Raw genomic sequence first — 41,698 nt, 5'->3', positions numbered from 1 at the left:
AACACATTTATTAGTTTGTAAATGTGTCTACCTATATCAGGATAAGACAGTAAGCATTTCAACCTCTACTTGCGCCTTCTTCTCCCTATTTATCCCTCCTTAAACTCCAGTATATCCCCCGGCTGGCAATCAAGTTCCTTACAGATTGCTTCCAGTGTAGAGAAACGGATGGCCTTAGCCTTTCCGGTTTTGAGAATAGAGAGATTGGCAGGCGTAATATCAATCTTCTCCGCCAGTTCGCCCAAAGATATCTTTCTTCGGGCCATCATTATGTCAAGGTTTACTATAATCATATAATTGTGTTCTATTTATCAATTATTCTTTTCCCACTCACACCACCAGTCAGTGTACCGTTTCGTCAACCGGTAATAACCATATATGCACAGATACATCCACGGCATTACAATATAGACTTTCCACTTCCCGTCAAAGGCCGGAAACAAGAGGAGAAAATAGACAATACTTGCCAACAATAAAACCGCCACAAGTCCGACAACGAAATACAGACCATATTTCACACTTTTCTTCATATCGCGCTCTTCACTTTTATTTAAATCGTCAACTCTTGTTCCTCACGCATACGAACTCCCATCTTAAAAAGATAGCCCATAAAGATGATGAAAACTCCCAATAACACGAATATCCGATAAGAAGTATCAGTCGGTACTCCTTCGGGAGTAAACCAGGAGAGAGTTACCTGAAAAAGCCCATTCAATGCTATCAGCACCCCAATGGTTTGTATCAAAGATGAATTCTGATAAACAAACACTTCCTCCTTCTTCACATTGCGGAGAATGAGAAAAATACACAAGCCACATATTGTCATCACCAGCATTGTTACTGATTCGAGTAATATGTGCCAGATAAAATTAGCAGTATCATCCTTTCCCAACTCATAGCACAATGTCAGATTACGAACAATGCCGCCACCAATACATAGTCCACAGAAATAAAACAGCACATTCATAATAAGCGCTATCCGTCTCTTTGGTTCCTTTGGTTCCTTTTGTTTCATAAGTGTCATAATCCCTCCTCTCACTTTTAAATAGTCAAGTCCTGTTCTTCCTTTATCTTCACCCCGGCGGCAAATATCTCGGTGAAAAGAATTATAATAACCAGGGATGTGAAATCCGTATCATGCGATGCAACCACTTCATAGCCCAGCAGAGCCACTTGCTTCACTGCTTCAAGATGATTCAGCCAATCGTGCAAAGTCATCAAGCCGTACAATGCAGCAAACGAATAAGTAAAGAAACGCAACCGGGCTACATTATCCGAAGTAAACACTTCCCGCTTTGAGATGGATACCAGCAAACGTATCAGGCAATAGATTCCTACAAAGAAAGGAATGATGGCAAACATGGCAAAGAAGTTCACTATGGAACTCCAGACAGTGGGGACAATCACAGTGCCTATTCTCTTTACCTGATAAGGTACTGACTTATCGGCAAAACGATTCGTCAAGGAATCGACTGCTGTCGTTTCCAAAGGTCTTACATCCACATATACCTTATCAAATAAACCGGAATACTCCGGCTGTGGAGTTCCCGAATGCACATTTACACTATTGTAACCCTCAAGAAAACTATTCTTCATATCCACCCAGCCCGCTATCATCGCATAGGTAAACTCTGCAACAATGACCAATATAGCCAGGATACCCAATATACTTATCTTTTTCATAATCCTCCCCCCACATTAAACCGTTAAATCCTGCTCTTCCTTTATCTTCACGCCGATGGCGAATATCTCGGTGAAAAGAGCTAATATCAAAAAATAAAACCAAGGATATTTAAGCCAATAAGACTCTATTTCATAACCGGCCAAATGAATCTGAGAAACGACATCACAATATTGACAATACTGTTTCAGTTCAAGAAGTATTCCCATAAGAATGATTGTATAAATAAAAACACGCATACGAAATACATTATCACGAATAAACACTTCCCGACGGGTTACAGCCATAACCATCTTTATCAAACAGAAAAAACCATACAAGCCGGCAAATGCCACAGGAAACATCAGAATATTCAATACAACACCCCAAACGGACTCTTCCACTTGTGTCTCCAGGGTTTCAATACAATACGGAATATTCCGCTTTGCCACACTATTAAAAAGAGAATCTGCTATCAAAGTCTCATCAGCCTTCACTGCAACATTTACAGTAGAGAAGTCAAACTCCCGACTGTCTCCTGCTTGATTCCAGCCATCAACCGCACCTTCAATTCCACCTTTCAAACCAGTAAATACTAATGCTACAATAACTAATATTGCCAATATCTGAATCTTTCTCATTATTGTATCTCCTTTCATTAAATCGTCAAATCCTGCTCTTCCTTCATTTTCAATCCAATGGCAAACACTTCACCTACAATCAGCGAACAAAGCCCAAGTACCAGCGTGGTAGTGCTCACCAATTCTGAGAGGCTCAGCTCGTAACCATGCAGCGAGAATACGGTATCGATACCTATAAAATCAAGATATGATGACGCAAAGGTACAGCAGAAGCTGACAACCAGTGCCATTCCCAACCGACGCAGCCGACGTACATTCCGCCAGTTGAAGATGTCGGACTTGTTGATAGAGATTATCAAGCGGATAAACAATACTACCGCCCAAAGGGAAAAGCCCAAATGCAGATATATCAGCAAATACTTTGCCACCACTTTCCCGACAGAATCATGAGAATCTACGCTGACCATCAACGAAGAGTAGGCTGCAGGCACATAACTCCTGCTTTTCTCATTGTAGACGGAATCCCTAAAGAAATCAAACGACTCCATGGAAGAAGGTATCAGGTTGACAACCTTCAGGTTCATCAGTTCCTTGTAGGCAGCAATGTCACTCCCTTTCTTTCCCAGCTCCAGTCCGGTCTGCGCCCCCATCTTGGCTCCCAGAAAGATATAGTACCCCTGCTCCAATACCGAGTAACTCAGTACAAGCATTACCACCAGGCAGAGAATGTTCAATCTTCTTTTCATAATTCAGTTGTTGTTGTATTAGTATCAGATATATTATATTTATTCAGTTGTTTCAAGGAGAGTAGAAGCAACAATATGAAAACCACTGCCCAAACCAGTACATACGGGTTACTCAGCAGATGTGTCACATCCTCCATTTCAGGATGTTTCAGGCTCAGATAGACAGACAAGCCGTTATTCATGATATGTATCAGAATACATGCCATAAGACTCCGTGTCTTATAATAAAGCCAGGCAAGCAAGAAACCGATGAGGCAAGCACCTATTATCTGAACCGGATTCAGATGAAAGATACCGAATATCAACCCGGAAAACAAGATAGCCTTTGCCGGGCTATATCTGCGAAGCAGCTCCTTGGTAATGGCACCACGGAAAAGCAGTTCTTCCAGTACGGGTCCCAAAACAGAAATACAGAGAATACCCAGCCAACCGGATTGCAGTATATCAAATGTCTGGTCCAACAAATTGGGCAAAAAAGTAAGTTCGGACATCAGAAGACCTATTATACATATGGAAGTCATTCCGGCAAGCAGGCTCCATGCCAGATAAGGGACTGACACCGGAGAATACAGATGCTTGTCTCCCGTCAGGTAGTTCTTGCGCCACAAGTACAGTCCCATGAAAACAAAGCCCAGCAGCATGGTAGGCGCCACAGCAATCTGACCAGCCTTGTCCATGTCGAAAGTTCCATAAGCGAAATACGTATACAGCAGACAGAAAGGTCCTGCAAACAGTGCTCCTATAAGCTGCATCAAAAAGTAAATCAATACTAGTTTTATTGCCGTTTTCATTGTTCTATTCGTCTAAAAGTTCGCAAAGATACACATTTTCTCTGTCAATCCGTCAAGCTGTGGCAACAAGTCCCATCAGCAGCACCATCACTGTAGAAAGTGACAATACCAATAGTGTAATACTCATAAATGCTCTTCTCATAACCTAAGCCCCTCCCTCATTTCTATATTTGTTCTTCATTTATTTCACTGCCAGGAGCAATACGTCTTCCTCTGCAGTGGCATGTTCCACCAACAGATTCCAGTCGTTGTCCTTCTTACTCCATTTGTAACTCAAGTAGTTGATGTCATCTCCCGCCTGCAGATAAACTGCTTTTTCTTTCACATCGGAGTAGGCATGCGTCTTGTTGTCCCACAAGGCATATTCCACATCCGTACCGGCTTCTGTATAATTGTAGTTCAAGCAATAGAAGCGTTCAAACGCCTGCTCAATCTCGTTCCATTTCAACGCTTCCTTCTGTATCGTACGCCCTTGGGCATCATAGATGAAATTGTATTTCAAATGGTTCTGCAGAAACTTACCGTTCTCTACTTTATATACAATCTGGGACTCCACCTGATTTCCGTTCATCACTTCATTATAGGCAAAGTTTTCCTGGATATTACCACCAAAAGCATTTATCACTACTGTCACTACAAAGATTGTTGTCATTACTAAAGTTTTCATACCGTTATTGTTTTATTAGTTCTTTATTTTGTTTTTCGATAATCATTTATCGTTTTTCGATATGCAAATAAAAGACCTTTTTTTGGTATGACAAAGAAAAACAGAAAATATTTATCGAAAAACAATAAAAAAAACGCGTTTTACGATAAATATACAGAAAGCAAACACTTCAAACGGGAAAATACATAGAACTGCAAGGAGATAAATGACCTTATCGCCTTATGTTTATAAAGAAAGAATGGATTTAATCTCCACCTCGTCACGGTGAAGCTGGGCAATAAGTTCTTCTATACTGTCGAATTTCAGTTCAGGACGGGTGCGGCGCACAAAGGAAAGACGCATCGGCTGCTGATAAATGTCAGCATCAAACCGGAATATATGGACCTCAATACTGCGATCGGGGCCGTTCTCCAACGTAGGTCGGTAGCCAATGCTTAGCATACCGCCGTACTCCTTGCCTTCAACACAGACACGGACGGCATACACACCATCGCAGGGAATCAGCTTGTCAGAATCGGAAACACGGAGATTAGCCGTAGGAAAACCTATTTTACGCCCCACCTGATAGCCGCCGACAACCGTACCGTCCAAAAAGAAATCATATCCCAGATACTCGGCAGCTTCCGAAACGTTTCCCTCCTGCAACAGACCTCGAATAGCCGAGGAGCTGACAGTAACCTCCGTTACCGATGCTTCCTTACTATAAGAATACGCGCGCGCAAGAAGCACCTCCATACCCAATTCGCGACCATAGTGCACATAGTCTTCAAAACCCTCGCTGCGGTTATGCCCGAAACGATGGTCGTATCCTACTACCAAAGCTTGTATCTGATAGCGATCCTTCAGTATGGACATGAATTCCCGTGCCGAAAGCCGGGCTATTTCAGGAGTAAAATCAAGCATCATGCAATAATCCACCCCAGTCTTGGCAAGCAGGGAAACTTTCTCATCACAAGTGGTCAATAACTTCGGATGATAATCGGCCTGCATCACTTTACGCGGATGTACCGGAAAAGTCACGACCGACGAAGCAAGCCCACGCTCGGCAGCTACCGCACACACTTGCTCTATCAGGTAGCGGTGTCCCCGATGTACTCCGTCAAAGAAACCGATAGTGGCTACACTTGGACGGGAACCAATGTCCGATGTTTCACAAAACAACTGCATGTCTCCAATCCTCGTGGGCCTTTGGCGTATAGGTAGAAATACCCAACGCCTCCGCTGTCCGGCAATTGGCCTCAGAATCGTCAATGAAAAGAGTCTCGTTGGGAAGAATACCGGTCTCATCCAGTACTTTCTGAAATATATCGGCATCCGGTTTTGCCATCTTCATCTCATAAGAGAGATAGATATGCTCAAAAAAGTCCTCCGCACGGAAAGCCTTGTAGCGAAACGCGTGCAGACACGACCATTGCCAATGGATTTCATTGGTGTTGCTCAGCAGATAGACCACATATTTTTTGCGCAGTTCCAACAGTAAATCCAATTTAAAAGTAGGAATACTCACTAGGAAACTGTTCCAGGCGTCATCTATCTGGGCATCAGTCACCGGTTTCCCTATCTTTCCACGAATCACTTCCCGGAACTCCGCACTAGTAATCAACCCTTTTTCATATTTCTGGAAGAAATCCTGCTGGTGATAGAGGTCCAACATGACTTCCACGTCCGGCAATCCCAGCTTTCTGAAATTCTCTAAACAGCGCTGGCGGTCCAAATCAATCAGAACTCCGCCAAAATCAATAATAAGGTTCTTGATTCCTCTTCTTTTCATCACTATTTCTGTGTTAAACGTCGGATAAGGCGAACCAGTTCACCTATCCACAAAACAAACGAAGTAGAAACGACAATCGTCATCCAAGTCATAAAATCGAGCGGCACTGTGCGGAATACAGCTCCACCAAACTGTACAATCAGTATCTGTCCGCCCAAAATGGCAAGTATAATCAGCTCCATGCCATAAGATTTAGAAATGCCCTTGAACGCCGAGTCCGAAGTGCCGAACACACGTGCATTGAACAAGTTCCAGAACTGAAGCATAACAAAGAACGTGAAGAACACAGTCAACCGATAGGTAGTCATCCCCCCCTCTTCACTGTTAAACCAGAAGAGCATTCCCATAAGCAATACCAGAAAGGCAAAACCCATTCCCAAAATGTAATACCTCATGGACTTGGTTATAATGAAATCCGTACTCTTACGCGGCTTTTCCTTCATCACGCTCTCACTGGGTGGAATGGACGCCAAGGCCAGGGCCGCAAACGTATCCATAATCAGGTTCACCCACAACATCTGCGTGACGGTCAAAGGAAGCGTCGTACCCACCAGTGAACCCAGGAGAACGATAAACAAAGCCACAAAATTGATAGTCAGTTGAAAAACAATGAAACGCTGTATATTCTTATATAGAGAACGTCCCCACATCACGGCCGTACCTATACTGTTGAAGGAGTCATCCAGCAACGTGATGTCGCTGGCCTCCTTGGCAACGGAAGTCCCGGTACCCATCGAAAGTCCCACTTGCGCATGGTTCAACGCAGGAGCATCATTCGTGCCGTCACCCGTCACAGCCACTACCGCACCTTTCTGCTGCAACAGTTGCACCAGACGCTGTTTGTCTGTGGGGCGTGCACGCGACATTATCTTCAAGTCCATCACACGGTCCAATGCCTCCTCATCCGTCAATTCGGCAAATGCAGCTCCCGTAATGCGGTTCTTTTCCGTATCCTCCGGTTTCCACAGACCAATCTGGCGTGCTATCTCGGTAGCCGTACCCGGTGTATCTCCCGTCACAATCTTCACTCCGATACCTGCCGACTGGCATTTAGCAACGGCCGCAGGCACATCCGGACGGATAGGATCACTGATGGCAACCACACCGAGGAACGACAAGTCATTTTCAGCAACCAATGACACACAATCAGACGCTTCCGCATCATCCACAATCTTGAATGCAAAGCCAAGTGTACGCATAGCCATATTCTGATAGTTGAGCAACTGAGCCTCCACTGTAGAACGGTATTCCACCGCATCCACACGCTTGCCGTCCAACATGACATCCTTGCATTTACCCAAAACAATCTCGGGAGCTCCCTTCACATACAGCACCTTCTTCCCAATCAGGGGGGATTGCACCAGGGTAGCCATGAATTTCCTTTCCGTAGAGAAAGTCAGCTGGTCGATAACCGTAGCTTTCTCACGCAGCGCCAGATAGTCGCATCCTTGGCTGTTCAGCCAAAGCAGCAGTGCCACCTCCGTGGGGTTACCCACCCCTTTCGGCTTCTCGCCAGTCACCTCTTCTTCCAGGAAAGCAGTGGAGTTAGCACTGATACCTTCCATTACCAGCTTGCTGAGGTCATCATTCCCCAGCTGCCCGTTATTCTTCAAACCATAGAAATTGGGTTCATGCACCTGCATCAGATTTTGGGTCAATGTACCGGTCTTGTCGGTACAAATCACTGTAATGGCTCCCATCGTCTCGCATGCATGCATCTTGCGCACCAGGTTGTTGGTGGAGAGCATGCGGCGCATATTCAACGCCAGACTGAGTGTCACGCTCATCGGCAAGCCTTCGGGCACAGCCACCACAATCAGGGTAACTGCCATCATAAAGTATTGCAAAGTAGCCTGCAAGGCCGGCAGCCAATCACGGAAGGTATGAAATGAAGAAAAGTCATAGACCAGTACCACATCCTTTACAAAGAAAATGAGAAAAGCCAGACCCGCTACGGAAAAGCCAATCTTTCCAATCAGATTGGCCAATTTGGTCAACTGAATATTCAGCGGAGTAGGTTCCGTATTCTGTTCGGTACTTTGACGTGCCACTTTACCGATTTCCGTAGCATCGCCCACAGCCTCCACACGCATGGTGCCATGTCCGTCCACCACCGTTGTACCGCGCAAAATGCGATTGGAAGCATACGTAGCCTCTTCGTCAAAGTCAGCTTCTACGGTAGTTTTCGTCACTACCGGCTCACCGGTCAGATTCGATTCGTTCACTTGCAGGGAAATGGCTTCCAGCAATTCACCGTCCGCCGGAACCTCTTCACCGGTTTCCAGCACCACTATATCACCCACCACTACATCTTTACGGGGAATCTCCTGCACATGTCCGTTACGAATTACTTTCACCAAAGTTTCTTCGTTCACTGCATTCAGCAGGTCAAACTTCTTTCCGGCATCATACTCAAAGAAGAAACCGATACCGGTAGCCAGCAGAATGGCTACTATAATGCCGATAGTCTCGGCATATTCATTCTCTACAATGGAAATAATCAAAGAAAACAGAGCGGCAACCAGCAATACCCTTACTACGGGGTCCTCAAACTTCTCCAGATACAATTTCCATAAGGAAGGCCGTTTAGGAGGCGTCAATAAATTTACTCCATGTTCGTCGCGGCTCTTCCGCACTTGTTCGTCGGTCAGTCCGACATGATAATAATCATCCTTTATTGCAGTCATGCAAGTCTTTAGGTTTAATTTTGGAACGCAAAAATACAATAATAATCCGGGAAAACAATACCTATATAATGATTAGTGATTAATTGACTGTCATTGATTCTCTTTTTCCCTCACCAGTTTCGGTCTGGTTGCAGGCTCCCACGGCAATGTGAACCAGAAAGTCGAACCTGCCCCTTCTTCCGATTCCACGCCTATTTCGCCCCCCAATTTGCGGACAATGGTCTGGCAAATGGAGAGTCCCAGTCCGGTACCGTTCTTTTCCTGCTTCAGCTTGACGAAACGTTCAAAAACATGTGGCAACTTTTCCTGGGGAATACCGGTTCCCGTGTCTTTTACGTAGAAATAGAGACCTTCCTCATAGGGTCTGAATCCGAGGGTAATACTGCCTTCCTGGGTGAACTTCAGGGCATTCGTCATAAAATTGGATACCACTTGTGCAAGCCGGTTTCTGTCTGTATGCATGGTATATTCCTTCTCAGAAGCCTCCCGGACAATCTGCACTCCACTACCCAACTCGGCCACCCGCATACGGAACTGTTGTTCCAAATCGAACATCATCTGGTTGATGTCCACATCCGAGAACACAAATTCCAATGTTCCGGCTTCTATCTTCGAGAGGTCCAGAATATCAGCAATCAGCTGTTGCAGCATTTCATTGTTACTTTGCACAATTTCCAGGAACTGTATCTTCTCCTCGTCTGTCGATGCAGAGGCCAGCAATTCCGAGAATCCGACAATTGCGTTCAGCGGGGTACGGATTTCATGGCTCATATTCGCCAGGAACACCGATTTGGAGCGGTCGGCATTCTCTGCCTTCTCACGTGCCAGTTTCAATTCAGCTTCCACTTGTTTCAGCCGGGTAATGTCATGCACGGTAATCACCATGCAGTCGCGGTCCTCAATCTCCATATACTCGCCGGAAACATAAGCATTGCATTCCGTAGTTCTGCCTTCGCTATCCCTAAGATTCAGAATAGCTGCCAAATCCGTGAAGTTCTTTTGCACCACAAAGGCATTCTCTATGGCATTCCGCACGGGGCAGTGCTCACACAAATCGTGAGTGCCGCAACCTCCTGCTGCCGACAAGGCATTGTTACAGCGCAGAATATCTCCCACCCGTCCAGTTTCGGCAGGCTTTACAGCTCCGGTAATATCGTAGTAATTGGTGTAGAATACAGTGAAGTCGCGGTTTATCAGCAGTACATAGGCGTGCAGATTCCGCATAATCGCCCTGAACAGCTTGTCGGTCATTTTCATAAAATGTTGTTTTAATAGAGAACAAATATAAACTTTTTTTGTTCAACAATAAAACAAAAAGGGCTTTTAAACGTTATTATAGGAGAATAAACCTAAAAAAGAAATTTATGGAAAAGTACATTTGCACTGTATGCGATTATGTCTATGACCCTGAACTGGGCGACCCTGAAAATGGAATAGAACCGGGAACCTCTTTCGAAGACCTTCCCGAAGATTGGGTTTGCCCTTTGTGTGGAGTAGGCAAAGAAGAATTTGAGAAAGCGTCCTAAGACGCTTTCTTTTCTTTTATATCGCTGCTAGCCTCCACTACATTCACCACATAGTCGCCCAGCTTTTCACATTCTGCAATGATGTCCATATAGTAAACACCCATCTGGTAATCATATTCCTTGTTGTTCACATCCAAAATATTCTGGTTCTTCAGCTGATTGCGGTAATTATTGATTTCGTTCTCCAAATTAAAGGACTTGTTCACATCCGCGCCTGCATGCTCCGGATGTTCCACCACGACAATCATCTGCTCCAAGGCATCATCCGTCAGCTTCATCATGAAATGAATATGCTCGTACTGCTTCTCGGTGAAATCCTGATTGGTCTGGCGCTTGCGGTTGATGGTACGTGCCAGGTTATAGCAGCTGTCGCCGATGCTCTCTATCTCCGTCACTTCACGCAGCATGGCACGTATCTGCAACTTACTCTCCGAACTCAGGCGCCCTTCGGACACTTGATTCAGATAATTGGCAATCTCCAGCTCCATGCTGTCACTGATATTCTCGTACTTCTCCACACGGCTGAACACTTTGTTGAAATCATCATCCTTCTCCGTATGCAGCAAGTCCTGCACCATTCCGAACATACGGCGGGTACGTTCGGCAAAGAGATGTATTTCCTTGCTTGCCTGCAAGATGGACAGCTCTGCCGTAGAAAGCATACCGCCCGAGATAAAACGCAAGCGATATTCCTCGTCCTGCTCCTTCATTGGAATAATGGCACAGACCGTACGTTCGATAAACTTCACGAACCATATCAATATCAGCACGTTGCAGATATTGAAGCAAGTATGGAATGCCGAAAGCTTGAAGGATACGGCCACAGCCGGATCTTTAGTACCCATCACGTTCTCTACGAACCATGACACAGCCTCGGTAAAGGGGGTGAAAAGACACAACACCCATATCACACCAAACACATTGAATACCAAATGAGCCAAAGCAGCCCTCCTCGCCTGCGTATTACCGGTCAGCGCCGCAAGGTTTGCCGTGATGGTTGTACCGATATTCTCTCCCAAAACCAGTGCTGCCCCCAATTCGAAACTAATCCAGCCGTTGGCGCACATAATAAGCGTAATGGCCATAGTTGCCGCAGATGCCTGCACAATCATGGTCAACACCGTACCGATACCCACAAAAAGGAGTATGGAGATAAAGCCCATGTCGGTATAGTCCTGCACAAATGACAGCATATCAGGATTTTGGCTCAAGTCAGGAGCATTGTTTTTCAAATAGGAAAGCCCCATGAACAAGAATGAGAAACCGAAAATAAATTCACCGACAGACTTGCGGTTACTTTTTTGAGAGAAGAGGAGAGGAATGCCGAAAGCAAGAAGAGGAAGAGCAAAGGCGGCAATGTCCACCTTGAAACCTAAAGCTGAAATAATCCATGCCGTAACAGTCGTACCGATATTAGCACCCATTATGACACCTATGGACTGTGAAAGCGTTAACAACCCCGCATTGACAAAACTTACAACCATCACCGTGGTTGCAGAGGAAGATTGTACAAGTGCTGTAATCAGCACGCCCGTCAACACACCGGTCACTCTGTTGGTTGTCATTGCGGTCAATATTTTCCGCAGTCTGTCACCGGCAAATTTTTGAAGCCCCTCACTCATAATCTTCATTCCGTAAAGAAACAGTGCCAATGAGCCGAGTAGCTTTAAAAAATCATAAAAAGAATATTCCATCTTTAATTATTTAAGGTGTTTCATTCCTTCACGTGTTATAATGTCCTATATTTAACGTGTCAACCCACTAAAAACGAGACATCATGAAACACATGTTACAAATTTGTTGCAAAAATAATAATATTTCTAAAGAATTCCCTATAGGGAGCTCACTTTTGGATATTTATTACGGTTTTAATCTAAATTTCCCCTATCAGGTAGTCAGTGCAAAAGTCAACAACCGTTCCGAAGGACTGAATTTCCGTGTATACAACAATAAGGATGTAGAGTTTCTCGACATACGTGACTCCTCAGGCATGCGCACTTATGTCCGTTCCCTCTGCTTCATTCTTTACAAAGCTGTCAGCGAGCTGTTTCCGGAAGGAAAACTGTTCGTAGAGCATCCGGTATCCAAAGGTTACTTCTGTAACTTGCGCATCGGCCGTTCCATAGAGCTGGAAGATGTGACCGCCATCAAGAAACGGATGCAGGAAATCATCGCCGAAAACATCCCCTACCATCGTGTAGAATGCCACACCACCGAGGCTGTGCGTATCTTTAGCGAACGGGGCATGAACGACAAGGTTAAGCTGCTGGAAACCTCCGGCTCGCTATATACCTATTATTACACATTGGGCGACACCGTAGACTACTACTACGGCAACCTGCTGCCCAGTACCGGGTTCATCTGGCTGTTCGACATCGTGAAGTATTACGACGGCCTGCTGCTGCGTATCCCCAACAAGGAGAACCCGAATGTACTGGAAGAAGTGGTGAAACAGGAGAAGATGCTCGACGTATTCAAGGAACACCTGCGCTGGAACTACATCATGGGGCTGAGTAACGTGGGCGACTTCAACCTGGCTTGCGAGACAGGCCATGCCACCGACCTCATCAACGTAGCCGAAGCCCTGCAGGAGAAAAAGATAGCCCAAATAGCTGACGACATCTACCACCGCGGCGAAAACGGAAACCGGGTGAAGCTCGTACTCATCTCCGGTCCATCGTCCTCCGGAAAGACGACTTTCAGCAAGCGGCTCAGCGTGCAGTTGATGACCAACGGCCTGCGTCCCTATCCCATCTCGCTGGACAACTACTTCGTAGACCGTGAAGACACCCCACGCGACGAAAACGGAAACTACGACTACGAATCACTCTACGCCCTCGACCTCGAACTCTTCAACACCCAGCTGCAGGCATTGCTCCGTGGCGAAGAAGTGGAGCTGCCCCGCTTCAACTTCAACCTCGGGAAGAAAGAGTACAAGGGCGACAAACTTCGCATCGACGAGCATACCATCCTCATCCTGGAAGGAATCCATGCCCTGAACCCTGAACTGACACCACAGATTCCCGCCGCCAGCAAATACAAGATTTATGTATCCGCCCTGACCACCATCTCGCTGGACGACCACAACTGGATTCCCACCACGGACAACCGCCTGCTGCGCCGCATCATCCGCGACTTCAACTACCGCGGCTACTCGGCACAAGAGACCATTTCACGCTGGCCCAGTGTACGTGCCGGCGAGGACAAATGGATATTCCCCTACCAGGAAAATGCCGATGTCATGTTCAACTCCGCCCTCTTGTTCGAATTTGCCGTGCTCCGCTGCCACGCAGAGCCCATCCTTACCAGTGTTCCACGGAACTGTCCGGAATACGCAGAAGCCTACCGGTTGCTGAAATTCATCAAATATTTCACCCCCGTGCAGGACAAAGAAATTCCACCGACATCCTTATTGAGAGAATTTTTAGGAGGCAGTAGCTTCAAATACTAAGTTTTTATTCTAACTTTGTGAGCAAATAAAACAAACGTACACATGAAAAAAATTATTTCGATACTTCTCTTAGCGACTTTCTGCATCTTTACTCAACTCCATGCGCAAAACCGTGCAGACGAATTGATGAAACAAGCACAAGAAAATCTTACGAAAAAAGAATATATCAAAGCCCGCTATCTATTCCTGCAAGCCTACAATGCCTTTGCCACGCAAGACAAGTATGCCCAGGCAGTGGAATGCGGCGTCAATGCCAGCGCCCTCTACCATCGGGAGAATTACTATAAAGAAGCTTTTGAACTGCTGCGCGGTGCCGAGCAAGTGGTGGCAACCGGCGAACAGAAAACGGGCAAGGCCATGCCCAACCTACGTTTCCGCATCAACAAGGAACGCCTGCAGATGTACATCAACCTGAAAAATCCCGCACGTGCCAAGGAACAGCTGACCAAACTGGAAGAGACCGCCAAAGCCTCTCACAACGACTCTCTGAGCAACGACCTGCTTTATACGCAGGCCAACTATTACTACACCTTCGGCATGAACACACAAGGTGATGCGGCTACCAACCGCCTGATAGGGCAATATAAGGAACAGAAGAACTACGCCAAAGTAGACGAATGCTACAAGACTCTTATCAGTATCGCCCGCAAAGCAAACAATGCCGGACTGGTGGCACGCACCTACGACAAGTACATCCTATGGACCGACTCCGTAAAGGCGCTTACCGCCCAAGAGGAACTGAACGCCCTGAAGAAGAAATACGATGAAAGCCTGGCCACTATCCAGGAGAAAGATGATTCCCTAAGCGCCAAGCAGTACATCATCATCGGGCTTTGCATACTCGCCGCCATCCTTGCCGCCGCACTGGTATTCGGCGCCATCGTATTGCTGCGTTTCATCATCCTCACCCGTAAACAGAAGAAGGCCATCAGCATTGCTAATGAGCACAATGAGCTGAAAACCAAATTTATCCAGAACATTTCCGCCCAAATGGAACCGACACTGGACACGCTCGACGCCTCACTGCCGGGCGTAAAAGCCCTGCATGCATTCTCCAACCATATCCAGGAACTGTCCGAATTGGAAACCACCTTGTCCGAACCCTACGAAGTGCAGGAGAAGAATATCTCCACTTTCTGTGAAGGCATCATGGACAAAATCAAAGGAATGACACAAGAAGATGTCACCCTGACCGTGAATGCCCCCAAATTGAATGTGAAAATCAACCCTGAGCAACTGGAACGCGTCTTGCTGCATTTGTTGGAAAACGCCGCCGAGTACACCCCTGCCGGAGGAAAAATATGGCTGGACTTCAAGAAACGCGGTGCGCACACCCACCAGTTCATCATCAGCGACACCGGTTGCGGTATCCCCGAGGAGCAACGCGAAAACATCTTCAAGCCTTTCACCGAAGTGAAAGACCTGACGCAAGGCGACGGCCTGGGACTCCCCATCTGCTCACTGATTGCCACCAAGATGAACGGCAGCTTGACACTAGACAGCAGCTACAACAAGGGAGCACGGTTCGTACTGGAACTGCACGCATAAACCATACATAATACAATCTGTATGACCCCTAAATTTGAGAGCCGCTTGCCACCGGCATTATCGGGACAAACGGCTCTCTGTGTATATTAAGGATGTGGTTGTCAACGCAACGCTTCCACCTCTTCCGGTGTCAACGGAATTTTCTTGCCCAAGCGACGTGCTCCCGTTTCGGTAATCAGATAATCCTCCTCATTACGGATGCCGCCGAAATTGCGGTATTCTTCCACCTTATCGTAGTTGATGAAGTCCATGAACTTCTTCTCTCCTTTCCATAAGTCAATCAGCTCGGGGATGAAGTAGATGCCCGGCTCAACCGTATGCACAAAGCCCGGTTCCAGAGGGATGGCAAGACGCTGGCTCTTGCGGCCGAACTGCGTACTCTTGGGCTGACCGTCATAGCCTACCCAGAGCTCACCCAGGTTCTCCATATCGTGCACATCCAACCCCATCATATGACCCAGTCCATGGGGATAAAACAAGGCATGCGCCCCTTCGCGCACGGCATCTTCGGCATTGCCCTTCATCAACCCCAGCTCTTTCAGCCCCTCCACCATCACTTGGGCGGAAAGCTCGTACACCTTCATATAGGGAATGCCCGGGCGAAGCGCTTTAACAGACTCCAGATGCATGGCGTTCTGGATTTCGTAAACGGCACGCTGGCGTGGAGTAAAAGTCTTGTCCGCCGGCACGGTAGACGACATGTCACCACAGTAACCCGAAGGCAGCTCGGCGCCGGCATCAATCAAGAAAAGGTCTCCCGGTTGCACCCGGTTGCCGTGATAGTGGTTATGCAGGGTCTGGCCGTTGACAGTAGCAATCGTGGCAAAAGACAGCTCGCAGTTGTTCATCTCGGCGATACGGTTCATTTCGGCCACAACCTCGTATTCGTACATGCCCGGACGAAGCACCTTCATTGCGGTGATGTGCATGTCAGCAGTCACGTCGCATGCCTTTTCTATTTCCGCTATTTCTTCTGCCGACTTGTAGTTGCGCTGTGCCACCACCGCACGGATAAACGGCACAGACCCTTCCTGACGTGCCGGAGGAACACCCAGCCAGTCCATCAGTTTCAACTTATGCTCGGCACGATAAGGGGGCAAATAATGGATGGTCTGTCCCTTCTGTACAGCCTTGTGCAGATAACCGACGATGTCGGCAAAAGGACGGGTTTCGGAAATTCCCACAGCAGAAGCCTTTTCGTGAAGGGTGGGCTGGGTACCCATCCAGACAATATGGTCGATGGTCAGCTCATCGCCAAAAATGATTTCTTTATCTTCATCTATGTCGATGAGAGCTGACAGCCCGGCAAACGACAAGCCAAAATAGTAGAGAAAAGTGGAATCCTGGCGGTAACGGAAAGTATTGTCCTCATAGTTCAAACCTTGTTCATCGTTACCCAAAAACAGTAACACTCCGGAGCCTATCGTTTTTTTCAGCTGGGCCCTGCGCTGCACATACGTTTCTTTAGCAAACATAACATTCCTTGTTTTAGTAGTTATAGGACAAAGATATAGATAATCTTTGAAAGAAGATAATACAAAAAGGAGATTAATCTATATAGTTCATAATCAGAAGACTATTTTGCCAACGTTTTTCAAGCCTTTGGCAAAGTTTTGCCACCGCGTTGGCAAAGTCTTGCCATAGGCATGGCAAAAGTTTGCCAAGCTATTGGCAAAAGCTTGTTTTCTCTTTTCTTGTTAAATATCATCAGAGAGGTTTCGTGTTATCGAACTATTCACTATTTTTGCGGTAAATATCTGAAAGAAGATGCACAATGAGTGCATTGAATAATTTATAAAAATATGGCACAAGGCTCCCGACAAGTACAGACCCAAGCGCAACAGCAGATACAAACGCTGTCGCCGCAACAAATTCTGGTGGTAAAGCTGCTGGAACTTCCCGCCGTGGAACTAGAGGACCGTGTACGTGCCGAACTTCTGGAAAATCCGGCACTGGAAGAGGGTAAGGAGGATACTCCCGGCGACGAATACCCCGACACTCCTGATACGGAAACCGGAACGGAAGACGGTGGAGACACCAGCTATGATTCTTTAAGCGATTATCTGAACGAAGACGATATCCCCGACTACAAGCTGCAGGAGAACAACCGCAGCAAAGGGGAGCAGGCAGAAGAAATTCCTTTCTCCGACGCCACCTCCTTCTATGAAACCTTGCGCCAGCAGCTCGGCGAGCAGGACTTGACTCCGCACCAGCGCGAACTGGCCGAATATCTCATCGGCTCGCTGGACGACGATGGCCTGCTGCGCAAATCGCTGGACAGTATCAGCGACGAACTCGCCATCTACGCCGGTATCGACGCTTCTCCCGAAGAGCTGGAAGAAGTATTGAAGATTATACAAGACTTCGACCCCGCCGGTCTGGGCGCCCGCACCCTACAAGAGTGCCTGCTCATCCAGATTCGACGTAAGGAAGCGCAACGGCCCATGCCCTCGCCTCCACAATACTATATAGAAGAAGATATTCTTACCCAGTGCTACGAAGAGTTCACCCGCAAGCATTGGGACAAGATTATGCAGAAATTAGGTATCAGCGAAGATACCCTGCAACAAGCCGTTAAGGAAATCTGCAAGCTGAATCCCCGTCCCGGTGCCTCGCTCGGCGAAGCCATCGGCAAGAACATGCAGCAGATTGTGCCCGACTTCCTGGTAGACACTTATGACGACGGTACCATCAACGTGACACTGAACAACCGCAACGTGCCGGAACTGCGCATGAGCCGCGACTTCACCGAGATGGTGGAAGAACACACCAAGAACCGGGCCAACCAGTCTAAGGAATCCCGCGAAGCCATGATGTTCCTCAAACAAAAAATGGATGCCGCACAAGGTTTCATCGATGCCGTGAAGCAACGCCAGAATACGCTGATGACCACCATGCAGGCCATCATAGACCTGCAACGTCCTTTCTTCCTCGAAGGAGACGAGTCATTGCTCCGCCCCATGATTCTGAAAGATGTTGCCGAACGTACCGGGTTGGACATCTCGACCATCTCCCGTGTGAGCAACAGCAAGTATGTACAGACCAACTACGGCATCTACCCGCTGAAATTCTTCTTCAACGACGGCTACACAACCGAAGACGGCGAAGAGATGTCTGTACGCGAAATACGCAAGATACTCAAAGAGTGCATTGACAACGAGGACAAGAAAAAGCCTCTGACCGATGACGAACTGACCGAGCTGCTGAAGGAGAAAGGCTATCCCATAGCCCGCCGCACGGTGGCAAAGTATCGCCAACAGATGAATATCCCCGTGGCAAGACTGAGAAGATGAGAGAAAAGGATGAGCGATTAGGGATTAAGGTTTAAAGATTAGTGCATTCAAATAGTAAATTGTAAATAGTCAAATCGTAAATAAAATTAGGTTGTGGAAGAGCATATTATAGCAGATAAAACTTTAATCAGAACAGCGAAAGTGATTTCGGCGGTATTCACACCGTTCTCCATCCCTTTCCTGGCATTTCTGGTTCTGTTTATATTCTCGTACCTGCGCATCATGCCGTTGCAGTACAAGTTGATAGTATTGGGCGTGGTGTATTGCTTCACCATCCTGATGCCTACACTGACTATCTTCATCTTCCGCAAAATCAACGGTTTCAGTCCGGAAGAACTGGTGGAACGAAAAAGGAGATACATTCCCTTTATTCTGACCATCACTTCTTATGTATTCTGCCTGCTCATGATGCACCGGCTCAATATCCCGTGGTACATGACCGGTATCATACTCTCCGCCCTGGTAGTGATGATAATCTGCGTCATTGTCAACTTAAAATGGAAACTGAGCGAACACATGGCAGGCGCCGGAGCCGTAATTGGTGGACTGGTAGCTTTCAGCGCCTTGTTCAGCTACAATCCCGTATGGTGGCTATGCCTCTTTATACTGGTGGCTGGCGTGCTGGGCACCGCCCGCATCATCCTGCGACACCACACACTGGGCGAAGTTATGGGAGGCTTTGCCGTAGGGCTTATCTGCTCGTTGCTGGTACTCCACCCGCTGAGCAACATACTGTTCCGAATCTTCCTCTTTTAAGAGCCTTGTTTAATTTTTAATTTTCAACTTTTAATTTACATAGTATCAACCCTTAAAAACTAATGATCATGAATTTCCCGACTAATGTAAAGTACACCAAAGAACACGAATGGATTCGCCTGGAAGGTGATGTAGCCTATGTAGGTATTACCGATTATGCACAAGAGCAACTGGGCGACATTGTGTTTGTCGACATCCCGACCGAAGGTGAGACATTGGCTGCCGACGAAGTGTTCGGTACCATCGAAGTAGTAAAAACCATATCAGACCTCTTCCTGCCCGTAACCGGTGAGATTCTGGAGCAAAACGAAGCCCTTGCCGACCAGCCGGAACTGGTAAACCAGGACCCATACGGCGAAGGCTGGCTCATCAAAATCAAACCCGCCGCTGATGCCGACTTCGACAGCCTGCTGGATGCCGAAGCCTACAAAGCGCTGATAAACGAATGAAAGGATTAGGGATTAGGGGTTAGCACCGGATGGAATGATAGCGCAGTCCCTACCCCCTAATCGTTAATCCCTAACCCTTATAAAATTAACCCTTTAATAATTTAAAGATTCATGTCTCCAATCGTTAGCATCATCATGGGCAGCACTTCCGACCTCCCCGTTATGGAGAAGGCCGCGCAATTGCTCAATGACCTGCATGTACCGTTCGAAATGAACGCTCTCTCTGCTCACCGCACACCGGAAGCAGTGGAGGAATTTGCCAAGAATGCTCGCCAACGCGGCATTAAAGTGATTATTGCCGCTGCCGGTATGGCTGCCGCCCTGCCCGGCGTCATTGCTGCCAACACCACACTGCCGGTAATCGGGGTTCCCGTAAAAGGGTCCGCACTCGATGGCGTAGACGCCCTCTACTCCATCATCCAGATGCCTCCGGGCATACCAGTAGCCACCGTTGCCATTAATGGTGCCATGAACGCTGCCATCCTTGCCGTACAGATGCTGGCACTGAGCGATTCCTCATTGGCTGAAACATTCGCCGCCTATAAAGAAGGGCTGAAAAAGAAAATAGTCAAGGCAAATGAGGACTTGAAGGATGTGAAGTACGAATACAAAACCAATTGAGGGATTAGAGATTAAGGATAAGGGATTAGTAAGATGAGATATAGTCCTTATCCCTTATCACTAATCCCTTATCACTAAACGCTAATCACTTATTACCGTGGATTTATTCAACTATTCCCGACGGGAAACATCAGAAGTAAACATCGGAGCCACCCCTATGGGCGGCTCCAATCCTATCCGCATACAAAGTATGACGAACACCGCTACGCAGGACACAGAAGCCAGTGTGGCGCAAGCCAAACGTATTGTCGACGCCGGAGGAGAGTATGTACGCCTCACGGCCCAAGGCATCAAAGAGGCTGAAAACCTGATGAATATCAACATAGGCCTACGCCAGGACGGATATATGGTGCCGCTTGTGGCCGACATTCACTTCAACCCGAAGGTAGCGGACGTGGCAGCACAGTATGTAGAAAAAGTACGCATCAATCCGGGAAACTATGTGGATGCAGCACGTACTTTCAAACATTTGGAGTATACCGATGAAGAGTATGCTCAGGAGTTGCAGAAGATACACGACCGCTTTGTCCCCTTCCTTAATATCTGCAAGGAGAACCATACTGCCATCCGCATCGGCGTGAACCACGGTTCATTATCCGACCGCATCATGTCGCGCTATGGCGATACACCGGAAGGCATGGTGGAATCTTGTATGGAGTTTCTGCGCATCTGCGTACAAGAGAATTTCACGGATGTGGTCATTTCCATCAAGGCATCCAATACAGTGGTCATGGTAAAGACAGTACGCTTGCTGGCAGCCGTCATGGAGCAGGAAGGTATGCGATTCCCGCTGCATCTCGGTGTAACGGAAGCCGGAGACGGAGAAGACGGACGCATCAAATCGGCCTTGGGCATCGGCGCCCTGCTGGCAGACGGCTTGGGTGACACCATCCGGGTTTCCCTGAGCGAAGCTCCGGAGGCGGAAATCCCCGTAGCCCGCAAATTGGTGGACTATATCGTGCAGCGCCACGACCATCCTTATATCCCCGGAGCAGATGTGCCGGAATTCAATTATCTCTCTCCCACCCGCCGCGAGACTGCCGCCGTACACAATATCGGCGGAGACAATCTGCCCGTGGTCATTGCCGCACGCCTGGACGGGGACATGGACTTCAATCCGCAATTCGTGCCGGACTATATCTATACGGGACGTTCCATCCCTAAACAACTTCCGGAAGGCATGCAATGCATCATCGATGCCGATGTCTGGATGGAACAAAGCAACAGCGAGACAAAACCGGACAATGCCTGGCCCGCCTTTAAAGGAGACCAGCTTCCTTTCCTAAGCAGCTGCGGCGCTTCTTTGAAATTCCTCTTCATCACGTATATGGGGCTGAATGACGAAGCCATCGCCTGCCTGAAGTATCATCCGGAAGTCGTATTGGTTTCGCAAAGCAATCACCCCAACCGGTTGGGCGAACAACGCGCTCTAGTACACCAGATGATGAAGGAAGGCCTAAAAAACCCGGTAGTCTTCTTTGAGCACTACGCAGAGAGCGAACTGGAAAATCTGCAAATCAAAGCGGCTGCAGATATGGGAGCACTCATCTTCGACGGTCTGTGTGACGGTATCCTTCTCTTCAACCAGGGAGAAACCATAAGCGGCAAAGTAGTGGATGCCACCGCCTTCGGCATCCTGCAAGCCGGACGTGTACGTACCAGCAAGACCGAATACATCTCTTGTCCCGGCTGCGGACGCACCCTCTACGATCTGGAAAGTACCATTGCCCGTATCAAGGCAGCCACCGGCCATCTGAAAGGACTCAAGATAGGAATCATGGGATGCATTGTCAACGGCCCCGGAGAAATGGCCGATGCTGATTATGGCTATGTAGGCGCCGGACGAGGCAAAATCAGCCTCTACAAGAAGAAGGAGTGCATCGAAAAGAACATTCCCGAAGAAGAGGCGGTAGAAAAGCTGATAGAACTGATAAAAAGTAACGGAGATTACGCTGAAAGGACTTAAGTCTCAGCGCAGATATTCGTCAAAGTCCACCTCTCTGAACTTAAAGTTATGATGTTCGGAGGGGTGATAGGCTTTATTCCAAGTCGAATAGGTCTTCACATCTATCTCCCTTGTCTTCCGGTTAAAAGTTACAATGCGTAAGTAGCCCTCACCTCCCAATTTACTGCCTTCCACACCACGCTGATAGTTTGCCAGCATCTGATACACTTTATTCCCCTCTTTCCCTATAGAGACCAGCGTGCCAACTCCGCTTTTCAAGACATGCCCACAAAAGACAGCTATCACATTGCGATGTCTGAGAAGCAATTTCTTCCAGATTCCAGCGCCATCGTTCACTGTGCGCCCGGGCTCTTTGCCGATGCCATATCCTTGAGGACGCCACCAGTCTTTCCCGTCATGCAACGTACTGTCACAATACAAATAGGCGTGTGTATTCAATATGACAAGCTTATCCGGATGAATACCCACTATGGAATCGGCCCATTGCAGAGCCTCATCAGAAGGCCCGAATTCCAGATTCAAGACCATCCAATCGGTATCGCCCGACCTAAGGTTTATGTAATAGTTATCCAATGTCTTTCCATCCGCACTGCCTCCCCAATAACTCTTCTGCTTATAGTCAGAAAGAGGGAAATACTTGTTGGCCATTGCAGTGTTATGCACGTCCGAAAACTTGCCGGGCTTACTGCCAATATCATGATTTCCCCACACGACAGAATAAGGTATTCCCGCTTGGCTGATACGATGAAAAGCTTTCTGCATATACGCCCATTCCACCGGAGAATTATCTTGTGTCAAATCTCCCACTTGGAACACGGCATCTATTTTCTTACGGTTGGCAACCAACCAGTCCACTTGCGAATCAAAGACCTCCGGACATTGTTCCAGATAAGTCTGCGTATCCGGTAAGACCACAAAAGTACTTACCCTACCAGAAGTGGTGCAAGAAGTAAAAAAAGCGCCCCCTAAAAAGAGCGCTCCGATAACAGACAATATCCTCATCATTTTTTCTTCTGATTAAACAGCCAACCCATAAACTCAGAATCATTGAACGCCGGTGTCCAACTGCCATGATTGACTCCAGGGAATTCGATATACTCAACATCGGCACCGGCAGCCTTCAAGGCCTTGTAAGCCTGACGCGAACCTTCTACCGGAACAATGTTATCGGCATCTCCGTGATAAATACGGAACTTCACGTCTTTGGCGGCAGAAAGCCTTGCCGGATTCACAATACCACAGATGGGAACGGCTGCGGCAAAAACTTCGGGATAACGTATCGCCAAATCAAACGTCCCCATACCGCCCATGGAAAGTCCCATCACATAAATCCGGTCTTTATCCACCTGGGGCATAGCCAAATAGGTATCCAGAAACTCCTTCAATGTGCGGAATATACGCGTAGGCTCCTGTACCTCGGGCATTTCTCCAGGTACAAACGACTTGGGACGACCCACATAAGCCCAATAATCTTCCTTAGGACACTGGGGAGCCAATACAAAAGCCGGATATTCTTCTCTGTTCACCGGATTGAGCCACATCTGCCCACCATGCACCAATTGCTTTTGATTATCATCTCCTCGTTCGCCCGCACCATGCAGAAAAAGCACCAACGGATATTTCTTCCCTGCCTTTTCTGCTTCGGGACGCAGCAAACGGTACTTCAACGAATCTCCCTGCGAAGAGACATACACTTTCTTTTCATACTCTCCATACAACTCCTGCGCATACATACACACAGACATCAACAGCATCAAGGCTGTACAAACTGTATTCTTCATATCCTACAAAATTAATGTTCAATTAAAAGTCTACTATCTCACTCTTCTTATATCCCACCCGGAAAGCCTGCACTGCCACCCGGTCTCCTTTACGGACAGCAAACGGCTCAACATATAGACTCCAATGTTTCTCTCCATTCCGTCCCCGACCATTCAACTGATAGGCATAAGAGACTCCAGGAGTGGAACACTCCAGCTTAACCTGCCCCCCCTTTTGTACAATCTGCGGAGCTGACACGAGCGGCTGTACGCCGTCCGGCCACATAGTTTGTACTATTTCCGGTTCTGTCAGCGGACGACATTGCCAATATTTCCTTTCCCACTGCCGATATACCTTCCGCAAACGGTCAATGTCTTTCCGGTAAGCCGGATCATCAATCAGATTGCACATCTCATGAGGGTCTTTCTCCAAATCATAGAACTCTTCACGCGGACGGGGCCAAACAAACCAGCTTTCCTGATTCTCATCGAGCGCGCCTTCTTCATGGAGTTGAAGCATACGGCGCATCATCGGCATGTTCAGACGAAATCCTACCGGCTGATAGCCGGGCTGATTGGGAGTATAATTACAGATATAACGATAACGGCAATCGCGCACGCCCCCCCTGCTGGTCATAGCACTTATCCATACGGTCGCGTGCAGCAAAAACATAGTGCCGCGATGGCGAAGCATATTTTCCTGCAAACGCCTTGCCATCCATATAGGCAGGAGGCTTGATGCCCGCCAATGAAAGAATCGTGGGTGGAATGTCAATGATACTGCGAAGTCCATCATCAATACTGCCGGCCAACCGTCCGTCCGGATAACGGATAATGAGAGGAATATGGGTACCAACCTCTGTTATTTCACGTTTCTGCCGAGGAAGCGGTCCACCATTATCCGAATAAAAGATAAGAATGGTATTATCCCACTCGCCTGCCGCTTTCAATTCATCAATCATCTGGCGGACAAAACAATCCACGCGGTAAATATTGCTGTACATGACAGCAATATCGCGGCGCACAATGCTGTCCTCAGGATAATAGGGTGGCAACACCACATCGTCGGGAGAGACGTAAAGCGTATCTTTCGCACTTTCCCACACCTTTTGCTCATGCGAGGCAAGGGTATTGAATATAGCGAAAAAAGGCATCCCTTTAGGACGGTTGCGCCAATGCGCCTGCCTGCCACATTCGTCCCAAGCGGTCAAAGGCGGAAGAAACTGATAGTCGGTTTTCGGGTTGTTCGTACAATAATAGCCAGCGGCACGTAACAGCTCGGTATAGCACTTTATTCCCTCGGGTAACACAATATCGTAACCGGTTACCGCCGGTGGACGTGCAATCTGCCCCCCTTGCGTACGCATATAGTTGGCATTGATATGCGTGGGATACATTCCCGTAATAAGTGCCGCACGCGAAGGAGCACTAACACCCACTGTCCCATAAATGCTGGTATAGCGTATACCCTCTGCCGCAAGGGCGTCAATAGTCGGAGTCACTGCCACACTGTCACCGAAACAGTGCAGCCAAGGACCGATGTCTTCACATACCACACAAACAATGTTTGGGCTAACAGCATCTCCATCCTCTGTGGTAGAGACAGGAATCCCACCGGCCTTGACCTCCTGCGATACAGTACAAGCAGCCCAAACGGCACTACCATATAAAAAAGAGTGTATTATCTGTTTCATTACTGTTCATTTTATACAATCAGTGCGCCTCTCGAAGAAAGACACGTTGCGAAATACCATTTTCATTGAATGCCTCGATGGCAAAATAATATTTTTGTCCCACCGTGAGGGCACGTAAGTCTAATGAATTATCGCCATATACCATCCACGAACTATACAATTTATCAAGAGCAACACCCCACAATACATTATAGCCTTGCGCACCCTTCACCGCTTTCCAAGAAATGCGGGCATTACGTTCGTCCGCTTCACGCACTACCGTAAAACCTTTTACCGTAGCCGGTTTTTTCCCACGTCCCAAACCGAACACGCGAATATCCCCCATTGCCAGATTCTTGCCCGGCACGTAATGGTGGCGATAACGAATATAGCGTGCTTCTATCGGTTGATCCAGTTCTATGTAATTATGAGGGGCATCACGGAAACTGTTGCGATAGTCCACCAATACCCGCCAACGGGCACCATCCACCGAAGCTTCTACAAGATAGCGTTGCCGGAGGTTTGGCATACGTCCCCAAAATCCGGTTTCCTCATAGTCAAAGAAATTCAGTTGCAAGGCATACACGTCACTCACTTCTTCAAGGTCTATCTCCACCCATTGCTTATCGTCATTTTTTCCGGCCACCCAGAAGGTTTTCAAGTTCTCGTCCGTCACATTTTCCACCGGATAACTTTCTAATTGCGAAGAAGCCTTCACGGGTTTGCCATAAGAAAGCAACATCCAGCCCCGGAAACCACCGCTTGTCGTCTGTCGCGAAACCTGGTCGGGAGAATAGTGAGGATAGTCACCGAAGTAAGTATCAGAGTACATCACACCGTCTTCATCAAAAAATGTAGGAAACATACATAACCTACGCTCAAACTTATAATTAATGGACAGATGGATTGTACCGAAATGCCAGTATATTCCTCCCGGACCACAAACCGTACTTCCATGCCCGGCACCGGTAGCAAATCCTCCCGGCTTGTAGCAGAACGGATTATGAGCCGCGTACTGAAAGGGACCCAAAGGAGATTTTCCTACATAAACACCGTCACCATACACATTGAACTGAGTGCCCGGAGCGGCATATTGCAAATAATATTTCCCATTGTGTTTCGTCATCCACGCACCCTCGATGAATGGCTTGATGTCACTGGTATGATTTTCGCCAAAACGTTCCCACCCATGAATGTCAGGACGGAGAAAGAGCAGTGAATCCGGCTTTTTCGCTATCGGCAGGAATTTATTCTTCATATCAAGTTCCTTACCACGGATAGGCCAACGGTTGGAAGACCCCCAATACATATAAGCACGTTCATCATCATCAATGAAAAGGGCAGGATCCTGAAGGTCGTGGAGTACCGATGGCACTGCCTTCCAGTCCCCCCGTTTGGGATTATCGGTATAAAGTATGCTCATGGCTCCGGATGGATTCCCACAAACATAGAGTACGGAATCTTTATAATTATGGGCAGCAGGAGCATTGCAACCTTCGAAATACCATTTTTCGGGAGTAATAAAGTCCCAATTCAGCAAGTCCTTGGAATGCCAGTAACCCCAGGAACGGGTAACGAACATATAATACTCCCCCCGAAACTCCACTACAGCAGGGTCGGCACCCGAACGATAGGACTTGCCCAAATGGGAATTGTGAAAAGGATAAGTATAGTCCAGATTAAGAGGGTTACAGTAGGTAGTAGTACGATATTGTGCATGTAATGAACCGACGAACAACAACATCAACCAAGCGATGCAATACGACTTTTTATCCATAGTTTTATTAAGCTGACAATAAACAAAATACACATAAAACGACAAATGAGGGTGTGTCAAAACGGTTGATGGCACACCCTCATTTTACAACACATTATCTCACTTCTTTAACGGCAGAAATTTGAGATACACCGCTTTCATTGAAAGCTTCGATAGCAAAATAATATTCCTGGTCGGTAGAGAGACATTTCATCAGATGCCTACACTCGTCACCATACACCATCCAAGAACTGTAAAGCTTGTCCGGCGCAATACCCCAAAGGATGTTGTATCCTTGTGCACCTTTCACCGGTTTCCAAGTCAGCGTGATGTCACGACGATCTTCGTGACGGTGAGGGTCAAATGTCTTCACTTGAGCAGGCGCCTTACCTTCGCCCAGACCGAAAATACGGATGGCAGAAATGGAAAGGTGCGGTGTAGGAACATGAATGTTTTTGTAACGTACATAACGTACCCGAGCAGGGGTTTCCAATTCCACGTAATCGTGCGGAGTATCCTTGAAACTATTGCTGCGGTTGACGAGGCGCGTCCAGTTGATGCCGTCCACAGAACCTTCGATGGTATAACGGTGGCGTAGGCCGGGATAACGGCCATACATGTCACTCTTATAATCGTTGTAATTCACCTGAATAGCGTTTACAGTGGCAGGTGCCTGAAGGTCTATCTCCACCCACTGTGTTTCATCGTTGGAAGAAGCCAGCCAATAAGTCTTGCAATTCTCGTCCGTCAATCCGGCAGCAGTATGACCTTCTACAGCCGAAGAACCTCTGGCAGGCTTGTTGTAAGAAAGAAGCATCCAGCCGCGGAACTCACCCTTCTTTCCAGGCACAGTAGGCGCATAACGGGGATAATCACCAAAACGGGTGTCGCAATACATGATGCCGTCTTCGTCAAAATAAGTAGGGAACATGCAGAGACGGCGTTCCCAGTGCATATTAATGGGCAGAGCCATGGAACCGAAATGCCAGTATTGCCCACCCGGTCCGAGCACCGTACTTCCATGACCGGCACCGTTGATATAACCGCCAGGCTTATAGGAAATGGGGTTATGTTTCTGATAGGTATAAGGTCCCATCGGATGGTCGGCCACATATACACCATCGGCATATACATTGAACTGAGTGCCCGGAGCGGCATATTGCATGTAATACCTCCCGTTGTGCTTTGTCAACCACGGTCCTTCGATATAGCCGCCCAGCACGGTATCGGCATGATTTTCTCCAAAACGTTCCCAACCATGTTTCTCTGGGTCGAGATTGAAAAGTTCCAGCTTCTCGCCTTCTTGTATGAAACGATGGTTCTTGTTGAGCTTCATGCCGCGAATGGGCCACTTGTTGGAAGAGCCCCAGAACATGTAAGCACTGCCGTCATCATCAAGAAAAAGGTCAGGGTCTTGCAAGTTGGTGATGATGGCAGGAGTGGCTTTCCAGTTACCCGACTTGGGGTTGTCGGTATAAAGCACACTCATCACACCCGAAGGATCGCCACAGACATAAAGTACTGAATCCTTGTAGTTATGTGCCGCCGGAGCGTTACAACCTTGTGGATACCAGTTTTCCCCCGGATTGATAAAATTCCAGTTTTGTAAATCCGTAGAATGCCAGTAGCCGTGCGTACGGGTAACGAACATATAATATTCTCCACGAAACTCTACTACGGCAGGGTCGGCACCCGAGCGGTAGGAGATATCTTTCGAAGAATTGTATATCATATAGGTATAGTCTACATTCAGCGGATTACAATAAGTATCCATGCGCATGTCCTGCGCCAAAAGGGGAGACGCCAAGCATAATAATGCCAGCAGCAGATTAGTAATCAGTCTTCTCATTATCTTTTATCTTTATTATCAGGTTATTAATGTTCAATATGTCTTCCGGTAGCTTTTCAGCGGCATAACTCCTGCGGCACATCGTATTCTTTTTGCAAGCGTGCCAGTTCAGCCTTCAGTTCGGTGGTAATCTTCTCCATTCCCTTCTTCCCATAAAGATTGTGCATCTCTTCAGGGTCTGTCTTGAGATCATAAAGTTCCCAATTGTCATCCACGTAGAAGTGCATCAGCTTGTAGCGTTCCATCTTCACACCGTAATGGGCACGCACGCTGTGGAAGCCGGGAAACTCATAATAGTGATAGTACAAGGACTTACGCCAGTCGCGCGGTGTCTTGCCTTTTTCCACCAGTTCCTTGAACGAAACGCCCTGCATGTCCTGCGGAATGGAGATGCCGCACATATCAAGGAAAGTAGGAGCAAAGTCGATGTTCTGGGTCAGACCTGTAACTTGCGTACCCGGTTTGATATGTCCCGGCCAGCGCATCACCATCGGCATACCAAAAGACTCTTCGTACATGAAACGCTTGTCAAACCAGCCATGTTCGCCCAAGTAGAAGCCTTGATCGGTGGTATAGACTACAATCGTATTCTTGTCCAACCCCGTACGTTTGAGATAGTCCAGTATCTCGCCCACACTCTCGTCCACACTTGCTACACAAGCCATGTAGTCTTGCAGGTAACGTTGGTATTTCCATTCAGCCACTTCCTTAAATGAACGTGGCTTGGAATAGAACTCATTATTTCGATCGCGGTAAGCATCAAGGAAACGGCGGCGTTCTTCCGGTGTCATTGTTCCCATGAAAGCGTGCGGCCAAGGGTCAAAGAGCAGGCTGTCGCTATCGATACCCGCAACCATCTTCAAATCGTGACCTTCGTACATGTCACGGTATATATTCATCTTCTGCATCTGTGCTGCGTAACGTCCCTCATAGGCATCGTAATAATTATCGGGAAGCGGGAACTTGGCGTGTTCATACAAACGATAATGCCGTTCGGCAGGTACCCAATTGCGGTGAATGGCTTTGTGGTGCATCATCAGGAAGAACGGCTTGTTCTTGTCACGACCGTTGTCCATCCATTCCTCACAATATCGAGTGATGAGGTCGGTGACGTAACCCTTATGACGAGTGGTGTCATCCTCAGTAATGAACTGCGGATTGCAATAGTCGCCCTGGTCATTGAGAATCATCCAATGATCGAAGCCGGTAGGCTTAGAAATAAGATGCCACTTACCGATGACAGCAGTTTCGTAACCGTTCTGCTGCAATATCTTGGGCAGAGTTTGCTGTGAACCGTCAAATCCCAGCGCCCAGTTCTTCATGAAGCCATTCTTGTGGCTGTGCTTACCCGTAAGTATGGCGGCACGGCTGGGTCCTGAAATGGAGTTGCAACAATAGTTGTTTTGGAACACTGCGCCTTCCTGCCCGATACGGTCGATGTTTGGAGTAGGAGCGACCCGGCCTATGGGATGACCGTAAATGCTCATCGCTTGTCGGGCATGATCGTCGCTCATAATAAAAATGATGTTAGGACACCCGTCGTTGCGGACTTCCTGATCTTGCCAGCCTTGCTCCTGATCCTGGACGGAAGGAACAAAGGGGAGCAAGGCAAGTCCTAAAGAAAGTTTATAGTTCATTATCTTCTATAATTTATAAGATCTTCAAAGTAGCCAGTACGGGAGCATGGTCGGACAAATAACCGTTGTCTGGCTTGTCACCGATAGTGCGGTAACGTTCTGCCTCTACGGGGCCATTCACAAATATAAAATCTATCAGCTTGCGCCTCTCCAGCGGAATGCGTCCGAAGTCATGAAAGCTCCACATCGGTCCGTAAGCAACCTTTGCCATAACGCAAGTGTTCTTCATTCTGCCTTCCGTCAATACAACGACCGGCTCGGAATCCATCGTTCCATTAAAGTCTCCGGTAACAATTACCGGAAGGTCTCCCGCCATTTGTTTTATCTTCTCAAGTATCAACTTGGCACTTTCACTGCGTGCCACCTTACCCATGTGGTCGAAGTGGGTGTTGAAGGCAGCTACTTCCCTGCCACTCACCTTGTCTTTCAACACTGCCCAAGTCACAATACGCTCGCAGGCCGCATCCCAGCCTTTCTTTCCGATGGAATCGGGAGTTTCACTCAGTCCGAAATCTCCGTTCTTCAAAAGTTCAAAACGATCTGTCTTATAGAAAACGCCACATGGTCCAAACGGATGTTGAACGACATCACCTCTACCTCGGCTTCCGGTTGCTTGCCGCACGAAGCGACAAGCAATGCGAAAGCAACCAATACACTATTGAAAAACACGTTTTCTATAGTCATAATCCTTTTTAATATATGTAAAACCTAATCAACTAACGTTCCTCAAAACTATTCATCTTTCGGTTCAAGCAACAAATCCGGGATTTGAGTGTATTGGTTAAAAGGAACTGGAAAGTATTGATTCTCTTCCGTCCAATTCAACTCCTTCAATTCCGTTGCTGCTAAACCGGTACGAAGAAGATCAGTATAACGTTCACCCCACTCAAAGAATAACTCCATACGACGTTCGTCAAGCACTTGATTAACAGTTACATTTGTAAGTTCCGGCATTTCAGCACGCCTTCTTACTTCATTGAATGGAGCATCACCGTTTTTCCCATTTCTGATTTTAGCCTCTGCATTCATAAGAAGGACATCAGCATATCGGAAAATACGGATATTATTATTTGTACCATACTTCGTACGTCCAGGAGTAAGCTGGCTCGCTGGAGTATAAGCCTTACCGTTCCAACAATCTGCATTCGCCGGATTTTTCCGCGGATTAATATAGTCACCACTCGGAGTCGTTTCACCCGCCAGCAAAAATGAGGTAGTGGCACGTACAGTTTCTCCACGCTCATAAGCCCAATCCCGGAAAGATTCATAAACACCACAGTGTCCCCAACCGGAAATGTTCCCGGAGTTGACTGGTCCTTGACAAATAAACCACTCACCCGGTTCTACCAAATCACCGGAACCATTACCGAAATCAGTACACTGGCACTCGAAGATAGACTCGTCACATAACTTCCCGGGAATCTTAAACAACTGATAATAATCAGAATAAAGAGAAAAATTACCGTTTGAAATAATATCATCTGTGAGTTCCTCTACTTTATCATAATTCCCCATATTCAGATAAATCTTAGCAGCCAAAGCAGCAGCAGAAAAAGCCGTTACAGCACCAATATGAGAACTTTGATTAGGGCGTATACGAGGCATGTTATCAATGCCATACTGCAAGTCTTTCAATGCATATTTATAAACGGCATCAACCGTAGAGCGCTGCAAATCTGTCTGATTATTATCACGAAGGATAGTAACCGGACCAAAAGCCTGAACCATACGGAAATAAGCGTATGCTCGCATGAACATGACTTCACCCCGATATGCCTTATAGTTTTTCATATCGCCGTCATTTTTTATGTTCTCTGCATACAAATCCAAGGTTTCAATGGCAGAATTGGCGACTTTGATGATATTATAATACTGTTTCCATATTTCATCAATCCCCCAAAAAGAATCATCATATTTATAGAAACCTACATTTTTAAAAATGTCATTCTGAACTCCATATATATCCTGCTCACGAATCGTAGTAAGCTCCCAAATGACCCAGTGCATACCGCTGGTACGGATTTTGGCATATACACCGGAAACGGGCTGGTACATATTTTCAAGATTTGTGTAATCCACCTTTTCCTCCGGCACTTTGCCCTCAGGCTCTTTATCCAGAAAATCATCACACGATGTGATTGAAAACATCATCAGAGCAGACGTTATATATATCAATGGTTTCACTAAAGCTTTCATCATAGCTAATATCTTTTAATGTGTTATTTCTAAAAATCTATTCTCAAGCCGAAAGTATAGGTCGATGTCAAAGGATATACCTCTGTATCCCAGCCCTCACTATCCGACAATTCAGGAGTAAATGTATTGGCCTTGAAGGTGGTGAATGGACGGTCGGCCGTCACACTCAAACGCAATCCAGGCAGTATGTAATTACCCATCTTGATTTTACGGAATGTGTAACCAAGCGTAATATTCTGAATACGGAAATAATCTGCACTCTCAACAAAATATGAACTGTAACGCTGATCACTCACATTCCAAGTCTTCAGCAGAGCAGCTGCCGACGGGTCAGAGTTTGTCGAACCCGGACCAGTCCAGCGATTTTCATACTGGGCAAGATCAAAGTTATAGTTCTGAGATGCATAACGTAACGCACGTTTACGATTGAACATCTGAGCGCCAGTTTGCCCATAAGTGGTCAATTCAAAATCAAGGTTTTTGTAATTGAAACCGAGATTAATGCCATACGTAAAATTAGGAATATATGAACCTAAACAAGTACGGTCGTTTCCATCAAGAACACCATTATCATCAAGATCGGCATATTTCAAGTCACCCGGCACACAACCATTGGCTACTGCAATAGGATCGGCAGCACATTCTTCTTCCGTCTGATAAACGCCTACCATCTTGAAGCCATAGAATGAGTTCATTTCTTTCCCCACTATGTTTACGGTTTGGCCTCCCTTGATAATGCTGTTACCACTCAAATCTTTGACACGGTTCCTCAAAGTGGAGATGTTTACTCCTATATTATAAGTAAAATCCTTTCCAATCCGGTCACTCCAATGAGCACTGACATCAATACCAGAATTGAGAATCTTGCCATAGTTGCCGGCAAGTGTTGTGGTACTGAATGGAAGAAGCGGAGAAATTACAGCATTTTTAGTCATCCGATGATAGTAATCGACATCTATATTCAGACGGTTACTAAGAGTAATAAAGTTCAAGCCGGCATTCCACTCCTCAACAACTTCCCACTTCAACCAGCTAAAATACGTACTGTTCTGAAAGCCTGCAAATGTACTGTTCCCAAACACGCCTGATGCCGCATTACCAGTGGTAATGGAGGCAAAACCATCGCTTGCCTTCACTTGGTCGTTACCAAGTTTTCCCCAACTTGCACGTAATTTCAAGAAATCGACCCATTTTTGATTCTTTAAGAACGACTCCTCCGAAAGAACCCAAGCAGCACCTACGGAAGGAAAGTACCCCCAGTTTTCCTGATACTTGCTGGAACCGTCAGCACGCATAGTGAACATCAACAGATACTTATCATTATAATTGTAGTTCAGACGGGCAAAATAGGAAAGACCTCTGTAACAAAAACCGTCATCGGTTACAGTGGCACCCGTTGCATCACCATTCTTGATATACCAGTATTCATCCGCACCATCAGGCACATTACTGGCTTTGCCCTCGAAATAGCGCCATTGCTCCTGACGCATGGAATAGCCAAGCATAGCACCAAATCGGTGTTTACCCCATTGTTCATTGTAAGTCAAGGTATTATCCCAAATGTAATTATAATATTTATTTTCGGTTTTCTTCAACTGGGTAGCAGCCGACTGCTGCCAACTGCTCACATAATAAGCGGGAGTAAACTCACGACCTTGAGTAGACAGAAAACTATAAGAATAGTTTGTCTTGAAATTCAATTTGTCAGGAATCAAATTAAACTGGGCATAAAAATTACTCAATACCTGATAATTTTCATTCCGGGAATCAAAATACTTGGCTGCAGCAATAGGATTGTGGAAATTCGAACTATAGCCGATAGCATCCGGAGAACCAAACTTATCAGGAAACCCCTTGTCATTATTCTCATCGTAAAGAGCCACAATCGGAGGACAATTGAAAGCTTTCTGCCATGCTGTATTATTGGGTACTTGCTGGGTAGAGTTACTGAACACTCCACTAAAACCAACTTTCAACCAGTTCGCTACATCAAAGTCTAGAGAACTGCGGAGGTTCAAACGCTTATAGTTATTTTCAACATCCATAATGCCATCCTGATATAGGTAGCTTACACCAACAGAATAAATTGCTTTATCTGAACCTCCATTTATATTCATGCTGTGATTTGTTATCAAGGCAGTACGTAAAAGCTGGTCATACCAATCATTGTCTGCCCCAAAAGTCCAGTTGTGAAAATCAGGGTCTGAGTAACTTCCACCATATTTATCAATTGACTGCTTAAAGTGTGACTGATAGGCATCATAGTCTCCTTCAAGCAACATTGTCGCATATTGATGCGCATTGCAAAGTTCAAGTACGTTAGAAGCTTTCTGAACCCCTATATAACCATCGTAAGTAACGGTAGGTTTTTGGTTACGGGTTCCCTTTTTGGTAGTAATTATAACAACACCATTTGCAGCACGTACGCCATAAATAGCTGCTGCCGAGGCATCCTTCAAAATGGTCATATCCTGAATATCCGCATTATTCAAGAAATTAATATTATCATAAAACATACCATCAACCACAAACAACGGTTTGCTGTTGGAAAATGAACCGACACCACGGATTTGTACTGTGGGACCTTCACCCGGAGCACCACTGTTCACGACATTGACACCGGGCACTTTTCCTTGGAGAGCAGCCATTGGGGTCGCTGAAGGGCTTGACATTAAAGCTTCTCCCTTAACCACAGTGATAGGTGCAGTCAAATCTTTAGCTTTCGCAGCTCCGTAGCCAATCACAACCACTTCTTCCAACTGTTGGGAATCTTCTTTCAGCATTACATTAATAACCGTCCTTCCGTTTACTTTCACATCTTGTGACAGCATACCTATATAACTGAAAATAAGTATCCCGTTTTCCGGTACATCCTTTAATGTATATTTCCCATCTAAATCAGTAATTACGCCGTTATTGGTACCTCGCACAAGGATAGAAACTCCAATCAAAGGTTCACCTGATAAATCCGTTACAGTACCGTTCACTATTTTTGTCTGAGAAAACATCGGCGTCATCACTAATAGCAGACACGCCATCAAAAATATTTTTTTTGCCACAAAACACTTCAAGGAATGTGTATTATCTTTCATCGTATCACTTTTTTAAAATTAATAGAATATAAATCACTGGTTAACAACTTTAAAATTCTAACATAATACGGTAGTTCTCTTAACCTGCACGGATATCAACTCTGTTCATAATTTATCGATTTAAAATTTCTCTGCAAACATACAAGAGTTCTTGATATACGTCAAAAACGGAGCTACCACAAGAATACCACAAGCTGCTATCATGTTACATCATCCCTACTACACCATTTTATAACAAACTAATTATCAAGAATATAAATTTAAATATAATCATTTTATAATGCAGCCCTATCCAAATAGAAATATGCAGTCGACGTTACATGATCCTGACGGTAGAAATTGACAAAACCTTGCGGAAAGTCTTTATCCATGATATGAAGATCGGAATCTTCGTTCAGCAAACGATAAAACTTCAGTTCATCACCTTTATCAATGGTTATCGGAATCAAGGGGATCTTCGCCTTGTACAGTTCGAGTACTTTTTGATATGGAGCACCGCCAATCTGTTGCAGTGTAACTCTTATATCACGATGAAAATAAATTGGGTCCTGCACATGGAAACGATACATGCTCCACCAGCAACTGTCCGCATTCGCAATCGGACAGCCCTGATAACGGTGGAAATACTCGCCTTGCCCCCAAGCCGTACCGATATAGTCTTCAATTCCCGTACCACTCAACGTAGGAAACTCCTTGTCTCCGTCAATGTAGAATTTGATTTCACCTTCTCCCCACCAAGTGGTCTGGTATGCCTTATTGGCAAAGATACCCACGCTAACTCCCAAAAAACGCCCTTTACCCGACAGTTGGGGTAGAACGGTATAATCCACTCCCAACTCGGTGGATTTATCTTCGCGCCAGACAGCATGAAAATAGCTCATTTCCGAATCCCATTCCGGCAGTCTGGTAAAGTTGATATCATAGAAAAGATGTGTCAGATTCTCATCCGAGGTATTCACAAATACCACTTTAGCACCGGTACGGTAAGGCATCGGAATGCAACAGTTGAAGGAACGCCTCTCCGGATTGGAAAAGAAGCAGTTCTCAAAACGAGACGTACGTGACAGCGGATTTCCGAAGAAATCGCCCAAAGGAACATCCACAGCCGGAATCACAGAGTTATCCCAATAAAACTTGATACGCAACGCACGAAGCATTTTCGGATTACGTTTGCTGACTGTCAACCAGATACGGTTAATGATTCCGGGGCCTTGCTGAGACAACAACACACAGCTGTCTCCCGCCATAATTCTACCGAAGGCACTCCCTTTTGCACCTTTATTAGCCTGAGCTGCCGCACCTTTGCCACCAGTAGGATTTTCAAAACTTGTCCATCGCGTTTCATGCCCTTCAGGCACTTTCCATATCTGAGCATGAATTCCAATTGTAAAAGACAATAAAATAAGGAACAGTAATTCTTTCTTCATATACTAACATTTTAGTCATTATTTTCTTGTAGCATCCGATTGCTTTATCTTCTCCTCCAGTATCCACGCCAGCCTGCGTGCCACTTTGGGATGCTGTTCATACACATTTGTGGTCTGGTATGGGTCTTCCTCCAGATTATAAAGCTGCACAGAGGGTGCATCCGGCTTTATCCGGGCATTTTCTATATCGCTGTTCACCCGATGGGTGAGCTGGAAAGCGGATGCCCCGCCCAAGTCATGGTCACCGACATTCTTTCCGGTAAATCCGCCGCTGTTTTGCGCCGGAATATAGACCCACTTCCCTTTGCGAATGGAAAGATGGCTCTTTTGGGAAGGACAGATAATAATATGGTCCCGAATCATTTTCCCGGGATTTCCGATAAGGGCAGGAAGCATATTGAAACTGTCCGGCCCGTCCTGCTCCTGCAATTCATATCCTGTGAGGGCAGCCAAAGTGGCAAGCATGTCAACATTGGACATCAACTGGTTGGATACGCTGCCCGCAGGAATCCTACCCGGCCAGCGGGCAATCATAGGAATGCGATGCCCGCCTTCCCAAGCTCCGAACTTGAAACCAAGAAGCTTGCCGTTGATATGGTGTCCTGCCTTCCAAGCTCTCTGCCCTCCATGATTCAGCATTCCTCCGTTGTCACTGGTGAAGATGAGCAGAGTATTTCCCGCCAGCCCTTCCTCATCGAGGGTACGCATAATCTCGCCTACCACCCAGTCCAATTCATGGATTGAATCACCGTAAGGTCCTGCCTCACTGGTACCTACAAAGCGTTCGGCCGGTGTAAAAGGATGATGGATGTTGGTGGTAGCATAATACAAGAAGAAAGGTGAATCCTTATGTTCCTTTATCCACTGCACGGCCCGGTCTTTCAAAGTAGTGGCTACAGCCCTGTCTTTGTACAAACGGTGCGCAGCCGTGGCTCCACCAATAGAGTTGATACCGAATTTTTCATCGAACTCCTCCGTTTCTGCCCTCTTGCCTCTTACAAACGGGTCGTTGGGATCATAACCCACCACATGATGGTTCTCCACATAAACAAAAGGTGGATGACTGTTGAGAATAGGCACACCGAAGTAATAATCGAATCCCAATTCAAGTGGTCCGGGAGCCAGTTCCTTGTTCCAGTCCATCTTTTCGTCCGTACGGAATCCAAGATGCCACTTCCCCACGATGGCAGTGGAATAGCCGGAACGTTTCATCACATCCGCAATTGTGGTGCGTGCCGTATCAATTTGCAGAGTCTGATTCAGGAAGATTGCCCCCCAAATATCCTCACGGCAAGGATATTGACCAGTCATCAGTCCATAACGTGAAGGCGTGGAAACAGCCGAGGATGAATGAGCATCCGTAAAGCTACGGCCTTGCGATGCCAGACGGTCTATATTGGGAGTCTTGACCTTGGTGGCACCGTAACAACCAATGTCGCCATAGCCCAAATCATCAACGTTGATAATGATTACATTAGGCTTGACCTCAGTGGAAGCCGGAGATTGCTGCGCGACGGCAGGCAAAGCGCTGAATCCCATCCCTACTGTGAAGGAGAGAGACCCGGTAAGTAATTTGTGTTTCATATTTCACTCAATTTATCGGTTAATACAACATTATTAAGAATAGAACATCAATGAATCCTGAATATCTTTATCCCATTCAAGAACGTCATCCCTTTCACCGCCTCAAAGTTCACCGTAAGGTTTCCACCGGTTACGGCAACATGCAGTTTCTTGGATATGCAACGGTTCCCGCCTACTTCTATCGCCGGAGAGAAATGATTCAGCCAAGGTCGGTTGTTGACAGAAACATTGAAGACACTGCCGCGGAAATCGGCATTGTCTAGGGTAGCGACAGCTCCCAAATCGTAAGTCACCCGCTCGGAACGTGCGTTCAGGTCAGCAAAAAGAAGTTCCACTTCATAGTCGCCGTCGGGCAAGTCGAAGCGATAGGCCTTGATGTCCTTGCGTTTGGTCTGGAGCAAAGGAACATTACGGGTGTCTTTCACCTCGGCAGTGGTTCCGATACGTCCCGGAGAACGGCGGAAAATCTCTCCACCTATGTAGCCCCAACTTCCAGGAGTATAAGCTTGGTCGGGAAGCCAGCAAAGATCACTCTTGTCATCCGTAAAGAAACAGTTGCTGCCCACGTTCACTGCAAGTTCCAGCTGTCCGGAGCCGACTGCCGCGATATGGCGAGGCTGCATCTTCACAAAAATGTCCGAAACCTGCTCCACCTTCTTCCCATGGCAGATACCTGAAGCCACAAGCGTGTTTCGCCCCGCAACGAGAGGCACTTGCCACACTGCATGGCAATTCTCGATGCCTTGCACGGAGAGCTTCGTGCCGTTGACAGACAACTCCACCTTATCCAGATTGGAATACACTTTCACCGGATGTTCCACCGCTTCACCGTCCGAAACCACAGTCCGATGCTTCCAGTCATCCACAGCAATGTGCAGCACCGGAATATCCTTGCGCAGGAATGCCTGGAAATAATAGAACACATCTTTAGGACGGCGGTCATTGTACATCAGTCCTTTATTATTGATATGCGGCGTAGCCTCCTGGCGACTGGCAGAACTGAAATCAATGAAGTTCCACTCCGTGGCGCCCACTATGAACGGTCGCTTCATGATAGCGGGCAGATAGTATTCGAGGTACAACTGCTGCCATTGCATGGAGAAATCGAATATCTGCGGATCGAGCGACTGCAAGCGCGGGTCGGAACCGGCACCGAACTCACTGATTATTAACGGACGGTGCGGGTATTTACGATGCTCTTCGTCCACAAAGCGGTCGAAAGACTTGAAGTCGTTCTCATACCAGCCCTGATAAAGGTTCCAACCGGAAATGTCGGTGATATTGCTGAGACCGATTTTATTGTAAATCTGATTGCCGTGGTAGGCCATCGTACTCAGACGGTAGGGGTCTTCCCTCTTCAGAGTTTCCTCCAGATGCCGGGCAAGCGCCAAGGTATTCTCGTAGAAACCGTTGAGCCGTTGTTTCTTCACCCGATACTGCAGCTGGATAACAGCCTCGTTCATATACCCCCACATAATGACGGACGGATGGTTGTAATGCTGGCGAATCATTTCGCGCAAGGCGCTTGTGGCATTCGCGCGGAACTCGTCACCCAAAGCTATCAAATCTACTACCGGAATCTCCTCCCATACCAGCATGCCGAGTTCGTCGCAAGCACGCAACACGGCATCGTCCTGTGGGTAATGTGCCAGACGGACAAAGTTCACACCCATGTCTTTCAGCAACTGCATATCCCTGCGGTGCATCTCATCCGAAAGCGCTATGCCCATCGGCATCTGGTCCTGATGACGGCAAGCTCCCATAAGTTTCAGGGGTTCCCCATTCAACTTGAAGCCTTCCTGCGCATCCACGCTGAACCAGCGGACCCCCAAAGGGACACGTGTCTCATCTTTCAACACCTTGCCACGCACATCTTTCAAAGAAACTTTCACGCTGTACAGATAAGGGGAATCGGGCGACCACAACTGTGGCTTTTCCAACTGTAACCGTTCCTCGAAGGCGAACGCCCCGTCGGCATCTATCCGGACGCTGCGCAAAGATTGGGCTACGGTCTTCCCATCTGTATCCAGCACCTCGACGTCCAACTTCAACACCGCACGCCGCACATCACGGTTCACCAAAGTCCCACGCACACTGATTTCTGCCCTATCCTCACTCACGGAAGGCAAATCGACATAAATGCCCGTAGAGGCATAGTCGGTAAGGCTGATGTGCTGCTTTGCAGCACTGATGAGCCACACATTGCGGTAG

At 47.0% G+C, this 41,698-nt stretch carries 36 protein-coding genes (1 of these 36 running past the window's edge); 8 read left to right on the top strand and 28 right to left on the bottom strand.

Features of this window, described 5'->3' with window-relative positions:
- Window positions 1-89: 89 nt before the first annotated feature.
- The 12 genes from DW947_RS14390 to DW947_RS14335 form a co-directional block, all read right to left on the bottom strand.
- Window positions 90-293, bottom strand: coding sequence for a helix-turn-helix domain-containing protein (locus tag DW947_RS14390; protein WP_005830522.1), 204 nt, complete (start codon window positions 291-293; stop codon window positions 90-92).
- Window positions 294-311: 18 nt separating this feature from the next.
- Window positions 312-530 (bottom strand): hypothetical protein, encoded by a 219-nt coding sequence (locus DW947_RS14385; protein ID WP_005830523.1) that lies wholly within the window; start codon window positions 528-530, stop codon window positions 312-314.
- Window positions 531-550: 20 nt separating this feature from the next.
- Window positions 551-1,015 carry a DUF2975 domain-containing protein gene (locus tag DW947_RS14380; protein ID WP_229078180.1) on the bottom strand — a complete coding sequence of 155 codons (465 nt, stop codon included), beginning with the start codon at window positions 1,013-1,015 and terminating at the stop codon, window positions 551-553.
- Window positions 1,016-1,041: 26 nt separating this feature from the next.
- A complete protein-coding gene (locus tag DW947_RS14375) occupies window positions 1,042-1,683 on the bottom strand; it encodes a DUF2975 domain-containing protein (RefSeq protein ID WP_005830526.1) in 642 nt (213 codons plus the stop codon).
- A 15-nt stretch (window positions 1,684-1,698) separates the two neighbouring features.
- Complete coding sequence (locus tag DW947_RS14370) at window positions 1,699-2,301, bottom strand: DUF2975 domain-containing protein (protein WP_239420897.1); 603 nt, start codon at window positions 2,299-2,301, stop codon at window positions 1,699-1,701.
- Window positions 2,302-2,318: 17 nt separating this feature from the next.
- Window positions 2,319-2,987 carry a DUF2975 domain-containing protein gene (locus DW947_RS14365; protein ID WP_005830532.1) on the bottom strand — a complete coding sequence of 223 codons (669 nt, stop codon included), beginning with the start codon at window positions 2,985-2,987 and terminating at the stop codon, window positions 2,319-2,321.
- Entirely contained in the window at window positions 2,984-3,778 is a 795-nt protein-coding gene (locus DW947_RS14360; RefSeq protein WP_016272429.1) for a CPBP family intramembrane glutamic endopeptidase, read from the bottom strand. The genes DW947_RS14365 and DW947_RS14360 overlap by 4 nt, the downstream gene beginning before the upstream one ends.
- A gap of 181 nt (window positions 3,779-3,959) precedes the next feature.
- Window positions 3,960-4,445, bottom strand: a complete 486-nt coding sequence (locus DW947_RS14355; protein WP_016272428.1) for a DUF3836 domain-containing protein — start codon at window positions 4,443-4,445, stop codon at window positions 3,960-3,962.
- 225 nt (window positions 4,446-4,670) lie between these two features.
- Window positions 4,671-5,612, bottom strand: coding sequence for a bifunctional riboflavin kinase/FAD synthetase (locus DW947_RS14350; protein ID WP_044469095.1), 942 nt, complete (start codon window positions 5,610-5,612; stop codon window positions 4,671-4,673).
- Window positions 5,596-6,216, bottom strand: a complete 621-nt coding sequence (locus DW947_RS14345) for an HAD family hydrolase (RefSeq protein WP_005830542.1) — start codon at window positions 6,214-6,216, stop codon at window positions 5,596-5,598. The genes DW947_RS14350 and DW947_RS14345 overlap by 17 nt, the downstream gene beginning before the upstream one ends.
- A 2-nt stretch (window positions 6,217-6,218) precedes the next feature.
- Window positions 6,219-8,903, bottom strand: a complete 2,685-nt coding sequence (locus DW947_RS14340) for a calcium-translocating P-type ATPase, PMCA-type (RefSeq protein WP_008662643.1) — start codon at window positions 8,901-8,903, stop codon at window positions 6,219-6,221.
- 90 nt (window positions 8,904-8,993) lie between these two features.
- Complete coding sequence (locus DW947_RS14335) at window positions 8,994-10,160, bottom strand: sensor histidine kinase (protein WP_117963246.1); 1,167 nt, start codon at window positions 10,158-10,160, stop codon at window positions 8,994-8,996.
- A 107-nt stretch (window positions 10,161-10,267) separates the two neighbouring features.
- Here DW947_RS14335 and rd point away from each other — a divergent pair, with 107 nt between their 5' ends.
- On the top strand, window positions 10,268-10,429 hold the full coding sequence (gene rd, locus DW947_RS14330) for a rubredoxin (RefSeq protein WP_005830549.1): 162 nt from the start codon (window positions 10,268-10,270) through the stop codon (window positions 10,427-10,429).
- Here the strand turns inward: rd and DW947_RS14325 are convergent.
- Complete coding sequence (locus DW947_RS14325; RefSeq protein WP_005834507.1) at window positions 10,426-12,123, bottom strand: Na/Pi cotransporter family protein; 1,698 nt, start codon at window positions 12,121-12,123, stop codon at window positions 10,426-10,428. The genes rd and DW947_RS14325 overlap by 4 nt on opposite strands.
- Before the next feature lie 83 nt (window positions 12,124-12,206).
- On the opposite strand from DW947_RS14325, the gene DW947_RS14320 reads away from it, so the two are divergent.
- Together DW947_RS14320 and DW947_RS14315 are read left to right on the top strand one after the other, a co-directional pair.
- Complete coding sequence (locus tag DW947_RS14320) at window positions 12,207-13,880, top strand: nucleoside kinase (protein ID WP_005834505.1); 1,674 nt, start codon at window positions 12,207-12,209, stop codon at window positions 13,878-13,880.
- Between the two features lie 42 nt (window positions 13,881-13,922).
- Entirely contained in the window at window positions 13,923-15,428 is a 1,506-nt protein-coding gene (locus DW947_RS14315; RefSeq protein ID WP_005830555.1) for a sensor histidine kinase, read from the top strand.
- A gap of 101 nt (window positions 15,429-15,529) precedes the next feature.
- Here the strand turns inward: DW947_RS14315 and DW947_RS14310 are convergent, their stop codons facing one another.
- The gene (locus DW947_RS14310; RefSeq protein WP_005830557.1) at window positions 15,530-16,903 is read right to left on the bottom strand and encodes an aminopeptidase P family protein; all 1,374 of its coding nucleotides are present in this window, start codon (window positions 16,901-16,903) and stop codon (window positions 15,530-15,532) included.
- A 327-nt stretch (window positions 16,904-17,230) separates the two neighbouring features.
- Between DW947_RS14310 and rpoN the strand changes: the two genes are divergently transcribed.
- From rpoN to DW947_RS14285, 5 genes are all read left to right on the top strand, one after another.
- Window positions 17,231-18,721, top strand: coding sequence for an RNA polymerase factor sigma-54 (gene rpoN, locus DW947_RS14305; RefSeq protein ID WP_008662635.1), 1,491 nt, complete (start codon window positions 17,231-17,233; stop codon window positions 18,719-18,721).
- Between the two features lie 93 nt (window positions 18,722-18,814).
- Window positions 18,815-19,477, top strand: coding sequence for a membrane protein (locus DW947_RS14300; protein ID WP_005830565.1), 663 nt, complete (start codon window positions 18,815-18,817; stop codon window positions 19,475-19,477).
- A gap of 68 nt (window positions 19,478-19,545) precedes the next feature.
- A complete protein-coding gene (gcvH, locus tag DW947_RS14295; protein WP_005834498.1) occupies window positions 19,546-19,926 on the top strand; it encodes a glycine cleavage system protein GcvH in 381 nt (126 codons plus the stop codon).
- A gap of 111 nt (window positions 19,927-20,037) precedes the next feature.
- Window positions 20,038-20,547, top strand: coding sequence for a 5-(carboxyamino)imidazole ribonucleotide mutase (gene purE, locus DW947_RS14290; protein ID WP_117963244.1), 510 nt, complete (start codon window positions 20,038-20,040; stop codon window positions 20,545-20,547).
- 97 nt (window positions 20,548-20,644) lie between these two features.
- Entirely contained in the window at window positions 20,645-22,513 is a 1,869-nt protein-coding gene (locus tag DW947_RS14285) for a 4-hydroxy-3-methylbut-2-en-1-yl diphosphate synthase (RefSeq protein ID WP_117963242.1), read from the top strand.
- 3 nt (window positions 22,514-22,516) lie between these two features.
- Here the strand turns inward: DW947_RS14285 and DW947_RS14280 are convergent, their stop codons facing one another.
- The 14 genes from DW947_RS14280 to DW947_RS14225 form a co-directional block, all read right to left on the bottom strand.
- Window positions 22,517-23,518 carry a metallophosphoesterase gene (locus DW947_RS14280; protein ID WP_117963240.1) on the bottom strand — a complete coding sequence of 334 codons (1,002 nt, stop codon included), beginning with the start codon at window positions 23,516-23,518 and terminating at the stop codon, window positions 22,517-22,519.
- Entirely contained in the window at window positions 23,515-24,258 is a 744-nt protein-coding gene (locus DW947_RS14275) for a prolyl oligopeptidase family serine peptidase (protein WP_374938691.1), read from the bottom strand. The genes DW947_RS14280 and DW947_RS14275 overlap by 4 nt, the downstream gene beginning before the upstream one ends.
- A gap of 58 nt (window positions 24,259-24,316) precedes the next feature.
- A complete protein-coding gene (locus DW947_RS21855) occupies window positions 24,317-24,910 on the bottom strand; it encodes a hypothetical protein (protein WP_227224329.1) in 594 nt (197 codons plus the stop codon).
- Window positions 24,861-25,967, bottom strand: coding sequence for a sulfatase (locus DW947_RS14270; protein ID WP_227224330.1), 1,107 nt, complete (start codon window positions 25,965-25,967; stop codon window positions 24,861-24,863). Before DW947_RS14270 ends, DW947_RS21855 begins: the two co-directional genes overlap by 50 nt.
- A 19-nt stretch (window positions 25,968-25,986) precedes the next feature.
- On the bottom strand, window positions 25,987-27,723 hold the full coding sequence (locus tag DW947_RS14265; RefSeq protein WP_098031789.1) for a family 43 glycosylhydrolase: 1,737 nt from the start codon (window positions 27,721-27,723) through the stop codon (window positions 25,987-25,989).
- Between the two features lie 94 nt (window positions 27,724-27,817).
- Window positions 27,818-29,551, bottom strand: a complete 1,734-nt coding sequence (locus DW947_RS14260; RefSeq protein WP_117963236.1) for a family 43 glycosylhydrolase — start codon at window positions 29,549-29,551, stop codon at window positions 27,818-27,820.
- A 56-nt stretch (window positions 29,552-29,607) separates the two neighbouring features.
- Window positions 29,608-31,188: a sulfatase gene (locus tag DW947_RS14255; protein WP_117963234.1), complete on the bottom strand. Its 1,581-nt coding sequence runs from the start codon at window positions 31,186-31,188 to the stop codon at window positions 29,608-29,610.
- Window positions 31,189-31,201: 13 nt separating this feature from the next.
- Complete coding sequence (locus DW947_RS14250) at window positions 31,202-31,714, bottom strand: endonuclease/exonuclease/phosphatase family protein (RefSeq protein WP_227224331.1); 513 nt, start codon at window positions 31,712-31,714, stop codon at window positions 31,202-31,204.
- Entirely contained in the window at window positions 31,711-31,872 is a 162-nt protein-coding gene (locus DW947_RS22105; protein WP_227212838.1) for a hypothetical protein, read from the bottom strand. The genes DW947_RS14250 and DW947_RS22105 overlap by 4 nt, the downstream gene beginning before the upstream one ends.
- A gap of 48 nt (window positions 31,873-31,920) precedes the next feature.
- On the bottom strand, window positions 31,921-33,384 hold the full coding sequence (locus DW947_RS14245; RefSeq protein WP_117963254.1) for a RagB/SusD family nutrient uptake outer membrane protein: 1,464 nt from the start codon (window positions 33,382-33,384) through the stop codon (window positions 31,921-31,923).
- A 29-nt stretch (window positions 33,385-33,413) separates the two neighbouring features.
- Window positions 33,414-36,476 (bottom strand): SusC/RagA family TonB-linked outer membrane protein, encoded by a 3,063-nt coding sequence (locus tag DW947_RS14240; protein ID WP_117963232.1) that lies wholly within the window; start codon window positions 36,474-36,476, stop codon window positions 33,414-33,416.
- A 275-nt stretch (window positions 36,477-36,751) separates the two neighbouring features.
- Window positions 36,752-37,903, bottom strand: a complete 1,152-nt coding sequence (locus DW947_RS14235; protein WP_227224332.1) for a glycoside hydrolase family 172 protein — start codon at window positions 37,901-37,903, stop codon at window positions 36,752-36,754.
- An 18-nt stretch (window positions 37,904-37,921) separates the two neighbouring features.
- Complete coding sequence (locus DW947_RS14230; protein ID WP_117963230.1) at window positions 37,922-39,487, bottom strand: sulfatase family protein; 1,566 nt, start codon at window positions 39,485-39,487, stop codon at window positions 37,922-37,924.
- 47 nt (window positions 39,488-39,534) lie between these two features.
- Window positions 39,535-41,698 carry the 3' portion of a glycoside hydrolase family 2 TIM barrel-domain containing protein gene (locus DW947_RS14225; RefSeq protein ID WP_117963228.1) on the bottom strand. Its footprint extends 488 nt past the window's final position, so only the last 2,164 of its 2,652 coding nucleotides appear in the window; its start codon lies off the right edge, out of view; it ends in the stop codon at window positions 39,535-39,537.

This window comes from Bacteroides sp. AM44-19, assembly GCF_003603395.1.
Lineage (GTDB): Bacteria > Bacteroidota > Bacteroidia > Bacteroidales > Bacteroidaceae > Bacteroides > Bacteroides uniformis.
The sequence above is the reverse complement of the archived record's forward strand: the minus strand, read 5'-3'. Positions and strand labels throughout refer to the sequence as shown.

Excerpts from the sequence above, each read along its gene's own strand:
- DW947_RS14390 (WP_005830522.1), bottom strand. The coding sequence starts at position 293 with ATGATTATAGTAAACCTTGACATAATGATGGCCCGAAGAAAGATATCT.
- DW947_RS14385 (WP_005830523.1), bottom strand. The coding sequence starts at position 530 with ATGAAGAAAAGTGTGAAATATGGTCTGTATTTCGTTGTCGGACTTGTG.
- DW947_RS14380 (WP_229078180.1), bottom strand. The coding sequence starts at position 1,015 with ATGAAACAAAAGGAACCAAAGGAACCAAAGAGACGGATAGCGCTTATT.
- DW947_RS14375 (WP_005830526.1), bottom strand. The coding sequence starts at position 1,683 with ATGAAAAAGATAAGTATATTGGGTATCCTGGCTATATTGGTCATTGTT.
- DW947_RS14370 (WP_239420897.1), bottom strand. The coding sequence starts at position 2,301 with ATGAGAAAGATTCAGATATTGGCAATATTAGTTATTGTAGCATTAGTA.
- DW947_RS14365 (WP_005830532.1), bottom strand. The coding sequence starts at position 2,987 with ATGAAAAGAAGATTGAACATTCTCTGCCTGGTGGTAATGCTTGTACTG.
- DW947_RS14360 (WP_016272429.1), bottom strand. The coding sequence starts at position 3,778 with ATGAAAACGGCAATAAAACTAGTATTGATTTACTTTTTGATGCAGCTT.
- DW947_RS14355 (WP_016272428.1), bottom strand. The coding sequence starts at position 4,445 with ATGAAAACTTTAGTAATGACAACAATCTTTGTAGTGACAGTAGTGATA.
- DW947_RS14350 (WP_044469095.1), bottom strand. The coding sequence starts at position 5,612 with ATGCAGTTGTTTTGTGAAACATCGGACATTGGTTCCCGTCCAAGTGTA.
- DW947_RS14345 (WP_005830542.1), bottom strand. The coding sequence starts at position 6,216 with ATGAAAAGAAGAGGAATCAAGAACCTTATTATTGATTTTGGCGGAGTT.
- DW947_RS14340 (WP_008662643.1), bottom strand. The coding sequence starts at position 8,903 with ATGACTGCAATAAAGGATGATTATTATCATGTCGGACTGACCGACGAA.
- DW947_RS14335 (WP_117963246.1), bottom strand. The coding sequence starts at position 10,160 with ATGAAAATGACCGACAAGCTGTTCAGGGCGATTATGCGGAATCTGCAC.
- rd (WP_005830549.1), top strand. The coding sequence starts at position 10,268 with ATGGAAAAGTACATTTGCACTGTATGCGATTATGTCTATGACCCTGAA.
- DW947_RS14325 (WP_005834507.1), bottom strand. The coding sequence starts at position 12,123 with ATGGAATATTCTTTTTATGATTTTTTAAAGCTACTCGGCTCATTGGCA.
- DW947_RS14320 (WP_005834505.1), top strand. The coding sequence starts at position 12,207 with ATGAAACACATGTTACAAATTTGTTGCAAAAATAATAATATTTCTAAA.
- DW947_RS14315 (WP_005830555.1), top strand. The coding sequence starts at position 13,923 with ATGAAAAAAATTATTTCGATACTTCTCTTAGCGACTTTCTGCATCTTT.
- DW947_RS14310 (WP_005830557.1), bottom strand. The coding sequence starts at position 16,903 with ATGTTTGCTAAAGAAACGTATGTGCAGCGCAGGGCCCAGCTGAAAAAA.
- rpoN (WP_008662635.1), top strand. The coding sequence starts at position 17,231 with ATGGCACAAGGCTCCCGACAAGTACAGACCCAAGCGCAACAGCAGATA.
- gcvH (WP_005834498.1), top strand. The coding sequence starts at position 19,546 with ATGAATTTCCCGACTAATGTAAAGTACACCAAAGAACACGAATGGATT.
- purE (WP_117963244.1), top strand. The coding sequence starts at position 20,038 with ATGTCTCCAATCGTTAGCATCATCATGGGCAGCACTTCCGACCTCCCC.
- DW947_RS14280 (WP_117963240.1), bottom strand. The coding sequence starts at position 23,518 with ATGATGAGGATATTGTCTGTTATCGGAGCGCTCTTTTTAGGGGGCGCT.
- DW947_RS14275 (WP_374938691.1), bottom strand. The coding sequence starts at position 24,258 with ATGTCTGTGTGTATGTATGCGCAGGAGTTGTATGGAGAGTATGAAAAG.
- DW947_RS21855 (WP_227224329.1), bottom strand. The coding sequence starts at position 24,910 with ATGACCAGCAGGGGGGGCGTGCGCGATTGCCGTTATCGTTATATCTGT.
- DW947_RS14270 (WP_227224330.1), bottom strand. The coding sequence starts at position 25,967 with ATGAAACAGATAATACACTCTTTTTTATATGGTAGTGCCGTTTGGGCT.
- DW947_RS14265 (WP_098031789.1), bottom strand. The coding sequence starts at position 27,723 with ATGGATAAAAAGTCGTATTGCATCGCTTGGTTGATGTTGTTGTTCGTC.
- DW947_RS14260 (WP_117963236.1), bottom strand. The coding sequence starts at position 29,551 with ATGAGAAGACTGATTACTAATCTGCTGCTGGCATTATTATGCTTGGCG.
- DW947_RS14255 (WP_117963234.1), bottom strand. The coding sequence starts at position 31,188 with ATGAACTATAAACTTTCTTTAGGACTTGCCTTGCTCCCCTTTGTTCCT.
- DW947_RS22105 (WP_227212838.1), bottom strand. The coding sequence starts at position 31,872 with ATGACTATAGAAAACGTGTTTTTCAATAGTGTATTGGTTGCTTTCGCA.
- DW947_RS14245 (WP_117963254.1), bottom strand. The coding sequence starts at position 33,384 with ATGAAAGCTTTAGTGAAACCATTGATATATATAACGTCTGCTCTGATG.
- DW947_RS14240 (WP_117963232.1), bottom strand. The coding sequence starts at position 36,476 with ATGAAAGATAATACACATTCCTTGAAGTGTTTTGTGGCAAAAAAAATA.
- DW947_RS14235 (WP_227224332.1), bottom strand. The coding sequence starts at position 37,903 with ATGAAGAAAGAATTACTGTTCCTTATTTTATTGTCTTTTACAATTGGA.
- DW947_RS14230 (WP_117963230.1), bottom strand. The coding sequence starts at position 39,487 with ATGAAACACAAATTACTTACCGGGTCTCTCTCCTTCACAGTAGGGATG.